51 protein-coding genes (2 of these 51 cut by a window edge) are annotated in these 57671 nt (G+C 62.2%); 21 read left to right on the forward strand and 30 right to left on the reverse strand.

Annotation, left to right across the window (positions count from 1 at the left end):
* From nirB to ACZ5FP_RS20650, 9 genes are all read right to left on the reverse strand, one after another.
* Nucleotides 1-1727: the 5' portion of a nitrite reductase large subunit NirB gene (nirB, locus tag ACZ5FP_RS20610; RefSeq protein WP_464664350.1), read on the reverse strand. It extends 739 nt beyond the left edge of the window; 1727 of the gene's 2466 nt are visible here — the first part of the coding sequence; its start codon is at nt 1725-1727; the stop codon falls past the left edge of the window.
* A 1-nt stretch (nt 1728) separates the two neighbouring features.
* A complete protein-coding gene (locus ACZ5FP_RS20615) occupies nt 1729-2526 on the reverse strand; it encodes an ABC transporter ATP-binding protein (RefSeq protein WP_464664455.1) in 798 nt (265 codons plus the stop codon).
* 13 nt (nt 2527-2539) lie between these two features.
* A complete protein-coding gene (gene ntrB, locus ACZ5FP_RS20620; RefSeq protein WP_464664351.1) occupies nt 2540-3430 on the reverse strand; it encodes a nitrate ABC transporter permease in 891 nt (296 codons plus the stop codon).
* A 10-nt stretch (nt 3431-3440) separates the two neighbouring features.
* Nucleotides 3441-4739: a CmpA/NrtA family ABC transporter substrate-binding protein gene (locus tag ACZ5FP_RS20625; protein ID WP_464664353.1), complete on the reverse strand. Its 1299-nt coding sequence runs from the start codon at nt 4737-4739 to the stop codon at nt 3441-3443.
* Between the two features lie 348 nt (nt 4740-5087).
* Entirely contained in the window at nt 5088-6362 is a 1275-nt protein-coding gene (locus ACZ5FP_RS20630; RefSeq protein WP_464664456.1) for a CmpA/NrtA family ABC transporter substrate-binding protein, read from the reverse strand.
* A gap of 30 nt (nt 6363-6392) precedes the next feature.
* Nucleotides 6393-6980 (reverse strand): ANTAR domain-containing response regulator, encoded by a 588-nt coding sequence (locus tag ACZ5FP_RS20635; RefSeq protein ID WP_403184719.1) that lies wholly within the window; start codon nt 6978-6980, stop codon nt 6393-6395.
* Nucleotides 6981-7092: 112 nt separating this feature from the next.
* Nucleotides 7093-8181, reverse strand: a complete 1089-nt coding sequence (locus ACZ5FP_RS20640) for a M24 family metallopeptidase (RefSeq protein ID WP_346305722.1) — start codon at nt 8179-8181, stop codon at nt 7093-7095.
* A 72-nt stretch (nt 8182-8253) separates the two neighbouring features.
* Complete coding sequence (locus ACZ5FP_RS20645; protein ID WP_464664356.1) at nt 8254-9843, reverse strand: ABC transporter substrate-binding protein; 1590 nt, start codon at nt 9841-9843, stop codon at nt 8254-8256.
* Nucleotides 9844-9894: 51 nt separating this feature from the next.
* Nucleotides 9895-10476, reverse strand: a complete 582-nt coding sequence (locus ACZ5FP_RS20650) for a helix-turn-helix domain-containing protein (RefSeq protein ID WP_288193459.1) — start codon at nt 10474-10476, stop codon at nt 9895-9897.
* 167 nt (nt 10477-10643) lie between these two features.
* On the opposite strand from ACZ5FP_RS20650, the gene ACZ5FP_RS20655 reads away from it, so the two are divergent.
* The 5 genes from ACZ5FP_RS20655 to ACZ5FP_RS20675 are packed head-to-tail and all read left to right on the forward strand — an operon-like array spanning nt 10644 to nt 14759.
* A complete protein-coding gene (locus ACZ5FP_RS20655) occupies nt 10644-11750 on the forward strand; it encodes an ABC transporter permease (protein ID WP_464664358.1) in 1107 nt (368 codons plus the stop codon).
* Between the two features lie 9 nt (nt 11751-11759).
* Nucleotides 11760-12665: an ABC transporter permease gene (locus ACZ5FP_RS20660; RefSeq protein WP_464664360.1), complete on the forward strand. Its 906-nt coding sequence runs from the start codon at nt 11760-11762 to the stop codon at nt 12663-12665.
* The gene (locus ACZ5FP_RS20665; protein WP_464664362.1) at nt 12662-13498 is read left to right on the forward strand and encodes an ABC transporter ATP-binding protein; all 837 of its coding nucleotides are present in this window, start codon (nt 12662-12664) and stop codon (nt 13496-13498) included. Before ACZ5FP_RS20660 ends, ACZ5FP_RS20665 begins: the two co-directional genes overlap by 4 nt.
* Complete coding sequence (locus tag ACZ5FP_RS20670) at nt 13495-14235, forward strand: ABC transporter ATP-binding protein (protein ID WP_464664364.1); 741 nt, start codon at nt 13495-13497, stop codon at nt 14233-14235. Before ACZ5FP_RS20665 ends, ACZ5FP_RS20670 begins: the two co-directional genes overlap by 4 nt.
* A 23-nt stretch (nt 14236-14258) precedes the next feature.
* Nucleotides 14259-14759 (forward strand): GAF domain-containing protein, encoded by a 501-nt coding sequence (locus tag ACZ5FP_RS20675; RefSeq protein ID WP_464664366.1) that lies wholly within the window; start codon nt 14259-14261, stop codon nt 14757-14759.
* Between the two features lie 23 nt (nt 14760-14782).
* Here ACZ5FP_RS20675 and ACZ5FP_RS20680 read toward each other — a convergent pair whose 3' ends face one another.
* The 7 genes from ACZ5FP_RS20680 to ACZ5FP_RS20710 are packed head-to-tail and all read right to left on the reverse strand — an operon-like array spanning nt 14783 to nt 22365.
* Complete coding sequence (locus ACZ5FP_RS20680; protein WP_464664368.1) at nt 14783-15181, reverse strand: RidA family protein; 399 nt, start codon at nt 15179-15181, stop codon at nt 14783-14785.
* A 29-nt stretch (nt 15182-15210) separates the two neighbouring features.
* Nucleotides 15211-16836 (reverse strand): AMP-binding protein, encoded by a 1626-nt coding sequence (locus ACZ5FP_RS20685; protein ID WP_464664370.1) that lies wholly within the window; start codon nt 16834-16836, stop codon nt 15211-15213.
* A gap of 5 nt (nt 16837-16841) precedes the next feature.
* Nucleotides 16842-17996 carry an acyl-CoA dehydrogenase family protein gene (locus ACZ5FP_RS20690; RefSeq protein WP_464664372.1) on the reverse strand — a complete coding sequence of 385 codons (1155 nt, stop codon included), beginning with the start codon at nt 17994-17996 and terminating at the stop codon, nt 16842-16844.
* 1 nt (nt 17997) lies between these two features.
* Nucleotides 17998-18810 (reverse strand): enoyl-CoA hydratase family protein, encoded by an 813-nt coding sequence (locus ACZ5FP_RS20695; RefSeq protein WP_464664373.1) that lies wholly within the window; start codon nt 18808-18810, stop codon nt 17998-18000.
* Nucleotides 18803-19306 (reverse strand): MarR family winged helix-turn-helix transcriptional regulator, encoded by a 504-nt coding sequence (locus tag ACZ5FP_RS20700; RefSeq protein WP_463013472.1) that lies wholly within the window; start codon nt 19304-19306, stop codon nt 18803-18805. The genes ACZ5FP_RS20695 and ACZ5FP_RS20700 overlap by 8 nt, the downstream gene beginning before the upstream one ends.
* Entirely contained in the window at nt 19303-20067 is a 765-nt protein-coding gene (locus tag ACZ5FP_RS20705) for an SDR family NAD(P)-dependent oxidoreductase (protein ID WP_464664374.1), read from the reverse strand. The genes ACZ5FP_RS20700 and ACZ5FP_RS20705 overlap by 4 nt, the downstream gene beginning before the upstream one ends.
* Entirely contained in the window at nt 20068-22365 is a 2298-nt protein-coding gene (locus ACZ5FP_RS20710) for a bifunctional salicylyl-CoA 5-hydroxylase/oxidoreductase (RefSeq protein WP_464664375.1), read from the reverse strand.
* Nucleotides 22366-22502: 137 nt separating this feature from the next.
* Between ACZ5FP_RS20710 and ACZ5FP_RS20715 the strand changes: the two genes are divergently transcribed.
* From ACZ5FP_RS20715 to ACZ5FP_RS20745, 7 genes are all read left to right on the forward strand, one after another.
* The gene (locus ACZ5FP_RS20715) at nt 22503-23267 is read left to right on the forward strand and encodes an enoyl-CoA hydratase-related protein (RefSeq protein ID WP_464664376.1); all 765 of its coding nucleotides are present in this window, start codon (nt 22503-22505) and stop codon (nt 23265-23267) included.
* A 1-nt stretch (nt 23268) separates the two neighbouring features.
* Entirely contained in the window at nt 23269-24687 is a 1419-nt protein-coding gene (locus ACZ5FP_RS20720) for a 3-hydroxyacyl-CoA dehydrogenase NAD-binding domain-containing protein (RefSeq protein ID WP_464664377.1), read from the forward strand.
* 70 nt (nt 24688-24757) lie between these two features.
* Nucleotides 24758-25894 carry an ABC transporter substrate-binding protein gene (locus tag ACZ5FP_RS20725; protein ID WP_130272211.1) on the forward strand — a complete coding sequence of 379 codons (1137 nt, stop codon included), beginning with the start codon at nt 24758-24760 and terminating at the stop codon, nt 25892-25894.
* A 76-nt stretch (nt 25895-25970) separates the two neighbouring features.
* Entirely contained in the window at nt 25971-26891 is a 921-nt protein-coding gene (locus ACZ5FP_RS20730) for a branched-chain amino acid ABC transporter permease (protein WP_346305739.1), read from the forward strand.
* An 8-nt stretch (nt 26892-26899) separates the two neighbouring features.
* Nucleotides 26900-27883, forward strand: coding sequence for a branched-chain amino acid ABC transporter permease (locus tag ACZ5FP_RS20735; RefSeq protein WP_464664378.1), 984 nt, complete (start codon nt 26900-26902; stop codon nt 27881-27883).
* Entirely contained in the window at nt 27876-28625 is a 750-nt protein-coding gene (locus tag ACZ5FP_RS20740; protein ID WP_346305741.1) for an ABC transporter ATP-binding protein, read from the forward strand. The genes ACZ5FP_RS20735 and ACZ5FP_RS20740 overlap by 8 nt, the downstream gene beginning before the upstream one ends.
* A complete protein-coding gene (locus tag ACZ5FP_RS20745) occupies nt 28625-29308 on the forward strand; it encodes an ABC transporter ATP-binding protein (RefSeq protein ID WP_464664379.1) in 684 nt (227 codons plus the stop codon). The genes ACZ5FP_RS20740 and ACZ5FP_RS20745 overlap by 1 nt, the downstream gene beginning before the upstream one ends.
* Before the next feature lie 35 nt (nt 29309-29343).
* On the opposite strand, the gene ACZ5FP_RS20750 is transcribed toward ACZ5FP_RS20745, so the two are convergent.
* Entirely contained in the window at nt 29344-31608 is a 2265-nt protein-coding gene (locus ACZ5FP_RS20750) for a heavy metal translocating P-type ATPase (protein ID WP_464664380.1), read from the reverse strand.
* A 70-nt stretch (nt 31609-31678) separates the two neighbouring features.
* Between ACZ5FP_RS20750 and ACZ5FP_RS20755 the strand changes: the two genes are divergently transcribed.
* On the forward strand, nt 31679-32101 hold the full coding sequence (locus tag ACZ5FP_RS20755) for a MerR family transcriptional regulator (RefSeq protein ID WP_464664457.1): 423 nt from the start codon (nt 31679-31681) through the stop codon (nt 32099-32101).
* A gap of 44 nt (nt 32102-32145) precedes the next feature.
* On the opposite strand, the gene ACZ5FP_RS20760 is transcribed toward ACZ5FP_RS20755, so the two are convergent.
* From ACZ5FP_RS20760 to ACZ5FP_RS20790, 7 genes are all read right to left on the reverse strand, one after another.
* Entirely contained in the window at nt 32146-32862 is a 717-nt protein-coding gene (locus tag ACZ5FP_RS20760; protein WP_464664381.1) for a L,D-transpeptidase, read from the reverse strand.
* A 192-nt stretch (nt 32863-33054) separates the two neighbouring features.
* On the reverse strand, nt 33055-33774 hold the full coding sequence (locus ACZ5FP_RS20765; RefSeq protein ID WP_464664382.1) for an MgtC/SapB family protein: 720 nt from the start codon (nt 33772-33774) through the stop codon (nt 33055-33057).
* Between the two features lie 21 nt (nt 33775-33795).
* Complete coding sequence (locus ACZ5FP_RS20770) at nt 33796-34287, reverse strand: DUF2493 domain-containing protein (protein WP_464664383.1); 492 nt, start codon at nt 34285-34287, stop codon at nt 33796-33798.
* Between the two features lie 39 nt (nt 34288-34326).
* Nucleotides 34327-34629: a hypothetical protein gene (locus tag ACZ5FP_RS20775; protein WP_464664384.1), complete on the reverse strand. Its 303-nt coding sequence runs from the start codon at nt 34627-34629 to the stop codon at nt 34327-34329.
* A gap of 72 nt (nt 34630-34701) precedes the next feature.
* Nucleotides 34702-37416 (reverse strand): magnesium-translocating P-type ATPase, encoded by a 2715-nt coding sequence (gene mgtA, locus ACZ5FP_RS20780; RefSeq protein WP_464664385.1) that lies wholly within the window; start codon nt 37414-37416, stop codon nt 34702-34704.
* Nucleotides 37417-37666: 250 nt separating this feature from the next.
* Complete coding sequence (locus ACZ5FP_RS20785) at nt 37667-37936, reverse strand: hypothetical protein (protein ID WP_464664386.1); 270 nt, start codon at nt 37934-37936, stop codon at nt 37667-37669.
* Nucleotides 37937-38007: 71 nt separating this feature from the next.
* Nucleotides 38008-38346: a hypothetical protein gene (locus ACZ5FP_RS20790; protein WP_464664387.1), complete on the reverse strand. Its 339-nt coding sequence runs from the start codon at nt 38344-38346 to the stop codon at nt 38008-38010.
* A gap of 38 nt (nt 38347-38384) precedes the next feature.
* Here ACZ5FP_RS20790 and ACZ5FP_RS20795 point away from each other — a divergent pair, with 38 nt between their 5' ends.
* Nucleotides 38385-40142, forward strand: coding sequence for an ABC transporter ATP-binding protein (locus ACZ5FP_RS20795; RefSeq protein WP_464664388.1), 1758 nt, complete (start codon nt 38385-38387; stop codon nt 40140-40142).
* A gap of 62 nt (nt 40143-40204) precedes the next feature.
* Nucleotides 40205-41893 carry an AMP-binding protein gene (locus tag ACZ5FP_RS20800; RefSeq protein ID WP_464664389.1) on the forward strand — a complete coding sequence of 563 codons (1689 nt, stop codon included), beginning with the start codon at nt 40205-40207 and terminating at the stop codon, nt 41891-41893.
* 12 nt (nt 41894-41905) lie between these two features.
* On the opposite strand, the gene ACZ5FP_RS20805 is transcribed toward ACZ5FP_RS20800, so the two are convergent.
* Nucleotides 41906-45031, reverse strand: a complete 3126-nt coding sequence (locus ACZ5FP_RS20805) for an efflux RND transporter permease subunit (protein WP_464664390.1) — start codon at nt 45029-45031, stop codon at nt 41906-41908.
* Nucleotides 45028-46272, reverse strand: coding sequence for an efflux RND transporter periplasmic adaptor subunit (locus ACZ5FP_RS20810; protein ID WP_464664391.1), 1245 nt, complete (start codon nt 46270-46272; stop codon nt 45028-45030). Before ACZ5FP_RS20810 ends, ACZ5FP_RS20805 begins: the two co-directional genes overlap by 4 nt.
* A gap of 207 nt (nt 46273-46479) precedes the next feature.
* Here ACZ5FP_RS20810 and ACZ5FP_RS20815 point away from each other — a divergent pair, with 207 nt between their 5' ends.
* Nucleotides 46480-48744, forward strand: a complete 2265-nt coding sequence (locus ACZ5FP_RS20815) for a mechanosensitive ion channel family protein (RefSeq protein WP_464664392.1) — start codon at nt 46480-46482, stop codon at nt 48742-48744.
* On the opposite strand, the gene ACZ5FP_RS20820 is transcribed toward ACZ5FP_RS20815, so the two are convergent.
* From ACZ5FP_RS20820 to ACZ5FP_RS20830, 3 genes are read right to left on the reverse strand one after another with little or no spacing between them, the layout of a single operon-like run.
* The gene (locus ACZ5FP_RS20820) at nt 48741-49529 is read right to left on the reverse strand and encodes an ABC transporter ATP-binding protein (protein ID WP_464664393.1); all 789 of its coding nucleotides are present in this window, start codon (nt 49527-49529) and stop codon (nt 48741-48743) included. The two genes, ACZ5FP_RS20815 and ACZ5FP_RS20820, sit on opposite strands and share 4 nt — an antisense overlap.
* Nucleotides 49526-50521 (reverse strand): FecCD family ABC transporter permease, encoded by a 996-nt coding sequence (locus tag ACZ5FP_RS20825; protein WP_464664394.1) that lies wholly within the window; start codon nt 50519-50521, stop codon nt 49526-49528. The genes ACZ5FP_RS20820 and ACZ5FP_RS20825 overlap by 4 nt, the downstream gene beginning before the upstream one ends.
* A complete protein-coding gene (locus ACZ5FP_RS20830; RefSeq protein ID WP_464664395.1) occupies nt 50518-51378 on the reverse strand; it encodes an ABC transporter substrate-binding protein in 861 nt (286 codons plus the stop codon). The genes ACZ5FP_RS20825 and ACZ5FP_RS20830 overlap by 4 nt, the downstream gene beginning before the upstream one ends.
* A 177-nt stretch (nt 51379-51555) precedes the next feature.
* Between ACZ5FP_RS20830 and ACZ5FP_RS20835 the strand changes: the two genes are divergently transcribed.
* The 5 genes from ACZ5FP_RS20835 (at nt 51556) to ACZ5FP_RS20855 (ending at nt 57037) form a co-directional block, all read left to right on the forward strand.
* Nucleotides 51556-52542, forward strand: coding sequence for an aldo/keto reductase (locus tag ACZ5FP_RS20835; protein ID WP_464664396.1), 987 nt, complete (start codon nt 51556-51558; stop codon nt 52540-52542).
* A gap of 250 nt (nt 52543-52792) precedes the next feature.
* The gene (locus ACZ5FP_RS20840) at nt 52793-53647 is read left to right on the forward strand and encodes a ferredoxin--NADP reductase (protein ID WP_223615424.1); all 855 of its coding nucleotides are present in this window, start codon (nt 52793-52795) and stop codon (nt 53645-53647) included.
* A 172-nt stretch (nt 53648-53819) separates the two neighbouring features.
* Nucleotides 53820-54284 (forward strand): MarR family winged helix-turn-helix transcriptional regulator, encoded by a 465-nt coding sequence (locus ACZ5FP_RS20845; RefSeq protein ID WP_105735155.1) that lies wholly within the window; start codon nt 53820-53822, stop codon nt 54282-54284.
* Nucleotides 54277-55497 (forward strand): HlyD family secretion protein, encoded by a 1221-nt coding sequence (locus tag ACZ5FP_RS20850; protein ID WP_464664397.1) that lies wholly within the window; start codon nt 54277-54279, stop codon nt 55495-55497. The genes ACZ5FP_RS20845 and ACZ5FP_RS20850 overlap by 8 nt, the downstream gene beginning before the upstream one ends.
* Nucleotides 55490-57037 carry a DHA2 family efflux MFS transporter permease subunit gene (locus ACZ5FP_RS20855; RefSeq protein ID WP_223615426.1) on the forward strand — a complete coding sequence of 516 codons (1548 nt, stop codon included), beginning with the start codon at nt 55490-55492 and terminating at the stop codon, nt 57035-57037. Before ACZ5FP_RS20850 ends, ACZ5FP_RS20855 begins: the two co-directional genes overlap by 8 nt.
* A 55-nt stretch (nt 57038-57092) precedes the next feature.
* Here ACZ5FP_RS20855 and ACZ5FP_RS20860 read toward each other — a convergent pair whose 3' ends face one another.
* On the reverse strand, nt 57093-57671 hold the 3' portion of the coding sequence (locus ACZ5FP_RS20860; protein ID WP_464664398.1) for an amino acid ABC transporter substrate-binding protein. 438 nt of this gene lie beyond the right edge of the window; the window shows 579 of its 1017 coding nt (coding positions 439-1017); the start codon falls outside the window, past its right edge — the gene reads right to left on this strand; it ends in the stop codon at nt 57093-57095.

Raw genomic sequence — 57671 nt, forward strand, 5'->3', positions numbered from 1 at the left:
CCCCACATGCGCGGCACCACGGAATAGGTCCCGTCCTTCTGGATATTGGCATGCACCCGTTCGTTGATGAAGCGCGACTGGTAGTCGTCGGCATATTCATCCGGCCAATCGGCAACGAGATAGTAGTTCAGAGCCGGACGGCACTTGGCGCAGCCGCACGATGTCTTCCATTCGAGCTCCTGCATCACGGCCGGAATGGATTTCAGCTTCTTCGCCTTGATCAGCCGGCGGACATCGTCATGGCCAAGGTCGGTGCAACTGCACATGGGCGTCACAGCCGATGGATTGTAGGAATCGCCGAGTGTCAGCGCCAGCAGCTGTTCCACCAGACCGGTGCAGCTGCCGCAGGAGGCGGACGCCTTGGTATGGGCCCGCACATCGTCCAGCGAGGTCAGCCCCTTGCCGGATATGGCACCGGTGATCTTGCCCTTGCATATGCCGTTGCAGCCGCAGATTTCCGCATCATCTGGCAAGGCTGCAACGGCCGCCATAGGGTCCAGCGGGGACCCTCCCTGATAGGACTGGCCGAAAATCAATGTGTCGCGCATCTCCGAAATATCGGTGCGTTTTTTGGTCAGGTCGTGGAACCAGGCGCCGTCGGATGTCTCGCCGTACAGCACCGTGCCGATGATGCGGTCATCCTTCAGCACCAGCCGCTTGTAGACACCGGCAGCCGCATCCCGCAGGACGATCTCCTGCCGGTCGTCGCCTTCGCCGAGATCGCCGACGGAAAACAGGTTAATGCCTGTGACCTTCAGTTTGGTCGGCGTCTCGCTGTGCACGAATTTTGCATCCGCATCATCCGCCAGTTGTGCTGATACCACCCGCGCCATTTCATAAAGCGGCGCGACGAGCCCGTAGCATTGTCCGCCCACCTCGGCGCACTCGCCGATGGCGAAAATATCGGGATCGGAAGTCCGCATGCCGGCGTCGACAACGATGCCGCGATTGGTTGCAAGGCCCGCCTCCTTCGCAAGCAGGGCGTTGGGGCGGATACCCGCCGCCATGACCACCAGATCGGCAGGCAATGTCGTGCCATCGGCAAGCAGAACGCCTTCCACCCTGTTCTGACCGATGATCTCCTTGGTACTCGCTTTGGTCATCACGCGGATGCCACGCCCTTCCACCGCCTGTTCGAGCAGATAGCCCGCAGCGGGATCAAGCTGGCGCTCCATCAGCGTCGGCATGATATGGAGAACCGTAACATCCATGCCGCGTGATTTCAGGCCGGCGGCCGCTTCAAGACCGAGCAGCCCGCCGCCGATCACCACGGCCCTCGCCCGGGACTGAGCGGCAAGCAGCATGGCATTCACATCATCGAGATCGCGATAGGTCAGGACCCCCGGCAGGTTGTTGCCGGGAACAGGCAGAACGAAGGGGACCGAACCCGTCGCGATCAAAAGCTTGTCGTAGCTTTCGGTCGTCCCGGCATCGGAGGTGACCGTCCTGGTCTCCCGGTCGATCCCGACGATCCTGTGGCCCTTGTAGAGCGTGATGCCATGCTTGATGTACCAGCCATCGCCGTGGATGATGATTTCCTCGAATTCCTTTTCGCCTGACAGCACCGGCGACAGCATGATCCGGTCATAGTTGACGCGCGGCTCGGCATTGAAAATGGTCACGTCATAGGCATCGGGCGCCATCTCGAAGAGGTGTTCAAGCGCCCTGCCCGGCGCCATGCCATTGCCGATGACAACGAGTTTCTGTTTTTTCGCGGTTGTTTCCATCTTACGCGGCCTCCACAAGACGGTGCCGTTCGTAGAGGAACTTCAGCACGGATGAGCGACAGCGGATATAGGTGGCATCGGCGGCAAGCTCGATGCGGCGGCGCGGGCGAACCAGCGGCACATCGAGGATTTCGCCGATCCTGGCGGAAGGACCATTGGTCATCATGACGATGCGGTCGGAAAGCAACACGGCTTCATCGACATCGTGGGTGATCATCAAGACCGTATTGGCAAGCTCCGTATGGATCTGCATCACCTGATCCTGCAGATGCGCACGGGTGAGCGCATCCAGCGCACCGAACGGCTCGTCCAGCAGCAGCACCTTGGGCTCCATGGCCAGCGCCCGGGCAATGCCGACGCGCTGCTTCATGCCGCCGGAGACTTCAGACGGGCGCTTGTCCCTCGCATGCACCATTTGCACCAGTTCGAGATTGCGCATGGTCCATTCATGCCGTTCCGCCCGGCTTTTGCTGGATGAGAAGACCTTGTCGACCGCCAGCTTGACGTTTTCATAGACCGTCAGCCAGGGCAGCAGCGAATGGTTCTGGAACACCACCGCGCGGTCGGGTCCCGGTGTGTCGACAACAGTGCCTTCCAGAAACACCACGCCGCGCGTCGCCTGCGTCAGTCCGGCGACGATGTTGAGCAGCGTGGATTTCCCGCAGCCGGAATGGCCGATGATCGAGATGAACTCGCCTTTGTCGACGCTCAGCGAGACCTGATTGAGAACCTGCGTGCTGGCGCCGCCACGGCTGAACACCATGTCGATCTGTTCGAGGGAGAGATAGGGTTTCGACATCATGATGGCTTCCTCAAGCGCTTGCGGCGTTGCGGGTGACGGTCCGGGCGACGAAGGCGATGGCTCGGTCGAGCAGGTAGCCGACAATGCCGACATAGATCAGGGCCAGGATGATGTCGCTGATGCGCGACGAGTTCCACGCATCCCAGATGAAGAACCCGATGCCGACGCCGCCGATCAGCATCTCGGCGGCCACGATGGCGAGCCACGACAGGCCGATGCCGATGCGCAGGCCCGTGAAGATATAGGGCGCGGCGGCGGGGATCATGATCCTGGTGAAATATTCGAACTGGTTGAGACGCAGCACCCGCGCGACATTCTGGTAGTCCTGCGGAATGTTCCTGATGCCGACGGCGGTATTGATGATGATCGGCCAGATGGCCGTGATGAAAATCACGAAGATCGCGGAAGGGTTGCCGTCCTTGAACGCGGCCAGCGACAGGGGCAGCCAGGCGAGCGGCGGCACCGTGCGTAGCACCTGAAAGATCGGATCGAGCCCGCGCATCGCCCATTCGCTCTGCCCGACAAGGGTGCCAAGCGCAATGCCCGCCACAGCGGCGAGACAATAGCCCATGGCGACCCGCCGGAGGCTGGCAAGGATATGCCAGAACAGCCCCTGATCGACACCCTGTCCGGCATAGAACGGATGGATGATCAGCTCCCAGGTCTCCGAGACCACCCGTGAGGGCGGCGGCACGCTTGCCGTCGGTGAGGAACAGAGGATTTCCCACAGCACCAGCAGGAAGACCAGCGTGATGATGGGCGGTACCACGTGTGCCGCCAGCGAGGTGAGCCATGGCGGCAGGCGGCGGGATGAACCGGTTTTCGGCGGGAGGGAAAGCGTCATGATTTTGGCCGCCTGTGGCTTTTCGGTCGGACGGATGGGAACGGGGCTGGCTGTCATGCCGGTTTCCTTACGCAAAACGTTTAATTTCAAGGCTGGCGAGATAGGTTTGCGGGGCGTCCGGATCGAACACCTTGCCATCGAAGAAGGTTTCGGGACCCCGTGATGTCGACGCCGGAATGTCGGCCGCAGCAACGCCAAGCTCCCTGGCGGCGTCGCGCCAGATATCCTCGCGGTTTACCTTGCCGACCAGCGCTGAAATATCGGTGTCCGGTGCAAATTTGCCCCAGCGGATATTCTCGGTCAGGAACCATTTTTCGTGGCTCTGGAAGGGATAGGATGTGTGATCGCGCCAGAACTTCATCAGATGCGGGCTGGCTGTCTCGACGCGTCCCGAACCATAGTCATAGTCGCCCTTCAAGCGCCCGGCGATATCGCTTGCGGGCACATTGAACCACGCGCGCTTGCCGACCATGGTCGCCAGTTCGTCCTTGTTGGCGAGATCATCAGCCCATTGCTGCGCCTCCATCACCGCCATCAGCAGGGCCTTGGTGGCATTGGGGTTTTTCTCCACCCAGTCCGCCCGCATGGCGAAGGACTTTTCCGGATGCTTGGCCCAGATTTCAGCTGTGTTGACCGCGGTATAGCCGATGCCCTGATTGACAAGCTGCGCATTCCACGGTTCGCCGACACAGAAGCAGTCCATGGTGCCGACCTTCATGTTGGCAACCATCTGCGGCGGTGGAACCACAATGGTTTCAACGTCCTTGTCCGGGTCGATCCCGCCGGCGGCCAGCCAATAGCGGATCCACAGATCGTGCGTGCCGCCGGGGAAGGTCATCGCGGCCTTTGCCGCAGTGCCTTCCGCCTTCTTCTTGGCAAAGGCTTCCCTGAGGACACCTGAGTTGACCCCGGCCTTCAGACCGGCATAGGCCGAACCAACCGAAATACCCTGCGCATCCAGATTGAGGCGCGCAAGGATGACCATCGGCAGGGGCTGATTGTTCTGGGTGACCTTGCCTGTGCTGATGAGATACGGCATCGGCGTCAGGATATGCGCGCCGTCAATGCCATTGCCTGCCGAGCCGAGCACCAGATTGTCCCGCGTCGTGCCCCACGATGCCTGCTTGACCACCTCGACATCGGGCATGCCGTGTTTGGCAAAAAGGCCTCTTTCCTTGGCAACGATCAGCGGCGATGCATCCGTCAGTGCAATGAAACCGAGCGTCGCCTTGGTGGTCTCGGGTCCGGCAGCGGCCGCATGGGCGCCGCCGGGAAGCGCAGCTTTTGCCGCCGCCAGCAGCGCCAGCGTGCCGCCTGCCCGCAAAAGCGTTCGTCTTGTCAAGCCTGTCGGCAAAATCACCTTCATCGCAATTCCCCTTCGCAGCGCTGCTTCTGGTGCAGCTTGAGCCATAAAAAAACGCCGCCGGATGAAGTGCATTCACCCGATCCGGTGAATGAACTCGCCCAAGCGACGTCTGTGTCTTTGAAAGCATCCGATGGCGATGCTCGCGGTTCCTGTCTTCGTTGACGGAACGGTTTTATAAAAGCAATAAGCGTGCCAACCGGAAATTATATTTATAAGCTATTGTAATTGATATATATTTTTATAGTTCATCTATTTTTCACCGACGGCAGTCGAAGAGCGGCGCAGGCGAAATGGGCAGAACGGCCACCAAACCCGCTCATTTATTGTGCAGAGCACAAATTCTGCCCATCAGGCCTCGTCCCGGGTTGCAACGGGGTTTTCAAGATTGTGGACATTGAAGCCCTTGAGATAGGCGGGAATGTCCTGGGGATCGAAGACAGCCCCATCGATGAACCCGTCCTGGCGCTGACCGCCCTCCACGCGCACATCCGCCGACGGTATGTCGGCGCGGGGTCCCAGCGCATGGCGGTAGAGATCGGGACGGAAAGCGGTCGCAACCTTTTCCTGCTTTTCCTTGGAGTGATCAACCTGCCCCCACCGCACCATCTGGCTGAATATCCACTGCGCCTGGCTGATCCACGGAAAATTCGCGCCATCCCGATGGAAGGTGAAGTAGTCGGAGACCGTCCGCTCGTGCCCGTCGGGATCGGTGGTGAACCTGCCCATGAGAACCCGGTGCAGGATGTCCTCCGGCGCATCGATATAACGCGGCTCGGCCAATAGCTCGGCAAGTACGCGTCGATTGTCCGGCACATCGCACCATGCGGCGGCGCGATCCAGCGCGACGATCAGCCTCGCCAATGCTTCAGGATTGGTCTCCGCCCATTCCGGCCGCACGCCGATGACCTTCTCGGGACTGGACGGCCAGATATCCTCCTTGACCGCAACGATCCGTCCGACTTCGCGGGCGACGGCCACCATGTTCCACGGCGCACCCACGCAGAAGCCGTCGATGGCCCCCGCCGACAGGGCATCGGATGTCATGGGCGGCGGCACGACCACCAGTTTGACGTCGCGGTCCGGATGGATGCCGCCGGCCGCCAGCCAATAGCGCAGCTCATAATTGTGCGATGAAAACGGATAGGTCGTGCCAAGCACCGGCAACGGCTCGCCGCGAACCTTTATGTCGTCAATCACGCACTTGAGGGCTTCGGCATTGGCAAGCGCGCCCTCGTCTCCGGCCAGATCCGCCAGCGCCTGCATGCGGCGATACAGCTTCACCGACAGGGTGACGGCATTGCCTCCCCGCCCCAGCGTGAACGGCGTGATGACCGCTGACGGATTGGAACCGAGCCCCAGGGCGGAGGCGACCGGCATGGGCGCCAGCATGTGCGCGATATCAAACTGCCGGAAAGCCAGCCGATCCCGGATATTGGCCCAGGACACGTCTTTCACAAGTTCAAGTTGAATGCCTTCGCGCGCGGCAAATCCGAATTCAGCCGCCGCGATGAGAACCGAAGCATCGACAAGCGGAATGAAGCCGGCGCGAATGACGGAGACGCCGTCACGGCGGACCGCTGCCGGCGCCGCGAGGCCGCCGCCCATGCCCTGGCCATTGTCCATCCGGATAAAACTCACGGCCAACCTCTCTTTCTAGCTTCCGAGCATGGCAGCCGCCATGACGACACTCTGTGCAATATCGGCAAGCTTCTTCTTCTCGTTCATGGCGGCCTGCCGCAGCAGCGCATAAGCCTCGTCTTCCGATATTGTGCGCGATTTCATCAAAATGCCCTTGGCGCGCTCAACGACCTTGCGCTCTTCCAGGGCGCTTTTTGCCTCCGCCAGTTCCTGCTGCAGCCGGCTGAAAGCCTTGAAGCGGCTGACCGCCATGTCGAGAATGGGCTTGACGCGCTCCTTCTTCAGGCCGTCGACCACATAGGCGGACACACCGGCATCCACCGCCGCCTCGATCGACGCAGTATCGGAGCTGTCGACAAACATGGCGATCGGCTTGCGCACGGAACGGCTGAGCTGGAACAGATGCTCCAGCATGTCGCGATTGGGGGTTTCGATATCGATGACGATGACATCGGGCGCGATCCGCTCGATCTGCCGGGCAAGCCCGACGATGTCGTGCAAAACAACGACGCGATCATGGCCGGCCTCCCGCAATCCCTCTTCGATAATGGAAGCGCGGATACGGTTTTCGTCGAAGACCATGATCGATAGCGGTGTAGACATGCCTTAATTTTGCGCATGCCCTCAAATTGTGCAATGCTACATTAGCGCACATCAACAAAAGTAGTGCGGGCGGCCGCTTCGCACCCAAAACGGCCGCCTTTTGCGCAATGGATCAGGCCTTGAAGGCAGCCCGCGGCAGTTCGGACAGCACTTCCGCCCTGTTGCCGCGCATGATGACGATCTCCTCGAGGCGGACGCCGAATTTGCCGCTGAGGTAAATGCCCGGCTCGATCGAGAACACATGCCCGTCCTCGAGAATGGCCTCGGAAGTCGCGGTGATATAGGGCGGCTCGTGGATGTCGATGCCCATGCCATGGCCGGTGCGGTGCAGGAAATATTCACCGTAACCCGCCTGGGTGATGACATCGCGTGCCGCCTTGTCGACTTCCTTGGCGGCAACCCCCGGTTTGGCCGCAGCCAGCGCCGCCTTGACGGCAGCATCGAGAACCGCGTGCACCTTGTCGAAATCCGCGGGCGTTTCACCGCAGACGGCAACGCGGGTCATGTCGCTGGGATAGCCGTCACTGCGACCGCCAATGTCGATCAGCACCGCTTCATTGGCCTTCAGTACGCGCTCGCCGGTGTGATGGTGCGGGTATGCGCCATTTTCACCGAAACAGACGCTGGTGAATTCCGGCTTCGCATTGTTTGCCTTGTAGTAGTCCCGGACAACACCGGCAATCTCGAGCTCGGTCACGCCGGGCTTCAACGCGGCAAAAGCCGCACGCATCGCGCCGTCATTGATGAGCGCATTGGCCTTGAGCGCGGCATATTCCGCCTCGTCCTTGCGGGCGCGCAGATAGCCGACGGTGTCGTTGAGGAAGGTGCGCCTGGCACCCGGCAATGCATCGATCACCAGCAGGGCGAAATCCGCCCGCATCGTTTCATCGAGCGCGATCCTGATATCCTGTTTTGTCCCGACGACGTCTTTCAAAACAGCGGCCAGCGCCGCATCGGGGCCCTCGCCGTCCGTCCATGGATAGAACGGCAGGTCGGTATGCTGGCGCGAGCTGTCGGCATTGAGCGCCGGCATCAGTATCCCGGCGTGATCCCTTCCGACAAACAGCATGACCGGCCGCTCGTCGCCATGGGGCGAGAGCCCGGCAAGCCAGACCATGTGCGAGGACGGACCGACGACGACAAGATCGGTTCCGGTTTCAGCCATGCGCTCCCGCAGGCGCGCCATCCGAAGTTCAGACATTTTACTATTCCCGTTGTTATGGATGCCGTGGCAAGGCCGTCCGACGATCCGGACGGCCTTTAAAGTTTCTGGTCAGTTCTTCTTCACGAGGCGGTAGAAGACGAAGTCCGATGTTGCACCGTTCACATAGCCCGAAACAGTCTTGGCGAGCGCAACCTGTGTGGCCGCCTGGAACATGACGATGATCGGTGATTTCGCCTGCACCTGCTTCTGCAGGTCGACATACATCTGATTGCGCTTGGACTGGTCCGCCTCAGCACGCGCCGCCTTCGTTTTAGCATTGAGTTCGGCAGGCACCGCCCAGCCATTGCGCCACGTGGTGGTCGACTGGTAATTGCCGTCCGAATTGTCCTCGTTGAAGGCAAATGCCTTGGCGTTCGAATCCGGATCCATGAAATCCGGACCCCAATAGAGCAGCATGGCTTCGTGGGTGCGGGCACGGTATTTGGTGATGACCTGGCTGCCCGTCCCCGGAATGATGTTGAAGTTGATCCCCGCTTCGGCAAAGCCCGCCTGCAGCGACTGCGCCATGTCGGTAAACGGCGTCGAGTTGATCACGTCGAGCGTCACCTTGATCGGGGTTTTTACGCCGGCATCGGCAAGGATCTTCTTCGCCTTGGCCGGATCATAGGTGTAGGGCGTCTCATCGAGCGATCCGGGGAAACCCGCGGGCCAGAATGCCTGATGCACCTGCATCTGCCCCTTGAGGAACGAGTCCGTCATGCCCTTGTAGTTGACGAGATAACGTGCGGCCTCCCAGATGGCCGGATTGGTCAGCGCCTCGTCCTTCTGGTTCAGGCTGAGGAAATGCACGGCGGCCTGCGGATAGGTTTCCACATTGACCGTGCCCTTGGTCGAAAGGCTGGCGACCTGATCCGGTGTCAGGTTCTTGGCAATGTCCACATCGCCGGATTCAAGCAGCAATTGCTGCGTCGCGGCTTCCGCCACATGGCGGATGATGACCGACTTCATTGCCGGTGCGCCACCGAAATAGTTGGGATTACCGGCAAGGTTGATGATCTCGGCCGGACGGAAAGCCTTCAGGACGAAGGGGCCTGTCCCGGCGGAATTCGCCTTGAGCCAGGCATTGCCCATGTCGCCATTGGCTTCGTGGCCCTGTACCGTCACGGCATCGATGATCGAGGCCGGGCGGGCGGCAAGAACGTTGAGCACAAAGGCGGACGAGAAATCGCCATCATATTTGACGACGATCTTATTGCCCGAAGCCGTGACCATCTTGTCATAGTTTGCAGGGGTCCAGCCCAGCTGTGCCAGGATGAAGGCGGGTGCCTTGTTCAGCGCAATGACGCGCTTCCAGGAATAGACCACGTCTTCCGCACGCAGCGGGTTGCCGGATGTGAATTTCACCCCGTCCCGCAGGGCGAAGGTGATGGTCCTGGCGGCATCATCTGCCGTCCACGCCGTCGCCAGACCTGGCGCCAGCGTCTTCACATCGGGCGCATCATACTGCACCAGACGGTCATAGGTCTGGGTCACATATTCGCCCGAGGTGAACTCATAGGCTTCGGCCGGATCGATGCTGACGATGTCATCGATATTCTGGGCCACGACAAGCGCATTGCCCGGCGTTGCCGCATGGGCAAGCGGGGCTGCCGATACGATCATGGAAGCGGCCAGCAGTGCCGCCTTGAACAGTTTCATTCTTCATTCTCCTCTGGATTGTTCTTGTTGTTGGGTTTTTTGTTGTAGGTTTTAGAGCCGGGGCCGGAACACGGGCAATGTCCCAGTCCACAGAACCCGCGCCGTTCTGTCGGTGTCATTCCACCAGGCATGGGGCCGGTTGCCGCGAAAATGCAGGCTGTCGCCCGCCGAGATCACCACTTCCTCGTCATCGAGCCTGTGGGTGATGGCACCCTCCAGCACGTAGAGGATTTCTTCGCCTTCGTGGCTGACCGTTTCGGAACGATAACCCGCTGGTATGTGCATGATGACGGACGAGAGGACGTTCCCGGCAAAATCCGCAGCGATCTGCTCGTAGACAATGGAGGAACCGTCGACCGAAAACTTCTGCCGCTCGCCCTGGCGCGTCAGCGCATCTTCCGCCGTGGGCGTGGCAATGAAATAATCCACCCCGACGTCGAGACTGCGTGCAATCTGTGCAAGCGTTCCCAGCGATGGTGTGGCATGATCGCGCTCGACCTGGCTGAGATAGCCGACCGAAATACCCGCAGCGTCGCAGATTTCCTGCAATGTCAGCTGCAGTTGCCGCCGGCGTGCCCGGATCATGGCCCCGACCTTGGGCTGTGGCGCAGCGTTGCGAAGTTCGGACGTCATGGGCGATTCCAATCCCAGTAAAATTTCTTTGATCTAAGCAAAAATTTTTGTATGGTCCAAGCAGAATCTTCGGCAAGGTCAGGGAAAGTGTCACTACACCCCCCCCGACTTTCAGACCGGGATCAACGGGAACAATCGACACACATGGGCCAACCCAATGGCCCAAAATGGGGAAGGCTCTGGGTTTGGCATTCGAATCCGAAACAGTGGCAGATATTGCCGCCAAGCCGGTCAGACGGCCGGGCTTGCACTGGAGCCGTGGCGCCCGCCTGCTGCTTGGGCTCGCCGGGTTCACCGTCTCCGTGCTCATCACCTTTCTCGGGCTTCTGGCAATCACCTTCTTTATCGGCCGCGTGGTTCCCATCGATCCGGTTCTGGCCGTCGTGGGCGACCGGGCGCCGCGTGCTGTCTATGAAGCAGCGCGGATACAGATGGGCCTCGACCAGCCGGCGCCCATCCAGTTCATCCGTTATGTCGGCTCGGTCCTGTCGGGCGATCTCGGCACATCCGTATCCACAGGCAAACTCGTTCTCGACGACCTGAAGCGCGTGTTTCCCGCAACACTCGAAATGGCAACGCTCGGCATCATCATCGGCGTCCTGCTCGGCGTTCCCATGGGTGTCTATGCGGCGAGCCGTCGGGGCAGCCTCGTTGATCAGGTCATCCGGGTGATCGGGCTTTTGGGCTATGCCGTGCCTGCCTTCTGGCTCGGCCTTGTCGGCCTTGCCGTTTTCTATGCCCGCCTGAAATGGGTCGCGGGACCCGGTCGCCTCGACATCTTCTATGATGGCCTCGTCGACCCCGTCACCGGCATCGTGCTGATCGACAGCCTGCTTGCCGGCGAAACCGATATCTTCTTCAATGCTCTCTGGCATCTGGCCTTGCCCGCCTCCGTGCTCGGCTTCTTCAGCCTTGCCTATATCGCGCGCATGACGCGCTCCTTCATACTCGACCAGCTGTCACAGGAATATGTGACGACAGCGCGCGTCAAGGGCGTGTCGGAGCGGCTGGTCATCTGGCGCCATGCCTTCCGTCCCATTCTGGTTCCCCTGATCACCGTGATCGGCCTTTCCTATGCAGGCCTGCTGGAGGGCTCGGTGATGATCGAGACGATCTTCTCCTGGCCGGGCATCGGCAATTATCTCACCGTGGCGCTGCTCAATGCCGACATGTCCGCCGTTCTCGGTGCCACGCTGGTGATCGGCGCGGTGTTCATCGGCATCAACAAGATTTCCGACGTGCTCTACCGCGTCCTCGATCCCCGTGCGCGTTAGGAGCTCCTGATGGCAAACGTCCACAGCTGGCTGATTGATGACAGCCCCGCCTCCCGCCTGCAGGCCCGGCTCGGCCGCCTCTACCGGATATGTGGCGCCCTGTCGCGCAATCCGCTGGCAGCCGTCGGCGCGATCATCATTCTGGTGCTGATCCTCACAGCGATCTTCGCGCCGCTGATCGCAACCCATGATCCGCTGAAGCAGGATCTGGCACAGCGCCTGCTGCCGCCCGGCAGCGGCAACTGGATGGGCACTGACGAGCTGGGGCGGGATATCTGGTCCCGCGTCGTCTACGGCGCGCGCATCACCCTTGTGATCGTCGTGCTGGTCGCGGTGCTGGCAGCGCCCGCCGGATTGATCATCGGCGCCATCGCCGGATATTTCGGCGGATGGATTGACCGCGTCCTCATGGGTGTCACCGATATTTTCCTGTCCATGCCGAAACTCATCCTGGCGCTGGCCCTCGTCGCGACATTGGGGCCCGGCATCGAGAACGCCATCATCGCCATCGCCATCACTTCATGGCCCGGCTACGCCCGCATCGCCCGGGCGGAAACACTGACCTTCAAGAATGCGGAGTTCATTGCCGCCATCCGCCTGCAGGGCGCATCGTCGCTGCGGGTCATTCTCGGCCACGTGCTGCCGCTGTGCACCTCCTCGATGATCGTACGCGTCACGCTCGACATGGCCGGTATCATCCTGACCGCCGCCGGTCTCGGCTTCATCGGCCTCGGGGCGCAGCCTCCGCTGCCCGAATGGGGCGCCATGATTGCGCGCGGCCGCTCGTTCATCCTCGACCAGTGGTGGGTCGCCACCATGCCGGGCTTTGCCATCATCATTGTCAGCCTCGGCTTCTGCTTTCTCGGCGACGGCCTGCGCGATGTCCTTGATCCCAAGAGTGGAGAACAGCGGTGAGTACGCCCCTGCTTGAGATTGAAAACCTGCGGGTCTCCTTCCCCACGCACAAGGGCGTCATCGACGTGGTGCGCGGTGTCTCCTTGACGCTTGGCCGCGAACGGCTGGGGATCGTCGGCGAAAGTGGCTCGGGCAAATCGATGACCGGGCGCGCCATCCTCAAACTCATCCGCGCACCGGGAACGATCCATGCGGACAGGTTCCGTTTCGACGGTATCGACCTGCTGCAACAGTCAGAGAGGGCAATGCGCGGTATTCGCGGTGCCCGCATTTCCATGGTGATGCAGGATCCGAAATTCTCGCTCAATCCCGTCATGACCGTGGGCGAACAGATTGCCGAAGCGCTGCAGACCCACCAGCGTTTGCCCCGCCGGGAAACCCGGCAGCGCGTGCTCACCATGCTCGAAGCGGTGCGTATCGATGACCCCGAACGCGTCGCCAGCCTCTACCCGCACGAAATTTCCGGCGGCATGGGCCAGCGGGTGATGATCGCCATGATGCTCATCCCCGCGCCCGATCTCCTGATTGCCGACGAGCCGACCTCGGCACTCGACGTTTCGGTGCAGGCACAGGTTCTCGATATCATCGACGAGCAGGTCAAACGCAAAGGCATGGGCCTGATCTTCATCAGCCATGACCTCAACCTCGTCTCCAGCTATTGCGACCGCATACTGGTGATGAACACCGGCGAGATCGTCGAGGAATGCCAGGCGGGCGAATTGCGCAACGCCGTGCATCCCTATACGCGCGGGCTGATTGCCGCCATTCCGCGGCTCGATGAAACGCGTGAGGAGCTGCCTGTTCTCGACCGCAGCGCATGGGTGGCCAAATGACCGCGCTTTCTCTGAAACAGCTCGACATCTCCTATGGCGAGACGCAGATCACCCACGGCATCACCCTCGATATCGCGGAGGGCGAGAGCTTTGCGCTGGTCGGTGAAAGCGGCTCCGGCAAATCGACGGTGCTGAAGGCGGTTGCCGGTCTCGCACCGCAATGGACCGGCTCGATCACCGCTTTCGGCCGGCCGCGCACGCATGGTATCGACCAGCATTTCGCCCGGCATTGCCAGATGGTGTTCCAGGACCCCTACGGTTCGCTGCATCCGCGCAAGACCATCGATGCCATCCTGAGCGAACCGCTGGCCATCCACGGCATCGGCAACCAGAACGGCCGGGTCGAGGACATGCTGGTTGCGGTCGGGCTCGACCGCAAATTCCGCTTCCGCTATCCCCATCAATTGTCCGGCGGCCAGCGCCAGCGCGTCGCCATCGCCCGCGCCCTGATGCTTGAACCCAAGCTCCTGCTTTTGGACGAGCCGACCTCGGCGCTTGATGTCTCGGTGCAGGCCGAGATTCTCAACCTTCTGAAGCGCCTGCGCCGCGAACAGAACCTCACCTTCCTCATGGTGACCCACAACCTGCCCGTCGTGTCGTTTCTCTGCGACCGTCTGGCGGTGATGCGCCACGGGCGGATCGTCGAGATCGCCGCTGTGGCCGACCTCAAGCGCGGTGCGCTTCAGGAAACCTATTCGCGTGAACTGATGGATATCAGCGTCGCGCATGCCGGTTGAACAATGACCCCAAGGAAATGAAAATGACACAGGATGAAGTAGCAACGGCTTTGGCCGAATTTGACGCGGCCATTGCCGCGGGCACCCATGCCCAAGCGCCGTGGCAGGCATTGCAGACGCTGTCGCAAAAGATCATCGGCGCCAAGCTGTTCACCATCATGACCGTCGACATGAAGAACGAGCTCGCCCGCCGTGAATACACATCCGACGCCGAAAGCTATCCGGTGTCCGGCACCAAGCCGATCCATTATGACCGCTGGTTCGACACCGTGCACAAGGACAGGCAGTCCTTCGTTGCCAACACCATCGCCGATATCGCGACGGTGTTTTCCGACCATGAAACGATCTGGGCGCTCGGCTGCGGCTCGGTCATCAACATTCCCGTGGTGATTGCGGGCGAGCTGCTCGGCACGGTCAATTGCCTCGATGTCGAGCACCACTACACGCCGGAGCGGGTCGAGCGCTCCAAACTGCTGGCCATTCCGGCCAAGCTGGCGTTTCTGGCGGCCAGCAAGGCCGCCTAGACGGTGCGCTCCTGCCCGCGCAATCAGCGGGCAGGAATGACGGCTGTCGCCTCGATTTCAACCAAGGCGCGATCTTCCAGGAGGGCCACGACCTGTACCAGGGTCATCGCCGGATAATGCCGGCCGAAAACGCGGCGATAGGCTTCGCCCAGCCGTTTCTGTTCGGCGACATAGACCTTCTTGTCGGTGATGAACCAGGTCAGCCGCACGAGATCGGTTGTCTCGGCACCGGCGCTTGCCAGGATATCGACAATGTTGCGCATCGCCTGCTCGGCCTGCCCGACGAAATCATCGGTCTCGAATGTCTGGTCCTTGGTCCAGCCGATCTGGCCGCCGACAAAGATGACCTTCCCCTCGGCTGCCATGCCGTTGGAGTATCCCTTTGCCGCCGGCCAGCCCTGCGGGTGTATGATCTCTGCCATTCGAGTTTCCTGCCTGATTATTAAATGGGTTATTGCTGATATGCCTTGCGCAATTGAAAGCGCTGTATTTTCCCGGTCGCCGTCTTGGGCAGCGCATCGAGGAATTTGATCGAGCGTGGATATTTGTACGGCGCTATGACCTGTTTGACATGGTCCTGCAAGCGCTTGGCCGTTTCCTCGCTGGCCGCAACACCCGCCTGCAGCACCACATGCGCCTGCACGATCTGGCCGCGCTCCGCATCGGGAGCGCCGATGACCGCACATTCGCTGACGTCGGGATGGGCGAGCAGTGCCGCTTCCACCTCGGGACCGGCGATGTTGTAACCGGCGGAGATGATCATGTCGTCCGAGCGCGCGGCAAAATGGAAATAGCCATCCGCGTCCTGAAAGAAGGAGTCGCCGGTCAGGTTCCAGCCGTCGCGCACATAATTCTTCTGGCGCTTGTCGGCGAGATAGCGGCAGCCGATCGGCCCGCGCACCGCCAGCCTGCCGATCTCGCCGCGCGGCACTTCGCGCATCGCCTCGTCGACTATAATGGCCTGGTAGCCGCTGACGGGCTTGCCCGTCTTGCCCGGCCCCGAATCCTCCAGCCGGTTGCTGATGAAGATGTGCAGCATTTCCGTGGCGCCGATACCGTCGAGCAGCGGCTTGCCGGTCTTCTGCATCCAGGCTTCGTAGATCGGCGCAGGCAGCGTCTCGCCCGCCGAAACCGCGATGCGCAGCGAGGAAAGGTCCGCACCCTCGTTCATCGCCTGCAGCATGACCCGGTAGGCGGTCGGTGCGGTAAAGCTGATCGTTGCCTTGTAGGTCTCGATGATGTCGATCATTTTCGGCGGTGTCGCCTGTTCCAGCAGGGTTGCCGCCGCGCCGAACCGCAGGGGGAAGATCGCCAGCCCGCCAAGACCGAAGGTGAAGGCAAGCGGCGGCGAGCCCACGAATACATCGTCAGGACGCACATCAAGCACTTCCTTCGCATAGCCGTCGGCGATGATGAGAAGATCGCGGTGAAAGTGCATCGTCGCCTTCGGCTCGCCCGTGGTGCCCGACGTGAAGCCGAGCAGCGCGACATCGTCGCGGCCGGTCTTCACCGCCTCGAAGCGCACGGATTTGTCGAGCGCGATCCGGTCCAGTTCCGCCTCGTGATTGGCGGTTCCGTCAAAGCCGACAACACGCTTCAGGAACCTGTTTGTTTTGGCGCAGGTCTCCATGTCTTCGAGCAGCCGCGTATCGCACAGCGCCAGGGATATCTGCGCCTTGTCGACGATCTGGGTGAGTTCGCCGGCCCGCAGCATCGGCATGGTATTGACGACGACGGCGCCCACCTTGGTTGCCGCCAGCCAGCAGGCAACCATGGCCGGATTGTTGGAGGAGCGGATCAGAATACGGTTGCCCGGCTCGACACCGTAATTTTCGACCAGCGCATGGGCGATGCGGTTGGTCCAGTCGGTGAGTTCCTTGTAGGTCCGGCGGCGGCCATTGCCGATCAGCGCCGTATTGTCGCCGAAGCCCTTGGCGACCATCGCATCGGTCAGTTCCACGGCGGCATTCAGCCATTCCGGATACTGGAAATTCTCCATCAGCAGTTCCGGCCATTCCTCGAGCGGAGGAAGATTATCCCGGGTAAAGTGATCCGTATGCGCCGATGGTCCCAACATTCTCTCTATCCCCTTGCAAGTTCATGCCTTGCGATGATTATTTTTTGTACGTCCGACGCACCTTCATAGATGCGCAATGCCCTGATTTCCCGGTAGAGGCGCTCGACGACGCTGCCTTTGCGCACGCCATCGCCGCCGTGAATCTGAACCGCCTTGTCGATCACGCTCTGCGCGCGGTCCGTGGCATAGAGTTTGGCCATCGCGGCTTCCCGGCTGACCCGTTCGGCGCCACTGTCCTTCAGCCACGCCGCCCGGTAGACGAGCAGCGCCGCCGCATCGATATCGAGCGCCATGTCGGCGATGTGCCCCTGCACCATCTGCAGCTCGGACATGGGTGCACCGAAGAGATGGCGGCTATTGGCGCGGTTGACCGCTTCATCCAGCGCCCGGCGGGCAAAGCCCAGTGCAGCCGCCGCCACGGTCGAGCGGAACACGTCAAGCACCGACATGGCAATGCGGAAGCCCTGTCCCGGTGAACCGATGAGAGCGGATGCCGGTATGCGGCAATTGTCAAAGACCAGCCGCGCCAGCGGATGCGGGGCGATCACTTCAAGCCGTTCGGCAATGATCAGGCCCGGCGTATCCGCGGGCACGATGAAGGCAGAAATGCCCTTGGCACCCTCCCCCTCGCCGGTGCGGGCAAACACCGTATAGACATCGGCGATGCCGCCGTTGGAAATCCAGGTCTTTTCGCCATTGAGGACAAATCCATCCCCATCGCGCACGGCTGACAGTTCAAGATTGGCAACGTCGGATCCCGATTGCGGTTCGCTGAGGGCGAAGGCGGAGAGCGCCTTGCCCGCCCGCGTCCGCGTCAGCCATTCCCGCTTCTGCGCATCGGTCCCGAACAGGGAAAGCGCGCCGGTGCCGAGCCCCTGCATGGCAAAGGCGAAATCCGCCAGACCGTCATGCCGCGCCAGCGTTTCGCGGATGATGCAAAGGCTGCGCACGTCAAGCTTGCCGCCGGCTGTCGGATCAACCGCCGTGTGTTGGAGAAGACCGGCCTCTCCAAGCCTGGCAACCAGCCCTCGACAGGCGTCATCGACCTTTTCGTGGTCGATGTGGCCGGTGTTGTCCGTCGCCCACAGCTCCACCGCATCGGCGAGCCGGCGATGCACATCGTCGAAGAAGGGCCATGACAGGAAGCTGCGATCCATCATCTCAGTCGCCCTTGAACACGGGGGTCTGATGCGCAACGAAGGCATCATAGGCACGCTGGAAATCCTGCGTCTGCATGCACAGCGCCTGCGCCTGCGCTTCGGCCTCGATGGCCTGATCGATCGACATGGACCATTCCTGGTTCAGCATGGTCTTGGTCATCATATGGCCGAATGTCGGGCCTTCGGCGAGACGCCTTGCCAGTTTCAGTGCCTCAGCGTCCAGCGTTTCCGCATCGACAATGCGGTTGTAAAAACCCCAGCGCTCGCCCTCTTCGGCCGACATGCTGCGCCCGGTATAGAGCAGCTCGGCCGCGCGGCCCTGGCCGATGATCCGTGGCAGGATGGCGCAGGCGCCCATATCGCAGCCGGCAAGCCCAACGCGCGTGAACAGGAAGGCGGTTTTGGCGGCCGGTGTCGCCAGACGCAGATCGGACGCCATGGCGATGATGGCGCCTGCCCCCACGCACACGCCATCCACGGCGGCGATAACCGGCTTGCCGCAATGCATGATGGCCTTGACCAGATCGCCCGTCATGCGGGTGAATTCCAGCAGGCTCTTCATGTCCATCTTCAGAAGCGGTCCGATGATGTCGTGCACATCGCCGCCCGAGCAGAAATTGCCGCCATTGGAACCGAAAACCACGGCCTTGATGTCATCGGCATAGACGAGCGCGCGAAAACAGTCGCGCAGTTCGGCATAGCTGTCGAAGGTCAGCGGGTTCTTGCGCTCCGGCCGGTCAAGCGAGATGACCGCGATGCCGTCGGTGACATGCCATTTGAAATGGGTCGCCGTGTAATGTGCCATCTCACGCATCGTGTTCCCCCTCGCTGTGCAGTCCCTGCGCATGTTCAATCGTATCCAGCGTGGCGAGCAGCCCCGCTGTCACATCCACCGGCAGGCTGCCGAAAATCTCGTTGATCCAAAGCTCATGCGCGGCGGCCATCCGTGCGAACTCATCCCGGCCCCGCTGTGTCAGCCGGACCAGCATGGCGCGTTTGTCACCCGCAACCGGCACCCGCAGCACCGCGCCATCCGACACGAGCCGCTCGATGATGCCGGTGACATTGCCGTTGGAAACCCGCAGCGCCGAGGAGAGCTCGCTCATTTTCAGCCCTTCCTCGAACCGGTAGAGCGCGGCCATGACATCAAAACGCGGCAGGGTCGTATCGAACTCGACCCGCAGGTTTTCGCGCACCACCGCCTCGACATGCTTGGTCGCCTTGAGCATTTTCAGCCAGACGCGCAGGCTCTGCTTCACCTGCTCGGGCCCGGCTTTGCGGGCGGCGGACGGGCTGGTCTTGCTGCTCATACTTCGCCTCCTGAAATGGATATGGCCTGCCCGGTGACGGAGCCGGAATGCGCGCCGCACAGCCAGAGCACCGTCTGCGCGATCTCCGCAGGCTGGATCAGACGTTTCTGCGGATTGGATGCAACGAGGGCTGCAACGGCGTCCGCATGGCTCTTGCCGGTTTTCTGCATGATCGTTTCGATGGCGCGTTCAAGCATCGGCGTTTCGGTGAAGCCGGGACAGACGGCATTGACTGTCACCCCGGACTTCGCCAGTTCCAGCGCCAGCGATTGCACCAGCCCGATCACGCCGTGCTTGGCCGCGGCATAGGCTGAGACATAGGGATAGCCTTTCAGGCCCGCCGTCGAGGCAATGGCAATCAGCCGCCCGTCATTTTTCGCCAGCATATCAGGCAGTCCCTGCTGGAAGGTCAGGAACACGCCGGTCAGGTTGAGATCGATCTGGCTTTGCCATGTCGCAAGGTCAAGTTTCTGGAATGGCGTGCTGGCAGCCGACCCGGCATTGGCAATGGCGATGTCGAGCGGACCGACGTCGCTGCGGATGCGGTCGAACAGATGGCGGGACGAGCCCTCATCCGTGACATCGGCGGTGATGGGAACAATGCGTTCCGACTGGGCCGCGATCTCATTCAAGGCATCCATCCGGCGTCCCGCGATCACCACCTTTGCACCCTCGCCCGCCAGGGCAAGCGCGATGGCAGCACCAACGCCGGAACCACCGCCGGTGACCAATGCGACCTTGCCTTGCAGCGACCGTGTCATCTACGCGCCCTCGATGGGAGCAATGACTTCGGCACGCTCCGCCAGCCGGTACATCTGGTCCCGGCCGGGATAATAGGGTTTCGGCCAGTCCACGCCCTTGTCACCCAGCGCCACGGCCGCATGCAGGGTCCAGTAGGGATCGGCGAGATGCGGGCGTGCAAGGCACACCAGATCGGCACGGCCGGCAAGCAGGATGGAATTGGCGTGGTCCGGCTCGTAGATATTGCCGACGGCCATGGTTGCCATGCCCGTCTCGTTGCGGATGCGGTCGGAGAACGGCGTCTGGAACATGCGACCATACACCGGCTTGGCGTCTATCGAGGTCTGCCCGGCCGACACGTCGCAGATATCGACACCCGCCTCCTGCAGCATCCGCGCAATATCGACGGCATCCTGCGGGGTAATGCCCTTGTCGCCCACCCAGTCATTGGCGGAAATGCGCATGGATATCGGCTTTCCCGACGGCCAGACGAGACGCACCGCACGGAATATTTCAAGCGGATAGCGCATGCGGTTTTCCAGGGAGCCGCCATAGGCGTCGGTGCGGTTGTTCATGACCGGCGTTATGAACGACGACAGGAGATAGCCATGCGCCGCGTGGATTTCCAGCATGTCGAACCCGGCCCGGTCAGCCATTTCGGCCGAGGCAACGAACTGGTCGCGCACCCGGTCCATATCGGCGCGGGTCATGGCGGTAGGTGACTGGTTGTCCGCTGACCATGGCAGATCGGAGGCGGACAGAACCGGCCAGTTGCCGTCAGGCAGCGGCACATCCGTTCCCTCCCAGCCAAGGCGCGTCGAGCCCTTCGCGCCGGAATGGCCAAGCTGGCAGCTGACCTTCGCCCCGGTCTCCGCATGGATGAAATCGACAATCCGCTTCCATGCCGCTTCGTGCTCCGGCGCATACATGCCGGTGCAGCCGGGTGTGATCCGCCCTTCCGGACTGACGCAGGTCATCTCGATGGTCACCAGACCCGCCCCGCCCTTGGCGCGCTCGCCATAGTGGACGAGATGCCAGTCGGTGGGTGTGCCGTCGACGGCTTTGTACTGCGCCATCGGCGAGACCACGATGCGGTTCTTCAGGGTCAGATCACGCAGTTTGAACGGCGCAAACATCGGTGCGCGCTGCGTCCCCCTCTTCGCCCCGGCCTTTTCCTGAAACCAGGCTTCGGCGCTCCCCAGCCACGCCCTGTCACGCAGCCGCAGGTTTTCATGGCTGATGCGCTGCGAGCGGGTCAGAAGCGAATAGTTGAACTGGACCGGATCGAGATCGAAATAGCGCTCGACCTCCTCGAACCATTCGAGCGAATTGCGCGCCGCCGATTGCATGCGCAATACCTGCAGCCGCCGTTCGTCCTCGTATTTGGCAAAGGCGTCCGCAACGGACTTTTCCGAATGCAGATAACCAGCCAACGCAATTGCGCTTTCCAGCGCCAGCTTGGTGCCGGAACCGATGGAGAAATGCGCGGTCGCCGCCGCATCCCCGAGCAGGACCACATTGTCGTGGGACCATTTTTCGCACAGCACCCGCGGGAAACTGATCCAGGCGGAACCGCGGATATGGTTGGCATTGGTCATCAGCGCATGGCCGCCAAGATATTTGGCGAAGATCCGCTCGCAGACCGCAATCGACTCCTGCTGGCTCATTGCGCCAAAGCCGAACTTGTCCCAGGTCTGCTGGCTGCATTCGACGATGAAGGTCGCCGTATCCGCATCGAACTGGTAGGCATGCGCCCAGACCCAGCCGTGCTCGGTTTCCTCGAAAATGAAGGTGAAGGCGTTGTCGAATTTCTGGTGCGTGCCAAGCCAGACGAACTTGCATTTGCGCGTGTCGATTTCCGGCTTGAAATGCGCGGCAAAGGTCGAGCGGGCGCGGGAATTCAACCCGTCGGCGGCAACGACCAGACCATAATCCTTGGCAAGGGCGGCGATGTCTTCGACAGGTGTTTCAAACTGCAGCTTGACGCCGAGTTCGCGCGCCCGCTCCTGCAGCAGCATCAGCAGCGTCTTGCGCCCGATGCCGCAAAAGCCGTGGCCGGTCGACACCGTCTCGGTCTGCTTGAAATGAACGGCGATATCGTCCCAATAGGCGAAATGCTCACGGATCGCATCGGCACTGACGGGATCGTTGGCGGCGAGATTGGACAGGGTTTCGCTTGACAGCACCACGCCCCAGCCGAACGTGTCATCGGCCCTGTTGCGCTCGATCACCGTGATGTCGTGGCCGGGATCGCGCAGCTTCATGCTGATCGCGAAATAGAGACCGGCGGGCCCTCCTCCAAGACAGGCGATCTTCATCAGGCATACTCCCGTTTGACCTTGCTTATCGTGTCACCGCATCAAAATAATTTCAAGCATGAAATTTCAAGCTTGAATAATTTCCGATTTATAGGGATAGTCAGGTCAAGCAGAGCAAACTGCAGGGGGGATGCGATATGGAAAACTATATCCAAACCGACGTGAAGGATGGTTACGCCATCCTGACATTGACACGCCCCGAGGCGCGCAATGCGCTGAACACCAGCATGCTCAAGCAGCTGGCCGAGAGCCTCGCGCGTTTCGAACGCGACCCCGAAATCCGCACCATCATCCTCACCGGCGCCGAAGGTAATTTCGCCTCGGGCGCCGATATCGGCGAAATCGCCGACAAGACATCCGTGGATGGCGTGCACGATCTGCGCCTGCATGCATGGGACGCCATCGCCAGGGTGCGCAAGCCGCTGATCGCGGCGGTCGAGGGCTATTGTCTCGGCGGCGGATTTGAACTGGCGCAGCGCTGCGACCTGATCGTTGCTGCCGGCAACGCCACCTTCGGGCAGCCGGAAATCCGGCTCGGCCTTATTCCCGGCGCCGGCGGCATCCAGCGGCTGACAGCGCTTCTGGGAAAATCCCGGGCGATGCGCCTGCTGCTCACCGGTGAAACCATCAGCGGCGCCGATGCGTTCGACTGGGGTATTGCGTCGCACGGCACCCCGGCCGGGGAAAGCCTTGCAACGGCTGAAAGTATTGCCGCGAAACTCGCCAAGGGCGCGCCGCTGGCCCAGCAGTTCGTCAAGCAGGCGGTGCTGACAGCACTGGACGATCAGAATGCCTTGGCGCTGGAGCGCCGGTCCTTCGAATTGCTTTTGTCCACCGACGACAAGGCCGAGGGCATTGCCGCCTTCCGCGCCAAGCGCCAACCCGAATTCCGGGGGCGCTAACGTGGGCAAGCCGGTCAACATCGTTGGCGTTGCCGGTGCAGGCACCATGGGCCGGGGCATCGCGCATCTGCTGGCGCGATCCGGAATACAGACAATCCTCTATGACACGCAGGACGGCATGGCCGCCAAGGCGAAGGCTGCGATCCTTGCCGACATCGGCCAGCGCATCGCCCGCGGCAAATCGACGGAAGGCGAGCGCGACGCCTGCGCCGGAAATATCGTCATTGCCGCGACCTTGCAGGACATGGCGCCGGCGCATCTCGTCATCGAAGCCATCATCGAGACGCTGGACGCCAAGGCAGATCTGTTTCAGGCACTGGAGAAGGTCTGCGCCACGGATTGCCTCCTTGCCACCAACACCTCTTCCCTTTCGGTCGAAGCGATTGCCCGCACGATCCAGCATCCCCAGCGCTTTGCCGGGCTGCATTTCTTCAACCCCGCCCCGCTGATGAAGCTGGTGGAGGTCGTCGCCGGTCCGCAGACGGAAGCGGGTATCGCCGAACGGCTGTCCGGTCTCGTCAAGACCTTGGGCAAGCAGCCCGTCGAGGTGCGCGACAGCCCCGGCTTTCTCGTCAATCGCTGTGCCAGGCCTTTTTACGGCGAAGCGCTGCAACTTCTGGAAGATCGCGTTACCGATGCAGCAACCATCGACATGTGCCTCACATCATCGGGCGGTTTTCCGCTCGGGCCGTTCGAGCTGATCGATCTTGTCGGCGTGGACATCAACCTCGCCGCAACAGCCTCCGTATGGCAGGGATTCGACCGGGCGCCACGCTTCAAGCCGTCACGCCTTCTCGAAGACCTGAAGACCGAGGGCAAGCTCGGCCGCAAAACCGGAAGCGGATTTTTCACCTATCCGCGTCAGGACAATGTGCTGCCCGGTGACAGTTCCATATCGACTGTCGACGAGTTGAAGCGGCAGCTGGAAACACGCACCGGTGTTGCCGTGCATCTGAGCGACGGGCGGACGGCCCGCGAACTGTCCACGGACAGCCGCCAGCCGGTCATCGTGCTTGACCGGCAGATCGGCCAGTGGCGCGGTCCTGTTTCCCTCGCCTTCGCCCAGCATGATCTGCGCGATGCCGATATCCGGTCCATGGCGCTGCAGGCCAAATCGCTGGGGGTTGAACTGCACGAGGTGACGGACACGCCAGGGCTCGTATTCCTGCGCGTGGCGGCCATGCTGGCCAACGAAGCGGCCTTCGCCTTCGGACAGGGACTGGCCACGACGGCGGGAATCGATACCGCGCTGAAACTCGGCCTGAACTTCCGCCACGGCCCGCACGAGATGCTGGAGGCGCTCGGGATCGCGGCGATCACGAACACGCTGGAGCGCTGCGGCCGGATCCACCCTTCCGGGCGGTATGATGCGTGTCCCGCTCTGGCGGACTTTGCGGAGGATACAACAACCAGGCGTTAGTTGGCACGGGCACTTGCATCGCGAATCAATTTAGAATTGAGATGAACCATAAAATAAGGGGAACGACGCAATGAAACGAATAGCAGCAGCGGCATTGATGGCGGGTTTGACTTTTGCCGGTCAGGCCATGGCCGAACCCGTGAAGATCGGCATGATCACGACATTGTCCGGCGGCGGCGCAGGCCTTGGCATCGATATACGCGACGGCTTCCTTCTCGCCATCAAGGAGTCCGGCAACAAGGACATCAAGGTCATCGTCGAGGACGATGCGCAGAAGCCGGAACTTGCCGTGCAGATCGCCGACAAGATGGTCCAGAGCGAAAAAGTCGACATCCTGACCGGTATCGTCTGGTCCAACCTCGCCATGGCGGTCGTGCCGGGCGTTGTCGGCCAGGGCACCTTCTACCTGTCGACCAATGCCGGCCCGTCGGCACTGGCCGGTGCCAACTGCAACCCCAACTATTTCAACGTCGCCTACCAGAACGACAATCTGCATGAGGCCATGGGCAATTACGCCAACACGGCCAACTACAAGAAGACCTTCATTCTTGCGCCGAACTATCCCGCCGGCACCGATGCGCTCACCGGCTTCAAGCGCTTCTACAAGGGTGCGCTGGCAGGCGAGCTCTACACCAAGGTCGGCCAGACCGATTATGCCACCGAGATCGCGCAGATCCGCGCTTCGGGTGCCGATTCCGTCTACTTCTTCCTGCCCGGCGGCATGGGCATCGCCTTCATGAAGCAGTATTCGCAGTCCGGCATTTCCACGCCGGTCATGGGCCCCGGCTTCTCCTTCGATCAGGACGTGCTCGGCGCCATCGGCGATGCGGCCATCGGCGTGAAGAACTCGTCGCATTGGTCGAAGGACCTCGATAACGCCGCCAACAAGAAATATGTCGCCGCTTTCAAGGCCGAGTACAAGCGTTTGCCGTCGCTCTATGCCACACAGGGCTACGACACGGCCAACCTGATCCTCTCGGCGGTCGCCAAGGCCAGCGTCAAGGACAAGGATGCGTTCCGGGCCGCGCTGAAGGAAGCCAAGTTCGATTCCGTGCGCGGCAAATTCAAGTTCGGCAACAACAACCACCCGATCCAGGACATCTATGTGCGTGAAGTGATCAAGGAAGACGGCGTTCTCACCAACAAGATCGTCGCCACCAGCTTCACCGATCACCAGGATGCCTATGCGGCCAGCTGCAAGATGTGAACGGTGGACGGGCGTGCGGAGCGAAAATCCGCGCGCCCTTTATGCCTGTGATCGTCTCATCGGATTGGATTGAACCTTGTCTTCGGCTCTCCTCATCGAACAAGCCCTGAACGGCCTGCAGTTCGGCGTCATGCTGTTTCTGATGGCCGCCGGATTGACGCTGATCTTCGGCGTCATGGGCGTGATCAACCTTGCCCATGGCTCGCTCTACATGGTCGGGGCCTTCGCCTGCGCGGCGGTTGCTGCCTATACCGGCTCGTTCTGGCTCGGCCTGGTGGCAAGCCTCATTGCCGCTGCCGCTGCAGGGGCCATCGTCGAAGTCACCGTGATCCGGCGTCTCTACAACCGCGATCACCTGGATCAGGTTCTTGCCACCTTCGCGCTCATCCTGATCTTTTCCGAGGGCACGCGCTGGGTGTTCGGCTCTTTTCCGCTCTATCTCGACATCCCGAAGGTGCTGCAGGGGGCGATCAGCCTGCCGGGCGGCGGGCAGTACCAGCTTTACCGGCTTGCCATCATCGGCGCCGGTCTCATCGTCGCCATCGGGCTTTATCTGCTGATCGCAAAGACAAGGCTCGGCATGCGCATCCGCGCCGGTGAATCCGACCGGGAAATGATTGGCGCGCTCGGCGTCGACATTGCTTCGCTCAACACCATCGTTTTTGCCCTCGGCGCGGCGCTGGCCGGCCTCGCCGGTGCGCTTGTCGGTGCGCTGCAATCGGTGCAGGTCGGCATGGGCGAACCGGTGCTCATCCTCGCCTTCGTCGTCATCGTCATCGGCGGCATCGGCTCCATCAAGGGCGCGCTGGCCGGCGCCATTCTTGTCGGCGTGGTCGATACCATGGGCCGGTTCCTGCTGCCGCAGCTTTTCGCCCTGTTCATGCAGCCGTCACAGGCGGCCACGGCAGGCGCGGCCATCGCCTCGATGCTCATCTACATCGTCATGGCCTTCATTCTGGCAGTGAGGCCGAAGGGCCTCTTTGCGGTCAATGCGTGAGGGACGGAATGGCTGATCGCGAACGCCTTGTGAATATCGCCCTTGCCCTGATCGTGCCGGCCGGCGCCCTTGCGGCCCATGGCATGGGCGAGCCTTTCTACGTGACCCTTGCCACCCGCATTGCCATTCTTGCGCTTGCCGCGGTGGGGCTGAACCTCGCGCTCGGCCTTGGCGGCCTTGTCTCCTTCGGCCATGCCGCCTTTTTCGGCATCGGCGGCTATGCAGCCGGCATCTTTGCCACCCATGCCTTCAACCAGACCCCGCTGCTCACCGCCCCCGTTGTGCTCATGGCGACAAACCAGATGCCGGTGATCTGGCTGGTGAGCGCTGCCGTCGCCGGTCTGGCCGCCCTGCTGATCGGCCTGATCAGCCTGCGCACCTCCGGCGTCTATTTCATCATGATCACCCTCGCCTTTGCCCAGATGATCTACTACTTCGCCATCTCCTGGCCCGCCTATGGCGGCGAGGATGGCCTGTCGATCACCATGCGCAACGGCTTTCCCGGGGTGAACACGCTCAATCCCCTCAGCTTCTTCCTGATCGCCTATGGCCTGCTCCTGCTGGCGTTGTTCGCCTTCTCCCGGCTCAGGGACTCACGCTTCGGTGCGGCGCTGCAGGCCACGCGGCAGAACGAGGTGCGGGTGGCGTCCATCGGCATCCGGCCGCTGCGCATCCGCCTCGTCGCCTTCATCCTGTCGGGCATGATCACCGCCATTGCCGGTGCGCTGTTTGCCGATCTCAACCGCTTTGTCGGCCCCTCCATGCTGTCATGGAGCATGTCCGGCGAACTCATCGTGCTGATCATATTGGGCGGTACCGGCCGTCTCTTCGGGCCCGTCGCCGGCGCCATCCTGTTCGTGCTGTTCGAATTTGCCCTCGGCGGGCTGACGGAGCATTGGCAGCTCTTCCTCGGCCTTATTCTGCTTGCCGTCGTCCTGTTCGGGCGCGGCGGTCTCATCGGGCTTCTGGCCGGGAAGGTGCGTCATGGCTGAACCCGTCCTCAGCATCCGGAACCTGTGCAAATCCTTCGGCGCCTTGAAGGCCACCGACGATGTCAGCCTTGATCTTCATCCCGGCGAAATCCATGCGCTGATCGGCCCGAACGGTGCGGGAAAATCGACACTGATCCACCAGATCGCCGGAACGCTGAAGCACAATAGCGGCTCCATCCATTTCATGGGCCGGGATGTCTCGGCGCTTGGCGTCTCACACCGCGCGCAACTGGGGCTCGGCCGCACCTTCCAGATCTCGTCGCTGACGCCCGAGTTTTCGGCGCTGCGCAATGTCATGCTGGCCGTGCAGGCCAATCAGGGTTCGAGTTTCCGTTTCTGGAAGCCTGTCATGGCCGATGCATCGCTCAAGGACACCGCGCGCGACATGCTCGGCCGGGTGGGATTGCTTGAGCGGGCCGATATACCCAGCGCCGAACTTTCCCATGGCGAGCGGCGGCAGCTGGAAATTGCCATTGCGCTGGCGCTCGGTCCGAAAGCCTTCCTGCTCGACGAGCCGATGGCGGGCATGGGGCCGGAAGGCTCGAAACGCCTCACCGCCTTTCTCGACACGCTGCGGCACGAAGCACCGATCCTTTTGATCGAACACGATATGGATGCGGTCTTTGCCCTCGCCGACCGCATTTCCGTGCTGGTCTATGGCCGCATCATCGCCACCGGCACGGTCGACGACATCCGCCGCAATCCGCTGGTGCGCGAAGCCTATCTCGGGGAGAGCGTCTGATGCTGCTGGAGCTTACCGGGGTCGAGACTTTCTACGGCGCGTCGCAGGCGCTTTTCGGCGTCGATCTCGCGATGGCGGAAGGCGAAGCCGTTGCGCTGATGGGACGCAACGGCATGGGCAAGACCACCACCATCCGCTCGATCTTCGGGCTCTCGCCGCTGCGCCATGGCACGGTCCGTTTCGCCGGCGCCGATATTTCGGCGGCAAAACCCTATCGCATTGCCCGGCTTGGGCTGGGTCTGGTGCCGGAAGGACGGCGCTGCTTTCCCAACCTGACGGTGGCGGAAAATCTGCTGGCTTCAGCGCGAAAGGGGTTCTGGACCATCAAGGAGGTCAATGCCCTCTTCCCGCGCCTGGCGGAGCGGTCCGGGCAATATGCCAACTCGCTGTCCGGCGGCGAGCAGCAAATGCTTGCCGTGGCGCGCGCCCTGATGACCAACCCGAAGCTGATCGTCCTCGATGAGGCAACAGAGGGCCTTGCGCCGGTTATCCGGCAGGAAATCTGGAAGGCCATCGCCGCCTTGAAGCGGCAGGGCCAGTCCATTCTCGTCGTCGACAAGACCCTGTCCGAACTTCTGCCGGTGGCCGACCGCTGCTTTGTGCTTGAGCGGGGCCGCACCGTCTGGAGCGGTGTGCCGGCCGAATTGACCGGAGCGATTCAGGATCGTTATCTCGGCGTCTGACGGCCTCCCCGACGGGAGGCCGCACATATCATATCTTACGCGCGACCCTTCCAGCCGAGAAGCCGCATGGCATTGGCGGTAACCAGCACCGTCGCGCCGGTATCGGCAAGGATTGCCGGCCACAGACCGGTCAGCCCGATGATCGTCGTCACCAGAAAGACGGCCTTCAGGCCGAGCGCAACGCCGATGTTCTGGCGGATATTGCTCATCACCGTTTTCGACAGGTCGATCATGTTGGCGACATCGATCACCCGGCCGTGCAGGATTGCCGCATCGGCGGTTTCAAGTGCCACATCCGTGCCGCCGCCCATGGCAATGCCGATGTCGGCCGCGGCAAGCGCCGGAGCGTCGTTGATGCCGTCGCCGACCTTGGCAACGGTCAGGCCCGAGCGCTGCATCTCGCCGACGATCCGCTGCTTGTCCTGTGGCAGCAGTTCCGCCCTCGGCTCGATACCGAGCTTGGAAGCGATCGCCTCTGCGGTGCGGCTGTTGTCGCCGGTCAGCATGACGGCCTTGATGCCCTGCTCTTTCAAAACGGCAAGACCACGCTCCGCATCGGCCCTCGGCTCGTCGCGCATGGCCAGCAAGCCCGCAAGCTTGCCATCGACAACCACGAGGGAAACCGTTTTGCCCTGGTCGTTCAGCGCGGCGATGGACGCCGTTTGTTCCGCGCTGAGCGGCGCCGTTGCGGCGACGGCCTGCGGCGAACCGAGGAACACGTCCTTACCGCCGACGGTTCCCTCGACGCCCTTGCCGGAAACCGCCTTTGCCGCGGTGCACGGAAGAATGGCCACGGCATCCGCCTTGGCCCGGTCGAGAATGGCTACCGCCAGAGGATGGCTGGAACCGGTTTCGAGTGCGGCGGCCAGCGACAGCACTTCCCGCTCCGGCAGGCCGAATGAAACGATATCCGTGACCACAGGCTTGCCTTCGGTCAGGGTGCCCGTCTTGTCAAAGGCGACGGCCGTCACCTTGCGGAAGGTTTCAAGCACGGCGCCGCCCTTCATCAGCAGGCCGCGCCGTGCACCCGCGGAAAGGCCGGCGGCAATGGCGGCCGGTGTCGAGATGACCAGCGCGCAGGGGCAGCCGATCAGGAGAATGGCAAGGCCCTTATAGACCCATTCGCTCCAGATGCCGCCCATGAACAAGGGCGGGATGACGGCGACAAGCGCCGCGACAACCATGATGCCCGGTGTGTAATAGCGGGAGAAACCGTCGATGAACCGTTCCGTCGGCGCCTTGCTTTCCTGTGCTTCCTCGACGAGGCGGATCACCCGGGCGATGGTGTTGTCGCTTGCCGTCGCGGTGACGGCGATGCGCAGGACACCGTCGGTGTTGATGGTCCCGGCAAAGACCGCGTCACCGGCATTCTTGCGCTTGGGCGTGCTTTCGCCCGTGACCGGCGCTTCGTCGATCTCGCTTGTTCCCTCGGTGATGTCACCATCGGCGGGAATACGATCACCCGGCCGCACCAGAATGATGTCGCCAATGGCAAGTGCATCGGCAGGAACCGAGACGGCGTTGCCGCCACGCTCCACCAGCGCGGTTTTCGGGACGAGATCGGCGAGACCCTGAATGCTGGCGCGGGCACGGCCGGCGGCAACGCCCTCAAGCATTTCCCCGATCAGGAACAGGAAGACCACGGCGGCGGCTTCTTCACCCGCGCCAATGATCACCGCGCCGATGGCTGCGACCGTCATCAGCATTTCGATGGAAAATGGCGTGCCGGAACGCGCCGCCATCAGCGCGCGGCGGGCAATGGGTACCAGCCCGACCAGCATCGCCACGACAAAGGCCCCGTTGGCGATATCCGGATAAAGCTTGCCGACGGCATAGGCCGCGACAAGGGCAACACCGCTGATGATGGTCAGAAAGCCCTTGCGGCTCTGCCACCAGCGGGCGGGCCCGGCGCGTTGCACCGGAGCAGCGGCGACAGCCGCGCTTGCGTCCGCATGGTCATGCCCGGAATGATCGTGACCCGCATGGTCATGGTCATGGTGATCATGCTCCGCGTGGTTGTGGTTGGCATGGTCATGCCCGCTGCATGACGGCGCCGCCACGGGCGCCGGGCTCTTGGCTGTCAGCGGCGAAACCTTGTAGCCAAGGCCGTTGACCTTTTTCTCGAGAACACCGAGATCGGCGGTGTCGTCGTGTTTGACCGTCATCGTGCCCGCCGTCACCGACACGGAAATGTCGGCCACGCCAGGCAACCGGCGCACCGCCGTATCGATCTTGGCCGCACAGCTTGCACAGTCCATGCCCTCGACCCGGAAGCGGGTTTGCGTTGGCGCTGCTGTCATGATTCAACCTCTCTTGACTCTGTTGCCGGCAAGGCTACATGCTCTAGCGACTAGAGGAGCAAGCGAAATGTTGAAAGAAATTTCGATCGGCGAAGCAGCAAAGCGCAGCGGCGTCAAAGTGCCGACCATCCGCTATTACGAACAGATCGGGCTGCTGGCGGCGCCGGCGCGCACCGATGGTAACCGGCGGCACTATGAAGACACGGATATCCGCCGGCTGGCATTCATCCGCCATGCGCGCGAGCTCGGCTTCGAGATCGACTCCATCCGCACCCTGCTGCACCTGCAGGATGATCCCAACCAGTCCTGCGAAACCGCTGACGGCATTGCCAATGCACGGCTTATCGAGGTTGAGCAGCGCATCCGCAGCCTGAATGCGCTGAAGGCCGAGCTGGAACTGATGGTGGAAGGATGCTGGCACGGCCGTGTCGCCGAATGCCGCGTCATCGAAATTCTGGCCGATCACGGCAAATGCGCGCATGCACAACACTAGGCCGCGGTCACAATCGGCTGCGGCCGCGTTTATGAATCCTGGTCCTAAATAACCAGCAGCGGGGCCTTGCCGGGGACGCGCTCATAGAGATCCATCACGTCCTGATTGAACATGCGCACGCAGCCCGACGAGGCGGATTTGCCGATGGAGTTCCAGTCCGGCGAACCGTGAATGCGGTACAGCGTGTCGACACCACCCTGAAAGATATAGAGGGCTCGCGAACCCAGAGGATTGTGGACACCCGGCGGCATGCCCTGGCGCCATTTTTCCAGCTTCGGATCGCGTGAAATCATCGTCGATGGCGGTGTCCAGGTCGGCCACTTGCGCTTCCACTGGACAATGGCGCGGCCCTTCCAGGAATAACCCTGCCGGCCGAGCCCGACACCGTAGCGCATGGCCTTGCCGTTCTTCAGAACCAGATAGAGAAACTTGTCGACGGTGTTGACGACGATCGTTCCGGGCTTCTCCCCTGTCGGATCGTCGACGACCTGTCGCAGGAATTTTTCATTGACCTTGGCAAAGGGTATCGCCGGCAGCCTGTAGCCCTCCTCTTCGACCGCCTGATACATGCTGATGTAATCGGGCTTTACCGGTGCCGGTGCGGCAACCTCGACGGGCGCCGGCTTGTCCGCCGGCACGGCATCCTGCGAACCGGCAAGATCGAGCGACTGTTTGGGCAACTGGGCACAGGCAGCGACGGCTGAAACGCCAAGGAGCGACAGGCCGGTCAGGAATGACCGGCGCGAAACGAGGGATGACATTCTGTATGCTTTCAAACGATGGGACAGGCGGGGCGGACAGGCGGTCGTGGTCACCGCTTGCCCCTATCCTTTTAAAACGGATCGCGGCAACCGTGTGTCAAAAACAAGGCAGAACGCAATGTCTGTGGCACTGTTGCATTATGATCACAGTATATATCAGGCTGTAAACTTGCGTGATAATGCAACATTACCCTAGTCCTTTGTGCTGCCCTCCCACGTTCCGTGGGAAATGCCGTGCTGCTTTTCCATATGGGCAATCACCGCGTCGATCTCATCGGGATCGATCGCCGTACTGACCAGCGTGGCCACTATTTCCACGGTCTCGTCATCGCCCTGATCGGTGATTTCGACGTCGCTGACGGGATAATCCGCCTCTTCAAGCCGTTCGACCAGAAGGTCGCGCATGGTCGGCATGGCCGAACGGGTCGATATCAGCTTGACCTCATAGGTGGCCTCCGCCGCCTGCTCGCTGATGGGGATGCGGTTGATGACATTGACCAGCGGGCGCAGCAGCGTATTGCCGGCAAGCACAAACACCGTCAGCAGCGCCGCTTCGGCGAGCATGTCCGTGCCGGCACAGGCGCCCACCGCCGCCGAACACCAGAGCGTTGCCGCGGTGTTCAGCCCCCGCACGTTCATCCCCTCCTTCATGATCACGCCCGCACCGAGAAAGCCGATGCCGGAAACCACGTAGGAAATCACCCGGACGGCTTCCGTCGTCCCGGCAATCCGCTGCGCCAGATCGACGAAGGCTGCCGAACCAATGGCGACAAGCACATTGGTGCGCAGCCCGGCCGTCCGTTGCCGGTACTGGCGCTCGGCGCCAATCAGCGTGCCGAAGATGAAGGCGGCGACGAAGCTGATGGTCGTATCGAGAAAGGGGTAGAGATCGAATGTCTGTATGAACTTCATGGGGTCACCGCAGCTGGCTCGTCATGCGAGGCTAGCATTTCTCCGGTTAACAATGATGACAGTCCCCGTCATCGCGAGGCAGGCGGTTTGGCACGGCATGTCACCCTCCGGACTGTCGGCGCAATGATCCGCCTGCGCCCCTGCCTCGCCGTCGGAAGACCGCTCCAGGCTTCGGGCCGTGATCACCGGAATATGCCTGGCACGGGCCTGCTGCACCAGTTCCTGCAGATGCCTGCCGCCGGGAAACGCCAGCAGCGCATCGGGACGGCTGTCTTCCAGCATGAAGCGGTTGCGCTTCGTGTCGGCCTGCTTGCCCAGCAGCGACCAGTTGGCGGGATAGCGGACGATATGGACGTCGTTCTGCCGGGCCCAGTCCTCGGCCACCGATCCCAAGGCGGGAAGACCGCCATGGATGAGCACCGTCACCGGACAGGCCGCATGGATGCGGTTCAGTTCGTCGAGAATGGCTTCGGCCACATCGAAATGCCGGCCGCCGGAAATCAAAAGGCGCATGATGTGCTCCTTGCAGTCTGTGTTGAAATGGGAGGCGCGCTACCAGCGTGCCCGCCGCATGATGCGGATGGCGCTCTGGTTCAGGGAGGACGACCACTGGATGAGGCGCCAGCTGCGCCGGCGATTGAGGACGCCCCGGCGGTGCAGCCGCGTGGCAAGCCAGAACAATCCCTGCCCTGTCACGGCCAGAAGCCAGCAGAGCCATCGCAGGAACTGATCCCTTATCCGGGAACGGCGCGGTTCCGGGCGTTTCGAAAGCGAGCCGCGTTTGGGCACACCGCCCCATGAACCATGGGGCGGTGTGCTTGCCTGAAAGTGCAGGATGAAATTGGTCATGACCATATCAGATCTCCTCTGGCGGTCTTGCGGAACGGGAGGATGACGGGCGGCCAATGCCGCCCGCTGTTTGACGGTTCAGAACCACTGGCCGAAGCGGCGGATGTAGATCGCCTTCATGGTCTGGGCGACGACGCAGTAGCTGAACAGGGTAGCCACCAGCCAGGGGAAGTAGCTCCAGGGCAGAGGCTGCAATCCGACCAGCGTGCCGAGCGGCGAGAACGGCACATAGATTCCCAAACCCATCACCAGGATCGACATCAGCATGACCGGCAGGGCCGCCGTGCTCTGGATGAAGGGAATCTTCTGCGTGCGCAGCATGTGCACGACCAGCGTCTGCGACAGAAGCCCCTCGATGAACCAGCCGGACTGGAACAGCGACTGATGCTCGGGCGCATTTGCGGCGAAGACGAACCACATCAGGGCGAAGGTGGTCATGTCGAAGATCGACGAGGTCGGTCCGATCCACAGCATGAAGCGGCCGATGTTCCTCGCATCCCACTTGCGCGGCTTGCTGAGGAATTCTTTGTCCATCCGGTCCCACGGCAATGCCAGCTGCGAGATATCGTACATCAGGTTCTGGATGAGCAGATGGATCGCCAGCATCGGCAGGAACGGGATGAAGGCGCTGGCCACGAGAACCGAGAACACGTTGCCGAAGTTGGAGCTGGCCGTCATGTTCAGGTACTTCATGATGTTGCCGAAGGTCTCGCGACCTTTGATCACGCCCTCTTCGAGCACCATCAGGCTCTTTTCCAGGAGGATGATATCGGCCGATTCCTTGGCGATATCCGCACCGCTGTCGACGGAAATGCCCACATCCGCATCGCGCAGTGCCGGGGCATCGTTGATCCCGTCGCCGAGGAAGCCGACGGTGTGGCCATTGGCCTGCAGGGCCTTGAGCACCCGCGACTTCTGCAGCGGCGTCAGCTTGGCGAAGACGACGCGCTCTTCCACGAGCAGGCGCAGCGCGCTGTCGTCCAGCTTCTCGATGTCACGGCCCAGCAGCGGTATCCCGGCTTCAAGCCCGACCTCACGGCAGATCTTGAGGCTGACCACCTCGTTGTCGCCGGTGAGCAGCTTGACCGCGACGCCATGTTCGGCAAGCGCAGCAATAGCCGGTCCGGCGGTTTCCTTGGGCGGGTCGAGGAAGGTCAGGAAACCTTCGACGATCAGCTCGCTTTCATCCGCAATGCCGTATTGCGCCTTGGTGTCCCCGGCCGGGATTTCCCGGGTGGCGACCACCAGAACACGGAACCCGTCCTCATTGTAGGCGCGGGCGATGGCAACCAGTGCCTTGCGGCTGGTGTCGTCGAGCACGCGGACATCGTTCCCATCGCGCATGCGGGTGGCAATACCCAGCATTTCCTCTACGGCGCCTTTGCAGACCAGCAGGTGCTCGCCGGCCACGCCTTCGACCACCACTGACAGCCGCCGGCGGATGAAATCGAACGGCATCTCGTCGACCTTGCGATAGAAGGCGGCGGTCCGCATGTTGTCGGCCGATGCATCGGTAAAGCGCAGCACGGCCTGATCCATCAGGTTCTTCACGCCGCTCTGGTGATGGCTGTTGAGCCAGGCGAGGCGCAGCACCGTCTCATCGCGCTTGCCGTAGACATCGACATGATGCTCGAGGATGATCTTGTCCTGGGTCAGCGTGCCCGTCTTGTCCGTACACAGGATGTCCATGGCACCAAAGTTCTGGATGGCGTTGAGGCGCTTGACCACAACCTTGCGCCGGGCCATGGCAACGGCGCCCTTGGCCAGGTTGGACGAGACGATCATCGGCAGCATTTCCGGCGTCAGGCCGACGGCAACCGCAAGCGCGAACAGCAGGGCTTCCAGCCAGTCACCTTTGACGAAACCGTTGATCAGGAAGACGACCGGCACCATGACCAGCATGAAGCGGATGAGCAGCCAGCTGACGCTGTTGATGCCGCGGTCGAAGGCGGTTTGCGCCCGCGAACCGACAATGGATTTGGCAAGCGAACCGAAATAGGTGCGCGATCCCGTCGCCACGACGACAGCCGTCGCGGTGCCGCTGACCACATTGGTGCCCATGAAGCAGATATTGGGAACATCCAGCATGTCGGTCTGATCCGAGGCGATGCCCAGCGCCGACTTCTCGGCAACAGCGCCGAGCGTGTCGTATTTTTCGACGGGAATGGCTTCGCCGGTCAGGACCGCCTGGCTGACATAGAGATCGCGCGATTCGATCAGGCGCACGTCGGCCGGGATCATGTCACCGGCGGACAGGCGCACCACATCGCCCGCCACGAGTTCCCGCATCGGAATTTCGAGCATTTCCGGCGGGGTTGTCGCACGGTTCCGGCGCAGTACCGTGACCGTCGTGCGCACCATCGCCTTCAAGGCTTCGGCCGCCTTGCCGGAGCGGTATTCCTGGACGAAGCGCATGATGCCGCTGGCCAGGATCATGACGGTAAGGATGATCACCTTGGTCGGATCCGGCGCGTCACCGTTCTGCATGGGCAGCCAGCAGTCCGTGAAAGCGCTGATCAGGCCGAGGACGATCAGCACCATGATGAAGGGGTTCTTGAAAGCCGACATGAACTGGAGCAGCGCATGCGGGCGCCGGTCATGGGCGACCTCGTTTGCCCCGTCCTTGGCCAGGCGTTCCGATGCATCGCGGATCGTCAGGCCGTTGCGGTGGCTTTTGACGTTGGCAAGGGTGATGTCGATATCGTTCTGGGCTTCGCGTACAGCCCGCATGGACAGCTTGCGGCTGTCCTTCTTCTCCGCATTCAATGCGGAATTCTTGAGAATGACGTTCATTTTCTGGTCTCCTGCCGCTTTGCGCGACAGCGACACCAGCTCCGGATCACCTGAAATTCAGGCGCAACAAGCCGTGCCGAGCCGTCACGTCCACGGTCGGTTTTGGGGAATTTGCTCTTTGGGGTCGCCCGCCATGCTTGCCGGTCACCGGCAGCACGGCGGGCCTACTAGGATAGTCGTCCATGGGATACTCCTTCATGCCGCACCCGATGGCCCGAAGGCGCATGCGCGGCGTTTGGTAAAACAGCGGTCAGATCATGCGGCCCGACTGATAGACCGCCAGCACCATCCCGAGTTTTTCAACCGGGTCCAAAGCGGGTGCGGGCGGCTCATTGTCGGCATGCCAGCGCATTTCAAGCCGGCCATTGACCGGATTGACGCGCCAATCCGCCTGCAGATTGGAAAAAAGGTGCTGTTTCTGGGGTGCTGCGGAAACGCTGTTCCGTTGCACGGCAAGCCGCCCGCGGGCGCGGTTGGCGAAGGCGCGAACGCCTGGAAGAGTTGCGAACGTGATGTTCATGGCTCACCTCATTGACCGGAAGCGATCCGGCCGGGGGTGAGCGACGGTGGAGCCCTAGGCCCTAACGTTGCTCATCCGGTGTACCGGATCGAGTCCTGCTCGTTAGTTGTTTCAAGCGCCCGGCCTCCCGCATCAACGGCAGTCAGGGCGCAGCTAGATTTGCTGTCCATCGTCTTCTTTGTGATTTGAAAAATGACCTGGGTAACCCAAGCAAAACCGCGATACGCCTGCTTGATGCGGGTTGTCAACCAGAAAGCTTGGCCATCGCGATTTTTGTCGCGTGAAATTGATCGTACCGGCTGCAACGGCTTGAATTCCGGCCCCAAATCGGCCTGCCCGGCATCCAGCGCCCGCAAAACATGTTCGCTTATGGGGGAGCGGCGTGCTAACGCTTCCCCCAACAGTTCCATTCAAGCCAGAGAGCTTCCGGTTCTCGCCATACGTGCCCATGATCAAACGTTTTTTCGCCTATTACGCGCCCTACAAAGGGCTGTTCGCGCTGGACTTCTCCTGCGCTGTCCTCTCCGGCCTGCTGGAACTCGGCTTTCCCATGGCCGTGCGCGCCTTCATCGATGTGCTGTTGCCCAGCGAAAACTGGAGCTACATTCTTCTGGCGGCGGCCGGACTGCTTGCTGTCTATCTCCTCAATTCCGGCCTCACGGCGGTCGTTGTCTATTGGGGGCACAAGCTCGGCATCAACATTGAAACCGAGATGCGCCGCAAGAGCTTCGATCACCTGCAAAAGCTCTCCTTCCGCTTCTACGACAACCACAAGACCGGTCACCTCGTCGCCCGCGTGACCAAGGACCTCGAAGAGATCGGCGAAGTGGCGCATCACGGCCCGGAAGATCTGTTCATCGCCATCATGACCTTCATCGGCGCGTTCCTGCTGATGTTCCTCATCAATCCGCATCTCGCCCTGCTGACACTGGCCATCGTTCCCTTCGTTGCATGGGTCGCCAGCCGCTATGGCGGGCGCATGACCCGCAACTGGCAGAGCCTCTACCGGCGTGTCGGCGACTTCAATGTCCGCATCGAGGAGAATGTCGGCGGCATGCGCGTCGTGCAGGCCTTTGCTAACGAGGACCATGAGCGCGATCTCTTTGCCCATGACAATGCCCGCTACCGGGAAACCAAGCTGAGCGCCTACCGCATCATGGCGGCAAGCACCTCGCTGAACTATATGAGCATGCGGCTGATCCAGCTGATCGTGATGATCGCCGGCAGCTATTTCGTCATCACCGGCAGCCTTTCCAACGGCGGCTTCGTCAGCTTCCTGCTTCTGGTGACGGTGTTCGTGCGGCCGATCGAAAAGATCAACTCTGTGATCGAGACCTATCCGAAGGGCATTGCCGGGTTCAAGCGCTACACCGAGCTTCTCGACACCGAGCCCGATATCGCCGACCGGCCCGGTGCCGCCGATGTCAGCGGGCTCAAGGGCAATATCCGCTACGACAAGGTGAATTTCGGCTACACCGCCGGCAGGGCAGTGCTGCACGCTATCGATCTGGAGATCAGGGCCGGTGAGACCGTTGCCTTTGTCGGCTCCTCCGGTGCGGGGAAAACCACCCTCTGTTCGCTGCTTCCGCGCTTCTACGAGGTCGACTCCGGCGCGATCACCGTTGACGGCATCGACATCCGCGACATGACGCTCGCCTCGTTGCGCAGCCAGATCGGCGTCGTGCAGCAGGATGTCTTCCTGTTCGGCGGCTCCATCCGCGAGAATATCGCCTATGGCCGCCTTGATGCGTCGGATGAAGACATTGCGCTTGCGGCCCGCCGCGCCCGCCTCGACGAAATGATAGCCGGTCTGCCTGCCGGGCTTGAGACCATTGTCGGCGAGCGCGGCGTCAAGCTGTCGGGCGGCCAGAAGCAGCGGCTTGCCATCGCCCGCATGTTCCTGAAAAACCCGCCCATCCTTATTCTCGATGAAGCGACATCGGCGCTCGACACGCAGACCGAGCGTGAAATCCAGGCATCCCTTGCCGAACTGGCGCAGGGCCGCACCACCCTGGTCATTGCGCACCGGCTGGCGACGATCCGCAACGCCGACCGTATCGTCGTGGTCGATGACGCCCGGATCCTGGAACAGGGCAGCCACAGCGAACTGCTTGCCGCAGGCGGCGCCTACAAGCGGCTCTATCAGGTGCAGTTCGGCGATGCAGGCGCGGAAATCCTGCTCGACCGGGTGAACGGGAAAGCCTGAACTTTACAGCGCCGGTCAGAAACGTATGCTCCATCTGCTGAACGCTTTGGGAGGAGCAATCGATGATCAGGGAAAGCTACGTTCACGGTGCAAGCAGCCAGCCGCTGATCGGCGAAACGATCGGGCGGCATTTTGACCATATCGCCGGGCGGTTTCCCGACCGTCCCGCCCTTGTGGTGCGCCACCAGAATGTGCGCCTAAGCTATGCCGAACTGAAGCAGCGCGTTGACACCGTCGCAGCGGGCCTCATCGCCCTCGGCCTGAAACCCGGTGACCGCATCGGCATCTGGTCACCCAACAATCTGGAATGGGTGCTGACCCAGTTCGCCACCGCCAAGGCCGGGCTTATCCTCGTCAACATCAATCCGGCCTACCGCTCGCACGAGCTTGAATATGCCGTCAACAAGGTCGGCTGTGCCGCGCTGATCCTGTCGCCCGCCCTGAAGACCAGCAACTACCTCGACATATTGCGCGAGATCGCCCCGGAACTCGACAGCTGCGCGCCCGGCGAACTCCGCTCAGCGAAGCTGCCGACGCTGCGGACCGTCATTCGCCTCGGGACAGACAAGACGCCGGGGATGCTCAACTTCGCCGATCTCGAACGGGCTGCGACCCCGGAAGCCAGACAACAGCTGCAGGCGCTGGCCGCCGTGCTGCAGTTCGACGACCCGATCAACATCCAGTTCACCAGCGGCACTACCGGCAGCCCGAAGGGCGCGACGCTCAGTCACCACAATATTCTCAACAACGGCTTCTTCATCGGCGAGGCGATGCGCCTCACCGAAATCGACCGCCTGTGCATCCCGGTGCCGTTCTACCATTGCTTCGGCATGGTTCTGGGCAACCTTGCCTGCCTGACCCACGGCGCCTGCATGGTCATACCGGGCGAGGCGTTCGATCCGCTGGCGGTGCTGCAGACGGTGGAGGCCGAGAAGTGCACCGGACTGCACGGCGTGCCGACCATGTTCATCGCCATACTCGGGCATCCCGACTTCAAGACCTTCGACCTCAGCAGCCTGCGCACCGGCATCATGGCAGGCTCGCCCTGCCCCATCGAAGTGATGCGCAAAGTCATCCACGACATGCACCAGGGCGAAATCACCATCGCCTACGGCATGACCGAGACCAGTCCGGTCAGCTTCCAGAGCTCCGCCACCGACCCGCTGGAACGGCGCGTTTCGACGGTCGGGCGCATTCATCCGCATGTCGAGGTCAAGATCATCGATGCGGATGGCGCCATTGTCGCGCCTGGTGTTACCGGTGAGCTTTTGACGCGCGGCTACAGCGTCATGCGCGGCTATTGGGGCGACGATGCCAATACCGCAGCCACCATCGACGCCGCCCGCTGGATGCACACCGGCGATCTCGCGACCATCGATGCGGAGGGCTATTGCAACATTGTCGGGCGCATCAAGGACCTGGTGATCCGGGGCGGCGAGAACATCTATCCGCGCGAGATCGAGGAGTTTCTCTACACCCATCCCGGCATCGCCGACGTGCAGGTGTTCGGCATCCCGGACAGCAAGTATGGCGAGTGCCTCTGCGCCTGGATCAAGGTGCGGCCCGGCGCCAGCCTCAGCGAGCATGACGTGCTGCACTTCTGCAAGGGCAGGATCGCCCACTACAAGGTGCCGGCCCATATCCGCTTCGTCGAGGACTATCCGATGACCGTGACGGGCAAGATCCAGAAATTCATCATGCGGCAGGCCATGATCGACGAGCTGGGCCTCATGGAGGCAAAAACCGCCTGAGTGGCGGGGCGCCTATTCCGCCGCATGCGGCGCCGCCGCAACTGTGCCACGTTTGCCGAAAACCCTGCGCCACAGCTGCGTCGATCCGCGCGACATGTCTTCCATGTAGAGGAAGATCACCGGCGTGATGAACAGCGTGAGGATTTGCGAGGCGAACAGGCCGCCGACCACGGCCACGCCAAGCGGCTGGCGCAATTCCGAACTGGCACCCGCACCGATGGCAATCGGCAGGGTTCCCATCAGCGCGGCGAGCGTCGTCATCATGATCGGCCGGAACCGCACCAGACAGGCTTCGCGGATCGCATCATGCGGCGTGTCACCCGCCCGCTGCCGGACAAGGGCAAAGTCGACCATCATGATGGCGTTCTTCTTGACGATGCCGATCAGCATCAGCATGCCGATGATGGCGATCACGCTGAGGTCAAAGCCGAACAGTTGCAGCGTCGCCAGCGCCCCGGCCGCCGCCGCCGGCAGGCCGGTCAGGATGGTCAGCGGATGGATGAAGCTCTCATAGAGAATGCCGAGCACGATATAGATCGTCAGGATCGCCGCGCCGATCAGCAGGCCCTGATTGGACAGCGCCTGCTGGAACACTTTGGCGGTGCCGGTGAATGTCGAGGAAATCGAGTCGGGAACATTCAGTTCCGCCTTGATCTTGTTGATTTCTTCCACCGCCCTGCCCAAGGCAATGCCCTGCGGCAGGTTGAAGGAGATGGTCACCGCCGGCAGCTGGCTCAACTGGCTGACGGCCAGCAGTCCGGCACGCCGCTCCACATGGGCGAAGGAAGACAGCGGGATGAGCTTGTTGGTGGTGGTCGAGCGGATCTGCATCTGGTCGAGCTTGTCGGTCGTCCAGGGGATGGACGGATCGAGCTCGAGGATCACCTCGTAGCTGTCGCCGGTGGAAAAGATGGTCGAGGCCTGATTGGTCCCGAACGCGTAGTAGAGCGAATTGCGCAGCTGCGTCGATGAAATGCCGAGGAGCCGCGCCTTGTCCGCATCGATCACCAGATTGGCCTGCAGCGCATTGTTCTGCAGGTCGCTGGTCACATCGGCAAAATATTGCCGGTCCTGCTGCAGCGCCAGCAGGAATTTCTGCGACCATGGATAGAGATCGTCGGCATTGATGCCCTGCAGCACGAACTGGTACTGCGCGCGCGACGACGTGCTGCCGATGCGCAGGTTCTGGATGGCGATGGGATAGCTGTTGATGCCGGGCACCTTGGCCAGCGACTGGCGCAGGTCCGTGAGCAGCGGGTCGAGCGCCAGTCGCTGGGATTTGGGTTTGAGCTCAACGAAGAAACTGCCCTGGTTGAGGCTCGATGAATTGAAGCCGCCGCCGATGGTCGACGCCACATGCGCCACATAGGGCTTGCTCCTCAGGACATCGGCCACCTGCTTCTGCAGTGCCACCATGGCATCGAATGAAATGTCCTGCCGCGCTTCGGTCGAGATGGAAAGCTGGCCGATATCCTCGGTCGGCAGAAAGCCCTTGTCGATGGACGAGAAGAGATAAAGCGTTGCAACAACCGTCAGAAGAAAGATTCCGAAGACAACGATACGGAAGCGCAGGCAGACATCGAGCATCCAGCGGTAACCGCCAAGGACCGCATCGAAAACCCGCTCCGTCAGCGGCTTGCGGCCCTTTCCATCGTCATGCGGAATGGCCGGCATGTGGCTGCACAGCATCGGGGTCAAGGTCAGCGATATCAGCGCCGACGCCACGATCGCCACGGTCACCACGACGGCAAATTCGTTGAAGATGCGCCCGACCACGCCGCCCATCAGCAGGACGGGGATGAAGACCGCCACGAGCGATGCGGTGATGGACACGATGGTGAAACCGATTTCCTCGCTGCCCTTGAGCGCCGCCTCGCGCGGCGGCATGCCCTCCTCGATATGCCGGGATATGTTCTCCAGCATGACGATGGCATCGTCCACCACCAGCCCGACGGAAAGCGTCAGGCCCAGCAGCGAGATATTGTCGATGGAAAAGCCGAACACATACATCACGCCCAGCGTGGCGATCAGCGACAGCGGCACGGCAATCGTCGGGATAAGCGTGGCCGCGATCCGCCGCAGGAACACGAAGATCACCATCACGACCAGCGCGATGATCAGGATGAGCGTAAATTGCACATCCGATACGGCCTGCCGGATCGACGTCGAGCGGTCGTTGAGCACGTTCAGGCTGGTGGACGCGCCGAGCTCTTCGGCGAATTTCGGCAGCATGGTCCGCACGCGGTCCACCACATCGACCGTATTGGCGCCGGGCTGGCGGAAGACGGCCAGCACCAGCGCCTTCTTGCCGTCATAGCGGCTCTCGGTCTGGGTATTGGCAACGGAATCCACCACCCGCGCCACGTCGCCCAGGCGCACCGGCTTGCCATTGGGCGATGCGATCAGAATCTGGCGGAATGTGTCAGCATTCTTCGACTGCGTGTCGGCCTCGATTGCCATCTGCTGGGTGGGGCTGGTGAGCGTTCCCACCGGCGCGATCGAATTGTTGTCGGCCACGGCACTCGTCAGTTCATCGATGCCGATGCCGCGTGCCTTCATCGCATTGGGATCGACCTCGATGCGCACGGCGAACTGCTTGGCGCCGAACACCTGGACCTCGCCGACGCCATCCACGGTCGACAGGGAGGGCGAGATGACCTGCTCGGCATAATCGTCGAGCTTCGACAATTGCGCCATATCGCTTTGCAGCGCGATCAGCAGAATGGGAGCATCGGCGGGATTGGTCTTGCGGTAGCTCGGCGGCGTCGTCATGTTCGCCGGCAGCTGCCGCAGCGTCCGCGCGATGGCTGCTTGGACATCGGCGGCGGCCTGATCGATGTTCCTGTCGAGCTCGAATTCGATGGTGACGCGGGTCTGCCCCTGCGTGCTCGTGGCGCTGATCGTCGAAACGGAAGGTATCGTGGCGAACTGCTTGATCAGCGGCGTTGCCACGGCATTGGCCATGGTGTCGGGCGCGGCACCCGGCAGCTGGGCGGAAACCGATATGACGGGGAAATCGACCTGCGGCAGGGCGGCCACAGGGAGGAACTGATAGGCAAACAGGCCCGATGCGGCCAGCGCGACGGAGAGGAGGATTGTTGCGATGGGCCGTCGGATGAATATGGCGGAGATGTTCATTGCACCGTGTCCGTCTTGATCGGATCCGGCGCAACCGCATCGGCGGCCGACAGTGCGGGCGCCGCATTGTCCACATCGGCCACCGTTTCAATGACGCTCGACCCGTCCTGCAGATGCAGCTGCCCGTCGATGACCACATGGTCGCCGGATTTGAGGCCCGCGGTAGTGACGGCGGTATCGCCGACCGTTTCAACCACGGTCACCGCCTGCTTGATCACCTTCTTGTCGGGGCCGACGACAAAGGCGAATGTCCCGTCATTGCCCTGCTGAATGGCAATCAGCGGTACGGTCACGGCGTCCTTGTGCGTGCCGATTTCGACCGTTGCGTTGATGTATTGGCCCGGCCACAGCGCGCCGTCATCATTGGCCACATCCGCCTTCAGGACAATCGTCCCGGAGGCTGTGTCGACGCTGGAATCGACAAAGTTGAGCGGGCCTGACGCAATCACTTCCTTGCTGCCGGGAACCTTGACCAGAACGTCGAGCTGACGTTCCTTCATCGCATCGCGCAATGTCGGCAGATCGCTTTCCGCCACGGTAAACGACACCCGCAGCGGTGCCATGCGCGTGATGGTCAAAAGACCGCCGCCGGTATCCGCGGTGCGCACGAAATTGCCGACGGATGTGTTGACCACACCGACACGGCCATCGATGGGTGCCTTGATGGTCATGTAGGAGAGGAGGACCTCGTCGGCCTGGATCTGCGCCGTATCCATGGCGATCGACGCTTTCAACGCATTGACGACGGCAAGCGCCTGATAGGTCTGCTGCTGCGTATTGATTTTCTGGCTTGACAGGGCCTGCGCCGCGATCAGGTCCTGGTTGGCGGAATCGAGATTGGACTGGTCCTTGGCCAGCGCCGCCTTGTCCTTCTCGATCGTCGCTCGGATCGTCCGGTCATCCAGTTGAAAAAGCACGTCCCCGGCCTTGACCATCTGCCCGTCCTTGACATTGGCCGCCATCACCATGCCGTCGGCTTGCGGCCGGATGATAACCGTGTTGATCGGCTCGATATTGCCGACAACCGTCTTGGTGATGGGCACGTCTTCGGTCTTGGCCGTGGCGGCAACAATCGATGGAACGGCGGCAGACCGCCCCTTGCCGGACCCTGCAGCCGGCGCTGTCGCGGCAACCGTCGTCGGCCCCTTGCCGGCAGGCGGCGCGTTCAGATGGGGAGAGAGAAAGATGTAGCCGAGTCCGGCCAATACAACGAACGCGATCAAAAGACCCAGACGTTTCACTGCACGCTACCTCCAGGGCACCGCCCGTTAGCCAACAATGTATCGGCTATGGACTCTCTCACCTTCCCGGCATCTTGTCGAATGACCATTTTGTCATGTTTGCTGCAATGCACAGGGCGGCAATCGCCCGGATCGGGCAATGCAATCAGCACTTGAAGCCGACCAAGCAATGCGCGTACTCCTATCAGGAGAACGAAGGGGACCGCGATGCTGAAACACCTGAACATTCCATCGGCAATGCGAGTGGTCCTTCTGTGTCTGTGCACGGCACTTCCCGGCGTTTTCGCAGCGGCCACAACCGCTTGCGCGCAGACCGCGGCGCCGGAAACCGTCACCATCGTGCTGCAGCGGGGCCAGAGCGAAGCCGACATCAACAACACGCTGCGGGCCGCCTATGCCAGCGGCCGCAACGTTGTCGTGCGTTGGGAGGATCCGGCACCGGCGCCCGCACCAGCAAAAGCCAAAGCCTTGCCCGCCGCGCAGCCGGGCGATAGCCCGCTCGATCAGGCCGAAGCCCTGGCCGAGAATGCGCTGGATTCATTCGGCACCGGTCTCTCCGTCGGGCTCACGGGCATCGGCCACATCGTCGAACTGCCCTTCATGATGGACAAGGGGCTGCAAAGCCAGGGCGGCGACTGGGGTCAGGTTACCCTCGTCACGCTGGGTGCGCTGCTTGCCGCCGCCGCCGCGGGCTGGATCGTCTTCCGGCTTGGCACGGCGCTGATCGTCCGCCCGCTCGGCGAGGATGCCGATCTCGTCCATCGTGCCCGCGGCTCGCTTGCCCGCACGGTGCGCGACATTGCCGGCATTTGCGCCTTCATTGCCGTCGGACACATCGTCATCAACGTCCTGACGGCCGACGCGCCGATGGCCTCCACCCTGACGTTGAGGCTGCTGCACGCCGCGGCGCTGACCCTGGTCTATGCGGCGGTCGGACGGCTGTTCCTGTCGCCCGGCGATCCCCAGGCAAGGCTCCTGCCCATCAACAATCCGCAATGGCACTTCCGCATGCTGGTTGCCTATGGCCTCACCGGCGCCCTGGTCGGCCAGCTCGTCCGCCTGTCCCTGGAAAGCGGTGTCAGCCGCGGCGTCACCGAAGGCTGGTTCCTGATTGCAGCGACCGTGGTTACCGTTCTGAAGCTCTGGTGGTTCATTGGCGGGCGCAGGGACATCACTGCGGTCTTTGCCGGACCGGCACCGAGCATGACCCGGCAGGTCATCGCAAGTGCGCTTCCGGCATTCCTGTCTTTTGTTGCCATCCTGATCTGGATTGTCGGCTGCATGGCAGCCAGTGCTCCGCAGCGCGCCCATTGGGGGGAAGCGGCGGGCGCAACCCAGGTCATCATCCTGCTGATACCCATCATCGCCCTTGGCATGCATGCGCTGATTGCGGCCATGCAGGAGCGGCACAAGGATGACACGCCCCTGCCGCCGCTGGCGCAAGCTTTCATCGCGGCCATCCAGACACTGGCGACCGGGGGCATCTGGCTTCTCGGTCTCTTCCTCATTATCCGTCTGTGGACCAGCTACATGGACAGCGCCTACGCCATGGCGCTGTCACTCATCACCGGCCTGCTGCGGATCAGCGTTGCCGTGGTCGTCGGCTGGGCCATCTGGAGTTTCCTGCGGCACTATTTCACCGCCCTCTCTCCCTCCTCGCGGCCGCTGCTGCCGGGACAGGAGGACACGGACGGTCCAACGCGCACCGCCGCCGGACGCCTCTCGACAATCCTGCCGCTGGTGCGCGATCTCGCCTTTGGCGCCATCGTTGCGATCACGGCACTCGTGGTGCTTTCATCCCTCGGCATGGATATCGGACCGCTGCTTGCCGGCTTCGGCGTTCTCGGACTGGCCATTTCCTTCGGCTCGCAAACGCTGGTGAAGGATGTGGTCTCGGGCATATTCTTCATTGCCGACGATGCATTCCGCACGGGTGAATACATCGACACCGGCAAGCTCAAGGGCACCGTCGAGCGCATCACGCTGCGCTCCCTGCAGCTGCGCCATCAGAACGGCCCGGTGCACACCATCCCCTTCGGACAGATCCAGTCGGTGACGAATTACAGCCGGGACTGGAGCACGATCAAGTTCGAGCTGCGTTTCGACCGCGACACCGATCCGGAAAAGATCCGCAAGACGGTCAAGAAGGTCGGCCAGGACATGCTCGAGGATCCGGAATTCGGCCCGGAATTTCTGGTTCCGCTGAAATTCCAGGGCATTCAGGACATCACCGAGAATTCGATGATCGTCCGGCTCAAATTCACCGCCAAACCGGGCAATCCGTCGCTTATCCAGCGTGAGGCGATGAAGCGGCTGCTCGTGGCCTTCCGCGAAGCCGGTCTCCTGCTGGCATCCAATGCGGTGACCGTGCGCTCGGGGACCAACGATACGGCCGGTGCCGGTGCGGCAACCCAGATCGCCCTGGAGAAGGCCGCCGAACTCGCGTCGACGCAGGCGGCCAAGCCGGGCTAGAGCCTTTCCTGCGCGCCGGCAAGCGCGACAGGCTGGACGATCAGCCCCTGCTCCGTCGCCTGCAGATAGGCCTCGACACCATAGATCCGGCGCATGTGATCGGCCGTCAGCACCTCCGCGGGCCTGCCGTCGGCGACGATCCTGCCTGCGTGGATGAGAACCAGCCGGCTGCACCAGTGCGCGGCAAGGCCGAGGTCGTGCAGGGATGCAACCACCGCCGAGCCCTTGCCGGCCAGATCGGCAAGCGACTGCATCAGGCCGATCTGATGTGCCGGATCGAGCCCCGCCGCCGGTTCGTCCGCAAGCAGGAGCGCCGCATCCTGCGCCAGGGCACGGGCGATCAGCACCCGCGCCCGCTCGCCGCCGGAAAGGTCGAGAGCCGAACGATGGCGCAGCTGCTGGACATCCATCCGCTGCATCGCCTGTTCGACCAGCGCCGCATCATGCGCGCTCGGCCGGGAAAACCCGCGGCGGTAGGGCGTGCGGCCGAGCGAGACGAGATGTTCCACCGACACGGCCCAGGCGATTTCGCGGTCCTGCGGCAGATAGGCGGCGTGCCTTGCCCGCTCCCCGATGTTCATCCGCCGCGCCGGTTTTCCGGCAATGCCGATGTCGCCGCTCGACGGCACCAGGCCGAGGATGCTCCGCAGAAGGGTCGACTTGCCCGCTCCGTTCGGGCCGATCAGCCCGATAAATTCACCGGCGCGAACGTCAAGCGATACATCGTGCAGGACGGCCCTGGAACCGAGCGACGCATGGACATGGGACAGGCTGAGGATCGTCATATCAGCGTCCTCCGCGTACGGAACACCAGCCAGAGGAAGAAGGGCGCGCCGATCATGGCCGTCAGCACGCCAAGCTTCAAATCCCGGCCCGGCGCGATCAGGCGCACGAGGATATCGGCTGCCAGCAGCATCGAAGCGCCGCCAAGCGCACTGGCCGGCAGCAGGCGCGACGGCCGGGCACCCACCAGCGGCCGCAGCACATGCGGCACGATCAGGCCGACGAAGCCGATGGCACCGGCAACGGCGGTGGCCGCCCCGACGGATGCGGCCGTGCCCAGAATGGCGAAGAACTGCACCCGCCGGATGTTGATGCCCATGCTGGCGGCAGCATCGGGCCCCAGTGTCAGGGCGTCGAGCGCGCGGCCGAGGCTGAACAGCAGCGCCCAGCCGGCGAGGATGAACGGGGCGGCAAGCTGTACATGCAGCATGGAGCGGTCGGTGAGGGATCCCAGCATCCAGTAGACGATCTCCATCGCGGCAAACGGGTTGGGCGACAGGTTCAGCGCCAGCGTGGTCATCGCCCCGGCAAAGCTCGAGACCGCGACACCGGCGAGAATGATGGTCAGCGTACCCGCGCCGCGGCCGGCCAGCGCCTGCACCAGGAAGACCGCGAGAACAGCGCCTGCCAGCGCCATCAGCGGCAGGGCAAGCGGGAAAGCCAGGGACAGGCCGGTATAGATGGCGATCACCGCGCCGAGGGATGCCGACGCGCTCACCCCGAGAAGGCCCGGTTCCGCCAGCGGATTGCGCAGATAGCCCTGCAGCACCGCGCCGGAGAGCCCGAGGGTCGCCCCGATCATCAGGCCGAGCAGCGCGCGCGGCAGCCGTATTTCCCGCATGACGATGACGATGGCATCGCCCTGTCCCGTCAGCAGGGCGCGGATACTGTCCGAAATGCCCAGTGCGGCCGGACCGGCGAGCAGCGACAGCACGAACAGGACAAGGGTCAACAGCGCAAGCCCGGACAGGAGAAGGCGGTAATGATCCTTCATCTGGAGCCCTCCCGCCGTGCCGCATCCGACAGCAGCTTGACGGCCTCTGCCGTGAACGGTCCGCCGCATATCCAGTACTTGTCGGGGATATCGACGGGCTGCCGCCCCTGCAGCGCCGCCCGGAACGCCGGATGGAGCTGCGCGTCATAGGCAAGGGCGGGCGCCGGATAGGCGTTGTGGGTGGCAATCAGGTCCGGCTTGGCCATGACCAATTGTTCGAGTGACAGTTTTTGCGTGCCGTCGAGGCCGAGCTTTTCGCCCATATTGATGAGCCCCGCCCGGTTGACGACCTCACCGGCCAGGGTGTTGCGGCCCGAGGTGATCTGGTTGGCATAATAGAGCGCGACGGTGGGCGCATCAGCGCCGTGTGCCGGAACGCTTGCCAGGGCTGTGTCCATCGCGCCCAGGAGTTCTTCCGCCCTGGCTTCGCGCCCGAGCAAGGCACCCATCCGCCGCACATTGGCGCGGATATCGTCGAAGGAGGCTTCCGGCAGGAATTCCTCGACGCGAAATCCGAGCCGCCTGAGAATATCGGTCGCGGCCCGTGTGGTGTAGGTGCTGGTCAGGATCAGATCCGGCTGCATCAGGAATATCTCTTCCGCCTGACCATGATTGACCGCAAACGCCCCCGCCTCCCCGGCCAGAACCGACACGGTCGCGTCCCCGGCGAGATAGGACACGGAAACGAGCTGCCCGCCCGATGCCAGCAGCATCGCCAGCTGATCGGTGCAAAGGTTCATGGAGACGACGCGCCCCGGTGCTTCGGCCGACGCGGAATCGACCGTGGCAAGCAGCGCAATGGCGGATGCCAACCACGCCGCGCCTGCGCCGGCAGCCCGTCTGTATCCCCTGCTCACGCCCGCAAACTCCCCTTGCCCCTCACACAGCCGAAACCTTGGCGGCATGCGGCGACCTGCCTATAGCTGCCATCAATATCGTCCGGCGTATAGTCATTCATGCGGCATATCCATCGTCTGACCGGTTGACATCCCGTTTTGCCGCTTCCACCATGGGACAGATTCCGGGAGAGACAATTGGACATTCGCAAGATTGGTAAAACGCCGCTGGCCGTCACTGAAATCGGCTTCGGCGGGGCGGCGATTGGCGGGCTGTATCGTGAATGCACGCGCGACGCCGCAATGGAAACCCTGCAGACCGCATGGGATGCCGGCATACGCTATTTCGACACGGCGCCGTTTTACGGTTTCGGCCTGTCGGAACGCCGGACCGGCGACTTCCTGCGCGACAAGCCGCGCAACAGCTACGTGCTTTCGACAAAGGTCGGCCGCCTCATGCGCCCGGTACCGGAGGATCAGGTCCCCGATCATTCCTACGTCAATCCCCTGCCCTTCGCCGTCGACTATGACTACAGCTATGACGGCATCATGCGTTCCTTCGAGTTCAGCCTGGCGCGCCTCGGCCTGAACCGGATCGACATCCTCTACATCCACGACATTGGTGCCTATACCCATGGTGCCGGACAAAACGCCGTTTATATGGACCAGCTGCTCGGCAGCGGGCTGAAGGCGCTGGACGAACTCAAGTCGGCCGGGGCGATTGCCGCTTATGGGCTGGGGGTGAACGAAGTCGAGGTCTGCCTCGATGTGCTGGCCCGGCATCCGCTCGACTGCATTCTGCTCGCCGGGCGCTATTCCCTGCTCGACCGCGCGGCCGAACGCGGCCTGCTGGATGTCTGCCGGGCGCAGAACACCTCGCTTGTCATTGGCGGCGTGTTCAATTCCGGCATTCTGGCGACGGGTCCCGTCCCCGGCGCGCATTTTGATTATGGCCCGGCATCCCCGGATATTCTCGAGCGCGTCCGCGCCATGCAGGCCATCGCGGAGGCCGAAAATGTGCCGCTGGCAGCCGCCGCCATCCAGTTTCCGTTCCGCGAACCGGTCGTGGCGAATGTTTTGATCGGCACCGCCAAGCCCTCGAGCCTGACCCGCAATCTGGAAATTTTATCCACGAAAGTCCCGGAATCTGTATACACCGACTGCGAACGTTTCGTCCTTCGCTAAATTCTTCTAAAAGATCGCTCCGGATTAGTATCGGCATGGGTTTCATGGGGTGGCAGCAACCGCTAATTTGCTGATCTGCCTTGCAATATCAGCCATTGCATATTCCGCTCATCTGATTACATAAGGGCTCGCTGACTGCGTTCAGCGCGCCCGGCTGGCGTATGCGGCGGCCGGAAATCAGGCAATGAATGGAGCAACGCCCGGCTCTCTTTCATGTGTTGACACGAAGTATTGAGCGAGAGACCCAGGGATGACTGCATCTTCGTCAGCGACCGTCACGGCGGCACCTATTCATGCAACGGATGACCTTTCGGCACCGGTTGCATTTGCGATTCCCGACAATGTGTTCGCGGAAACGGTCACCGAGGTGCGCCACTATACCGATCGCCTGTTCCGTTTCCGTATCACGCGGCCCACGAGCTTCCGTTTCCGTTCCGGCGAATTCGTCATGATCGGCCTGCCCAATGCGGAAAAACCTGTCTATCGCGCCTATTCCATCGCCAGCCCGTCCTGGGACGAGGAAATCGAATTCTTCTCGATCAAGGTCGACAACGGCCCGCTGACCGAACATCTGCAAAAGATCAAGCGCGGCGATACGGTCCTCCTGCGCAAGAAGTCGACGGGGACACTGGTTCTCGATGCGCTTCTTCCCGGCAAGCGGCTCTACATGCTGTCGACCGGAACCGGCGTTGCTCCCTTCGCCAGCCTGATCCGCGACCCCGAGACCTATGAAAAGTTCGAAGAGGTCATCCTGATCCAGACCTGCCGGGATATCGCCGAGCTGAAATACATCACTGAAATGGTCGAGGGCATCAAGGATGACCCGCTGATCGGTGAATTCGCCGCAGACAGCCTGCGGCTCTACACGACGACCACGCGCGAACCATTCACCCACATGGGCCGCATCACGGACCTGATGCAGAGCGGCAAGCTGTTCAGCGATCTCGGCCTGCCGCCGCTCGATCCCGAAACCGACCGCGGCATGATCTGCGGCTCGATGCACATGATCCACGACACCAAGGCCATTCTGGAATCCTTCGGCCTGGTCGAGGGCGCCAACAACAAACCGGCGACCTATGTGGTCGAGCGGGCTTTCGTCGGCTAAAACCTGCCTACAGAAACATCTGGAATATCGTGCCCGGTCTCCTTGAGGCCGGGCATTTTGCTATGCGGCTTGCCTCACTGACTTGTGACACCTTGTCTCTTCTAAAACATGAGTCCACATGCTATATGTGTGAATGTTATAAGCACCCTTATGAGTTTCAAAACCCCACATCATGGATGACACACCCACTCTTGGCTTTCTGCTGCACGATGTTGCGCGGTTGCTGCGCAAGCGGTTTGAACAGCGGGCGAAATGCCTCGGCCTGACCCGGTCGCAGTGGCAGACGCTGGCCTATCTGTCCAAGAATGAGGGGATTCATCAGGCTGGCCTGGCGGAAATCCTCGAAATCGAGCCGATCACGCTGGTGCGCATCCTCGACAAGCTGCAGGAGCGCAACCTGATCGAGCGGCGCCGGCACCCGACCGACCGCCGCATCTGGCTGCTGTTCCTGCGCGATGAAGCACGGCCGCATCTGGCGGATATGCGCGTCATCGGCGAAGTCACCCGGTCCGAAGCCCTCGAAAATGTGCCGGCGGAAGACCGCGAACATCTCATCCGCACTCTAACCCTTATGAAGTCCAATTTGATCGATGCCTGTCAGACACCGGTCGATGACAGGAAGACACACCATGGCTGACGGATCTCCCAACTCCCGCATTCCCGCCAATACCGATCACCCCGCCGCACCGGGGCACGCCGCGCCTGTTCTGGAAAAGACCGATGCACCCAGCGAAACACCCGTTGCCGCCCGCGTCAACGAACCGGTGCCGCTGCCCGATATCACGCCGCCGAAGACCCGCCGCAACCGTCTGCGCCCCGTGCTCTTCGCCGCGCTGCCGCTTGCCCTCGTGGTCGGCGGCTATTTCTACGTCATCGGCGGGCAGGTCATGTCCACCGACAACGCCTATGTGCAGGCGGACATGGTCGGCGTTTCCACCGATATATCGGGGCTGGTCAGCGCCATCGACGTGCATGACAACGAGGTCGTCAAGCAGGGACAGATCCTGTTCCGCATCAATCCCGACGTCTACCGCATCGCCCTTGAGGGCGCGCAGGCGCAGCTCGGCACCGTTCGCAACCAGATTCTCAACCTGCAGGCGAGCTACAAGCAGACGCTGGCGGAGATCGCCCAGGCGGCGTCCGACATTCCCTTCTACCAGAAGACCCTGCAGCGCCAGGCGGACCTGACCAACACCGCCGCCGTCTCCAAAGCCACCTACGATCAGGCCAAGCATGATCTCGATGCCGCGCAGCAGAAGGTCGATGTCGCCAGGGCACAGGCTGCCACCACGCTCGCCCAGTTGGGCAACAATGCCGACCAGCCCGTCGAGCAGAACCCGTCCTATCTCGCGGCAAAGGCAACCGTCGACAAGGCCCAGCACGATTTTGACGCGACCACCGTGCGCGCGCCCTTCGATGGGATCGTGACCAATGTCAGTTCGCTGCAGGTCGGCGCCTATCTCCAGGCCTCGCAGGCCGGTTTCAGCCTGGTTTCGACAACCCATATGTGGGTCGCCGCCAGCCCCAAGGAAACCGAGCTGACCTATGTGAAGCCCGGCCAGCCGGTGACCGTGACCGTCGACACCTATCCGGGCGTCGAATGGAAAGGCACGGTTGCCAGCATCAGCCCGGCCTCCGGCTCGAGCTTCTCGCTGCTGCCCGCACAGAATACAACCGGCAATTGGGTTAAGGTTGTGCAGCGCATCCCCATGCTCGTCAGCATAAACGATATGGCGGGCAAACCGCCCCTGCGCGTCGGCATGAGCGTGACGGCCGAGGTCGATACCGGCCATGCACGCGGCCTGCCGCAATTCGTGCAATCGCTCCTGGGCAGCAAGGATCATGTCTAGCACCGTCGCACTGCCGGGCACCGCACCGGTTGCCAATCGCGGCGCGATCACGGCCTGTGTCATTCTCGCCGTGATCATGCAGGCGCTCGATACGACCATCGCCAACGTGGCGCTGCCCTATATCCAGGGCAGCGTGGCGGCGAGCGCCGACCAGATCAACTGGGTCCTGACCTCCTACATCGTTGCCGCAGCGATCATGACGCCGCCGTCGGGCTTTCTCGCCGCCCGCTTCGGCCGCAAGCGCGTGCTGCTCACCGCCATCGCCGGTTTCGTTGTGGCGTCGGTGCTGTGCGGCATTGCCCAGTCGCTGCCGCAGATCGTGGCTTTCCGGCTGTTGCAGGGCCTGTTCGGCGCCTCGCTCGTCCCCCTGTCGCAAGGCATTCTTCTCGACATCTATTCCGTCGAGGAGCGCGGCTCGGCCATGGCGCTGTTCGGCGTTTCCGTCATGGTCGGTCCCGTGCTCGGCCCTGTCATCGGCGGCTGGCTGACCGACAATATCAGCTGGCGCTGGGTGTTCTACATCAACGTTCCCATCGGCCTTCTCGCCTTTGCCGGCATCGTTGCCTTCGTCACCGAAACCGGGCGGGAGCTGAAGGCTAAGCTGGACTGGTTCGGCTTCGGCACGCTCAGCCTCGCCATCGCCGCCCTTCAGCTTTTTCTCGACCGCGGCGAACAGCTCGACTGGTTTTCCTCCGGCGAAATCCAGCTGGAAGCGCTGGTCTGCGTCAGCGCCTTCTACCTGTTCCTCAGCCACACCTTCACGGCCGAACGGTCCTTCGTCAATCCAAGGCTGTTTCTCGACCGGAACTTTGCCGTCAGCATGTTCTTCATCTTCATCGTCGGCGTGACCTATCTCGCCTCACTCGCCCTGATGACGCCGTATCTGCAGACCCTTATGGGTTATCCCGTCACCACGGCGGGTATCGTCATGGGCCCGCGCGGCGTCGGCACGATGGTGTGCATGTTCATCGTCGGCCGCCTCATCGGCAAGGTCGATACGCGCTTCCTCCTGGTGCTCGGCCTCGGGCTGACCGCCTGGGCCATGTACGATATGACCGGCTGGACGCCTGACGTATCGCAGTGGACCATCGTTTCGGTGGGCTTCATCCAGGGTGCGGGCCTCGGCTTCCTGTTCGTGCCGCTGACGACGATTGCCTTTGCCACCCTGCCTGCCAGCATGCGCGGCGAAGGCACGGGCCTGTACAATCTGTCGCGCAACATCGGTTCCAGCGTCGGCATTTCCATCGTCACGGCGCTGATCACCGAGAATGTGCAGACCAACCACGCCTCGATCGCTGCCTATGTCACGCCGTTCAACCACGCCTTCAATGCGCCTGCCGTGATGCAGCATCTCGACCCGCTGAAGGCGGCGGGCCGCGCTTCACTTGACGGCATCATCACCCTGCAGGCCACGATCATCGCCTATATGGACGATTTCAAGCTGCTGATGCTGATGTCGCTGGCGGCCATCCCGCTGGTGTTCCTGCTGCGCAAGCCGGCACCCAGCGCCGCGCCGCCGGAACATGCGGTGATGGAATGAAACAAGGGCGGGCGGTCCATCGGACCGCCCGCCCTTTTATCATGGTAACCGCGTCTTACCGCGCTGGCGGCGCATACATCAGGCCGCCGGCATTCCACAGGGCGTTGATGCCCCGGTCGATCTTCAAGGGACTGCCCTTGCCGAGATTGCGGTCGAACATCTCGCCGTAATTGCCGGTTGTCGACACGATGTTGTAGATCCAGCCCTTGTCGAGGCCCAGCGGCGCGCCCGTATCCCCCTCGGCGCCCAGAAAGCGCTTGATCGACGGATTGCCGGATTCCATCTGCTTGGCGATGTTCTCCCTGGTAATGCCCAGCTCTTCCGCCTCGATCATCGAGAACAGCGTCCAGCGGACGATGTTGAACCAGCGGTCATCGCCCTGGCGCACGGCCGGTCCCAAAGGCTCCTTGGAAATGATCTCGGGCAGCACCATGAAGCCCTCGGGGTCGGACAGGGTCAGCCTCTGCGCGTAGAGTGCGGAGGCATCCGTCGTGTAGACATCGCAGCGGCCGTTGTTCAGCGCGACAATGGTTTCATCCGGGCGCTCGAACGAGACGATCTCGTAGGTGATGTTGTTCGCCTTGAAATAATCGGCAACGTTGAGTTCGGTTGTCGTGCCGGTCTCGGTGCACAG

The sequence above is a fragment of the Phyllobacterium sp. T2-21 genome (assembly GCF_055378485.1).

Excerpts from the sequence above, each read along its gene's own strand:
- ACZ5FP_RS20785 (WP_464664386.1), bottom strand. The coding sequence starts at position 37,936 with ATGAACATCACGTTCGCAACTCTTCCAGGCGTTCGCGCCTTCGCCAAC.
- ACZ5FP_RS20725 (WP_130272211.1), top strand. The coding sequence starts at position 24,758 with ATGAAACGAATAGCAGCAGCGGCATTGATGGCGGGTTTGACTTTTGCC.
- ACZ5FP_RS20820 (WP_464664393.1), bottom strand. The coding sequence starts at position 49,529 with ATGACGATCCTCAGCCTGTCCCATGTCCATGCGTCGCTCGGTTCCAGG.
- ACZ5FP_RS20825 (WP_464664394.1), bottom strand. The coding sequence starts at position 50,521 with ATGAAGGATCATTACCGCCTTCTCCTGTCCGGGCTTGCGCTGTTGACC.
- ACZ5FP_RS20655 (WP_464664358.1), top strand. The coding sequence starts at position 10,644 with ATGGGGAAGGCTCTGGGTTTGGCATTCGAATCCGAAACAGTGGCAGAT.
- ACZ5FP_RS20765 (WP_464664382.1), bottom strand. The coding sequence starts at position 33,774 with ATGAAGTTCATACAGACATTCGATCTCTACCCCTTTCTCGATACGACC.
- ACZ5FP_RS20635 (WP_403184719.1), bottom strand. The coding sequence starts at position 6,980 with ATGTCTACACCGCTATCGATCATGGTCTTCGACGAAAACCGTATCCGC.
- ACZ5FP_RS20850 (WP_464664397.1), top strand. The coding sequence starts at position 54,277 with ATGGCTGACGGATCTCCCAACTCCCGCATTCCCGCCAATACCGATCAC.
- ACZ5FP_RS20670 (WP_464664364.1), top strand. The coding sequence starts at position 13,495 with ATGACCGCGCTTTCTCTGAAACAGCTCGACATCTCCTATGGCGAGACG.
- ACZ5FP_RS20640 (WP_346305722.1), bottom strand. The coding sequence starts at position 8,181 with ATGTCTGAACTTCGGATGGCGCGCCTGCGGGAGCGCATGGCTGAAACC.
- ACZ5FP_RS20695 (WP_464664373.1), bottom strand. The coding sequence starts at position 18,810 with ATGCGTGAGATGGCACATTACACGGCGACCCATTTCAAATGGCATGTC.
- ACZ5FP_RS20660 (WP_464664360.1), top strand. The coding sequence starts at position 11,760 with ATGGCAAACGTCCACAGCTGGCTGATTGATGACAGCCCCGCCTCCCGC.
- ACZ5FP_RS20805 (WP_464664390.1), bottom strand. The coding sequence starts at position 45,031 with ATGAACATCTCCGCCATATTCATCCGACGGCCCATCGCAACAATCCTC.
- ACZ5FP_RS20790 (WP_464664387.1), bottom strand. The coding sequence starts at position 38,346 with ATGGAACTGTTGGGGGAAGCGTTAGCACGCCGCTCCCCCATAAGCGAA.
- ACZ5FP_RS20700 (WP_463013472.1), bottom strand. The coding sequence starts at position 19,306 with ATGAGCAGCAAGACCAGCCCGTCCGCCGCCCGCAAAGCCGGGCCCGAG.
- ACZ5FP_RS20650 (WP_288193459.1), bottom strand. The coding sequence starts at position 10,476 with ATGACGTCCGAACTTCGCAACGCTGCGCCACAGCCCAAGGTCGGGGCC.
- ACZ5FP_RS20710 (WP_464664375.1), bottom strand. The coding sequence starts at position 22,365 with ATGAAGATCGCCTGTCTTGGAGGAGGGCCCGCCGGTCTCTATTTCGCG.
- ACZ5FP_RS20845 (WP_105735155.1), top strand. The coding sequence starts at position 53,820 with ATGGATGACACACCCACTCTTGGCTTTCTGCTGCACGATGTTGCGCGG.
- ACZ5FP_RS20715 (WP_464664376.1), top strand. The coding sequence starts at position 22,503 with ATGGAAAACTATATCCAAACCGACGTGAAGGATGGTTACGCCATCCTG.
- ACZ5FP_RS20675 (WP_464664366.1), top strand. The coding sequence starts at position 14,259 with ATGACACAGGATGAAGTAGCAACGGCTTTGGCCGAATTTGACGCGGCC.
- ACZ5FP_RS20740 (WP_346305741.1), top strand. The coding sequence starts at position 27,876 with ATGGCTGAACCCGTCCTCAGCATCCGGAACCTGTGCAAATCCTTCGGC.
- ACZ5FP_RS20800 (WP_464664389.1), top strand. The coding sequence starts at position 40,205 with ATGATCAGGGAAAGCTACGTTCACGGTGCAAGCAGCCAGCCGCTGATC.
- ACZ5FP_RS20745 (WP_464664379.1), top strand. The coding sequence starts at position 28,625 with ATGCTGCTGGAGCTTACCGGGGTCGAGACTTTCTACGGCGCGTCGCAG.
- ACZ5FP_RS20840 (WP_223615424.1), top strand. The coding sequence starts at position 52,793 with ATGACTGCATCTTCGTCAGCGACCGTCACGGCGGCACCTATTCATGCA.
- ACZ5FP_RS20685 (WP_464664370.1), bottom strand. The coding sequence starts at position 16,836 with ATGTTGGGACCATCGGCGCATACGGATCACTTTACCCGGGATAATCTT.
- ACZ5FP_RS20630 (WP_464664456.1), bottom strand. The coding sequence starts at position 6,362 with ATGGACAATGGCCAGGGCATGGGCGGCGGCCTCGCGGCGCCGGCAGCG.
- ACZ5FP_RS20855 (WP_223615426.1), top strand. The coding sequence starts at position 55,490 with ATGTCTAGCACCGTCGCACTGCCGGGCACCGCACCGGTTGCCAATCGC.
- ACZ5FP_RS20680 (WP_464664368.1), bottom strand. The coding sequence starts at position 15,181 with ATGGCAGAGATCATACACCCGCAGGGCTGGCCGGCGGCAAAGGGATAC.
- ACZ5FP_RS20735 (WP_464664378.1), top strand. The coding sequence starts at position 26,900 with ATGGCTGATCGCGAACGCCTTGTGAATATCGCCCTTGCCCTGATCGTG.
- ACZ5FP_RS20775 (WP_464664384.1), bottom strand. The coding sequence starts at position 34,629 with ATGGTCATGACCAATTTCATCCTGCACTTTCAGGCAAGCACACCGCCC.
- ACZ5FP_RS20705 (WP_464664374.1), bottom strand. The coding sequence starts at position 20,067 with ATGACACGGTCGCTGCAAGGCAAGGTCGCATTGGTCACCGGCGGTGGT.
- ACZ5FP_RS20615 (WP_464664455.1), bottom strand. The coding sequence starts at position 2,526 with ATGTCGAAACCCTATCTCTCCCTCGAACAGATCGACATGGTGTTCAGC.
- ACZ5FP_RS20645 (WP_464664356.1), bottom strand. The coding sequence starts at position 9,843 with ATGAAACTGTTCAAGGCGGCACTGCTGGCCGCTTCCATGATCGTATCG.
- ACZ5FP_RS20795 (WP_464664388.1), top strand. The coding sequence starts at position 38,385 with ATGATCAAACGTTTTTTCGCCTATTACGCGCCCTACAAAGGGCTGTTC.
- ACZ5FP_RS20625 (WP_464664353.1), bottom strand. The coding sequence starts at position 4,739 with ATGAAGGTGATTTTGCCGACAGGCTTGACAAGACGAACGCTTTTGCGG.
- ntrB (WP_464664351.1), bottom strand. The coding sequence starts at position 3,430 with ATGACAGCCAGCCCCGTTCCCATCCGTCCGACCGAAAAGCCACAGGCG.
- ACZ5FP_RS20815 (WP_464664392.1), top strand. The coding sequence starts at position 46,480 with ATGCTGAAACACCTGAACATTCCATCGGCAATGCGAGTGGTCCTTCTG.
- ACZ5FP_RS20770 (WP_464664383.1), bottom strand. The coding sequence starts at position 34,287 with ATGCGCCTTTTGATTTCCGGCGGCCGGCATTTCGATGTGGCCGAAGCC.
- mgtA (WP_464664385.1), bottom strand. The coding sequence starts at position 37,416 with ATGAACGTCATTCTCAAGAATTCCGCATTGAATGCGGAGAAGAAGGAC.
- ACZ5FP_RS20760 (WP_464664381.1), bottom strand. The coding sequence starts at position 32,862 with ATGTCATCCCTCGTTTCGCGCCGGTCATTCCTGACCGGCCTGTCGCTC.
- ACZ5FP_RS20750 (WP_464664380.1), bottom strand. The coding sequence starts at position 31,608 with ATGACAGCAGCGCCAACGCAAACCCGCTTCCGGGTCGAGGGCATGGAC.
- ACZ5FP_RS20690 (WP_464664372.1), bottom strand. The coding sequence starts at position 17,996 with ATGATGGATCGCAGCTTCCTGTCATGGCCCTTCTTCGACGATGTGCAT.